General features: G+C 41.3%; 45 protein-coding genes and 1 pseudogene (1 of these 46 running past the window's edge). 9 read left to right on the forward strand and 37 right to left on the reverse strand.

What is annotated here, in order from left to right; all coding sequences use genetic code 11:
- Positions 1–61: 61 nt before the first annotated feature.
- The 6 genes from folK to HT725_RS03995 form a co-directional block, all read right to left on the reverse strand.
- A complete protein-coding gene (gene folK / locus HT725_RS03970) occupies positions 62–874 on the reverse strand; it encodes a 2-amino-4-hydroxy-6-hydroxymethyldihydropteridine diphosphokinase (RefSeq protein ID WP_173253115.1) in 813 nt (270 codons plus the stop codon).
- 123 nt (positions 875–997) lie between these two features.
- On the reverse strand, positions 998–1,552 hold the full coding sequence (gene folE / locus HT725_RS03975) for a GTP cyclohydrolase I FolE (RefSeq protein ID WP_061827444.1): 555 nt from the start codon (positions 1,550–1,552) through the stop codon (positions 998–1,000).
- Positions 1,533–2,855 carry a folylpolyglutamate synthase/dihydrofolate synthase family protein gene (locus HT725_RS03980; protein ID WP_173218034.1) on the reverse strand — a complete coding sequence of 441 codons (1,323 nt, stop codon included), beginning with the start codon at positions 2,853–2,855 and terminating at the stop codon, positions 1,533–1,535. Before HT725_RS03980 ends, folE begins: the two co-directional genes overlap by 20 nt.
- A 1-nt stretch (position 2,856) precedes the next feature.
- A complete protein-coding gene (gene folP / locus HT725_RS03985; protein ID WP_173253116.1) occupies positions 2,857–3,834 on the reverse strand; it encodes a dihydropteroate synthase in 978 nt (325 codons plus the stop codon).
- A 161-nt stretch (positions 3,835–3,995) separates the two neighbouring features.
- Positions 3,996–4,703: a type II CAAX endopeptidase family protein gene (locus HT725_RS03990; protein WP_173253117.1), complete on the reverse strand. Its 708-nt coding sequence runs from the start codon at positions 4,701–4,703 to the stop codon at positions 3,996–3,998.
- Between the two features lie 104 nt (positions 4,704–4,807).
- Positions 4,808–6,226 carry an NCS2 family permease gene (locus HT725_RS03995; protein WP_173253118.1) on the reverse strand — a complete coding sequence of 473 codons (1,419 nt, stop codon included), beginning with the start codon at positions 6,224–6,226 and terminating at the stop codon, positions 4,808–4,810.
- A 189-nt stretch (positions 6,227–6,415) separates the two neighbouring features.
- Here HT725_RS03995 and HT725_RS04000 point away from each other — a divergent pair, with 189 nt between their 5' ends.
- The 5 genes from HT725_RS04000 (at position 6,416) to HT725_RS04020 (ending at position 11,462) form a co-directional block, all read left to right on the forward strand.
- Positions 6,416–7,228, forward strand: coding sequence for a Cof-type HAD-IIB family hydrolase (locus HT725_RS04000; RefSeq protein ID WP_173253119.1), 813 nt, complete (start codon positions 6,416–6,418; stop codon positions 7,226–7,228).
- 224 nt (positions 7,229–7,452) lie between these two features.
- Positions 7,453–8,472 carry an alcohol dehydrogenase AdhP gene (gene adhP, locus HT725_RS04005; RefSeq protein ID WP_173253120.1) on the forward strand — a complete coding sequence of 340 codons (1,020 nt, stop codon included), beginning with the start codon at positions 7,453–7,455 and terminating at the stop codon, positions 8,470–8,472.
- A gap of 234 nt (positions 8,473–8,706) precedes the next feature.
- Entirely contained in the window at positions 8,707–9,696 is a 990-nt protein-coding gene (locus HT725_RS04010; RefSeq protein ID WP_166736650.1) for a PTS sugar transporter subunit IIB, read from the forward strand.
- A 27-nt stretch (positions 9,697–9,723) separates the two neighbouring features.
- Positions 9,724–10,527 carry a PTS mannose/fructose/sorbose transporter subunit IIC gene (locus HT725_RS04015; protein WP_050222833.1) on the forward strand — a complete coding sequence of 268 codons (804 nt, stop codon included), beginning with the start codon at positions 9,724–9,726 and terminating at the stop codon, positions 10,525–10,527.
- A gap of 23 nt (positions 10,528–10,550) precedes the next feature.
- A complete protein-coding gene (locus HT725_RS04020) occupies positions 10,551–11,462 on the forward strand; it encodes a PTS system mannose/fructose/sorbose family transporter subunit IID (RefSeq protein ID WP_050222832.1) in 912 nt (303 codons plus the stop codon).
- A 136-nt stretch (positions 11,463–11,598) separates the two neighbouring features.
- Here the strand turns inward: HT725_RS04020 and pepC are convergent, their stop codons facing one another.
- The 11 genes from pepC to rpsL form a co-directional block, all read right to left on the reverse strand.
- Positions 11,599–12,933, reverse strand: coding sequence for an aminopeptidase C (gene pepC / locus HT725_RS04025; protein ID WP_166736649.1), 1,335 nt, complete (start codon positions 12,931–12,933; stop codon positions 11,599–11,601).
- 216 nt (positions 12,934–13,149) lie between these two features.
- Positions 13,150–13,872 (reverse strand): pseudouridine synthase, encoded by a 723-nt coding sequence (locus HT725_RS04030; protein ID WP_173253121.1) that lies wholly within the window; start codon positions 13,870–13,872, stop codon positions 13,150–13,152.
- Between the two features lie 213 nt (positions 13,873–14,085).
- Positions 14,086–14,316, reverse strand: a complete 231-nt coding sequence (locus tag HT725_RS04035) for a GlsB/YeaQ/YmgE family stress response membrane protein (protein ID WP_173218048.1) — start codon at positions 14,314–14,316, stop codon at positions 14,086–14,088.
- Between the two features lie 9 nt (positions 14,317–14,325).
- Positions 14,326–15,567: an aminopeptidase gene (locus HT725_RS04040; protein ID WP_173253122.1), complete on the reverse strand. Its 1,242-nt coding sequence runs from the start codon at positions 15,565–15,567 to the stop codon at positions 14,326–14,328.
- 21 nt (positions 15,568–15,588) lie between these two features.
- Complete coding sequence (locus tag HT725_RS04045) at positions 15,589–15,741, reverse strand: hypothetical protein (RefSeq protein WP_000776626.1); 153 nt, start codon at positions 15,739–15,741, stop codon at positions 15,589–15,591.
- A gap of 20 nt (positions 15,742–15,761) precedes the next feature.
- Entirely contained in the window at positions 15,762–16,040 is a 279-nt protein-coding gene (locus tag HT725_RS04050; RefSeq protein WP_042900272.1) for a type II toxin-antitoxin system YafQ family toxin, read from the reverse strand.
- On the reverse strand, positions 16,033–16,296 hold the full coding sequence (locus HT725_RS04055; protein WP_049551202.1) for a type II toxin-antitoxin system RelB/DinJ family antitoxin: 264 nt from the start codon (positions 16,294–16,296) through the stop codon (positions 16,033–16,035). The genes HT725_RS04050 and HT725_RS04055 overlap by 8 nt, the downstream gene beginning before the upstream one ends.
- 102 nt (positions 16,297–16,398) lie before the next feature.
- Positions 16,399–20,790, reverse strand: coding sequence for a PolC-type DNA polymerase III (locus tag HT725_RS04060; protein WP_173253123.1), 4,392 nt, complete (start codon positions 20,788–20,790; stop codon positions 16,399–16,401).
- Positions 20,791–20,893: 103 nt separating this feature from the next.
- A complete protein-coding gene (gene fusA / locus HT725_RS04065) occupies positions 20,894–22,975 on the reverse strand; it encodes an elongation factor G (protein WP_000090345.1) in 2,082 nt (693 codons plus the stop codon).
- 278 nt (positions 22,976–23,253) lie between these two features.
- Positions 23,254–23,724, reverse strand: a complete 471-nt coding sequence (gene rpsG / locus HT725_RS04070; RefSeq protein ID WP_000087873.1) for a 30S ribosomal protein S7 — start codon at positions 23,722–23,724, stop codon at positions 23,254–23,256.
- 19 nt (positions 23,725–23,743) lie between these two features.
- Complete coding sequence (gene rpsL / locus HT725_RS04075; protein WP_001142332.1) at positions 23,744–24,157, reverse strand: 30S ribosomal protein S12; 414 nt, start codon at positions 24,155–24,157, stop codon at positions 23,744–23,746.
- A gap of 274 nt (positions 24,158–24,431) precedes the next feature.
- Between rpsL and HT725_RS04080 the strand changes: the two are divergent.
- Positions 24,432–24,592, forward strand: a pseudogene (locus HT725_RS04080) (helix-turn-helix domain-containing protein); the annotation flags it as partial.
- 257 nt (positions 24,593–24,849) lie between these two features.
- Here HT725_RS04080 and HT725_RS04085 read toward each other — a convergent pair.
- Complete coding sequence (locus tag HT725_RS04085) at positions 24,850–26,847, reverse strand: thiol-activated cytolysin family protein (protein ID WP_173253124.1); 1,998 nt, start codon at positions 26,845–26,847, stop codon at positions 24,850–24,852.
- Positions 26,848–27,403: 556 nt separating this feature from the next.
- Here HT725_RS04085 and HT725_RS04090 point away from each other — a divergent pair.
- On the forward strand, positions 27,404–31,516 hold the full coding sequence (locus tag HT725_RS04090) for a pullulanase (RefSeq protein WP_240147147.1): 4,113 nt from the start codon (positions 27,404–27,406) through the stop codon (positions 31,514–31,516).
- Between the two features lie 236 nt (positions 31,517–31,752).
- On the opposite strand, the gene HT725_RS04095 is transcribed toward HT725_RS04090, so the two are convergent.
- Positions 31,753–33,279: an IS1182 family transposase gene (locus HT725_RS04095; RefSeq protein WP_173219324.1), complete on the reverse strand. Its 1,527-nt coding sequence runs from the start codon at positions 33,277–33,279 to the stop codon at positions 31,753–31,755.
- Between HT725_RS04095 and HT725_RS10210 the strand changes: the two genes are divergently transcribed.
- Positions 33,240–33,461, forward strand: a complete 222-nt coding sequence (locus tag HT725_RS10210; RefSeq protein ID WP_345789463.1) for a hypothetical protein — start codon at positions 33,240–33,242, stop codon at positions 33,459–33,461. The two genes, HT725_RS04095 and HT725_RS10210, sit on opposite strands and share 40 nt — an antisense overlap.
- Here HT725_RS10210 and HT725_RS04100 read toward each other — a convergent pair.
- The 9 genes from HT725_RS04100 to ruvB all read right to left on the reverse strand — a co-directional run bounded on the left by HT725_RS04100 (position 33,458) and on the right by ruvB (position 44,824).
- A complete protein-coding gene (locus tag HT725_RS04100) occupies positions 33,458–34,507 on the reverse strand; it encodes an LLM class flavin-dependent oxidoreductase (RefSeq protein ID WP_173219327.1) in 1,050 nt (349 codons plus the stop codon). The genes HT725_RS10210 and HT725_RS04100 overlap by 4 nt on opposite strands.
- Before the next feature lie 270 nt (positions 34,508–34,777).
- Positions 34,778–36,586, reverse strand: a complete 1,809-nt coding sequence (glmS, locus tag HT725_RS04105) for a glutamine--fructose-6-phosphate transaminase (isomerizing) (RefSeq protein ID WP_173253125.1) — start codon at positions 36,584–36,586, stop codon at positions 34,778–34,780.
- A 190-nt stretch (positions 36,587–36,776) separates the two neighbouring features.
- Positions 36,777–38,156, reverse strand: a complete 1,380-nt coding sequence (gene bglA / locus HT725_RS04110) for a 6-phospho-beta-glucosidase (RefSeq protein WP_173253126.1) — start codon at positions 38,154–38,156, stop codon at positions 36,777–36,779.
- 98 nt (positions 38,157–38,254) lie between these two features.
- Positions 38,255–40,108, reverse strand: coding sequence for a proline--tRNA ligase (locus HT725_RS04115; protein WP_050207589.1), 1,854 nt, complete (start codon positions 40,106–40,108; stop codon positions 38,255–38,257).
- A 12-nt stretch (positions 40,109–40,120) separates the two neighbouring features.
- Positions 40,121–41,380 carry an RIP metalloprotease RseP gene (gene rseP / locus HT725_RS04120; RefSeq protein ID WP_173253127.1) on the reverse strand — a complete coding sequence of 420 codons (1,260 nt, stop codon included), beginning with the start codon at positions 41,378–41,380 and terminating at the stop codon, positions 40,121–40,123.
- A 21-nt stretch (positions 41,381–41,401) separates the two neighbouring features.
- Positions 41,402–42,205 carry a phosphatidate cytidylyltransferase gene (locus HT725_RS04125; protein WP_173253128.1) on the reverse strand — a complete coding sequence of 268 codons (804 nt, stop codon included), beginning with the start codon at positions 42,203–42,205 and terminating at the stop codon, positions 41,402–41,404.
- A gap of 8 nt (positions 42,206–42,213) precedes the next feature.
- Complete coding sequence (locus HT725_RS04130; RefSeq protein WP_000466722.1) at positions 42,214–42,972, reverse strand: isoprenyl transferase; 759 nt, start codon at positions 42,970–42,972, stop codon at positions 42,214–42,216.
- A 300-nt stretch (positions 42,973–43,272) separates the two neighbouring features.
- A complete protein-coding gene (locus HT725_RS04135) occupies positions 43,273–43,845 on the reverse strand; it encodes a nucleotidyltransferase family protein (protein WP_173253129.1) in 573 nt (190 codons plus the stop codon).
- Positions 43,826–44,824: a Holliday junction branch migration DNA helicase RuvB gene (gene ruvB / locus HT725_RS04140; RefSeq protein ID WP_080982914.1), complete on the reverse strand. Its 999-nt coding sequence runs from the start codon at positions 44,822–44,824 to the stop codon at positions 43,826–43,828. The genes HT725_RS04135 and ruvB overlap by 20 nt, the downstream gene beginning before the upstream one ends.
- A gap of 132 nt (positions 44,825–44,956) precedes the next feature.
- On the opposite strand from ruvB, the gene HT725_RS04145 reads away from it, so the two are divergent.
- A complete protein-coding gene (locus HT725_RS04145; RefSeq protein WP_000970294.1) occupies positions 44,957–45,049 on the forward strand; it encodes a type I toxin-antitoxin system Fst family toxin in 93 nt (30 codons plus the stop codon).
- An 848-nt stretch (positions 45,050–45,897) separates the two neighbouring features.
- On the opposite strand, the gene HT725_RS04150 is transcribed toward HT725_RS04145, so the two are convergent.
- The 9 genes from HT725_RS04150 to HT725_RS04190 all read right to left on the reverse strand — a co-directional run.
- The gene (locus HT725_RS04150) at positions 45,898–46,314 is read right to left on the reverse strand and encodes a GNAT family N-acetyltransferase (protein ID WP_173219318.1); all 417 of its coding nucleotides are present in this window, start codon (positions 46,312–46,314) and stop codon (positions 45,898–45,900) included.
- An 11-nt stretch (positions 46,315–46,325) separates the two neighbouring features.
- Positions 46,326–47,021 (reverse strand): GNAT family protein, encoded by a 696-nt coding sequence (locus HT725_RS04155; protein ID WP_173219315.1) that lies wholly within the window; start codon positions 47,019–47,021, stop codon positions 46,326–46,328.
- Positions 47,022–47,313: 292 nt separating this feature from the next.
- Entirely contained in the window at positions 47,314–48,546 is a 1,233-nt protein-coding gene (locus HT725_RS04160; RefSeq protein WP_173253130.1) for an acyl-CoA thioesterase/BAAT N-terminal domain-containing protein, read from the reverse strand.
- 56 nt (positions 48,547–48,602) lie between these two features.
- Positions 48,603–49,058 carry a MarR family transcriptional regulator gene (locus tag HT725_RS04165; RefSeq protein WP_173253131.1) on the reverse strand — a complete coding sequence of 152 codons (456 nt, stop codon included), beginning with the start codon at positions 49,056–49,058 and terminating at the stop codon, positions 48,603–48,605.
- Between the two features lie 92 nt (positions 49,059–49,150).
- Positions 49,151–51,652 (reverse strand): leucine--tRNA ligase, encoded by a 2,502-nt coding sequence (gene leuS, locus HT725_RS04170; protein ID WP_173253132.1) that lies wholly within the window; start codon positions 51,650–51,652, stop codon positions 49,151–49,153.
- A 350-nt stretch (positions 51,653–52,002) separates the two neighbouring features.
- Positions 52,003–53,091 (reverse strand): glycerol dehydrogenase, encoded by a 1,089-nt coding sequence (locus HT725_RS04175; RefSeq protein WP_173253133.1) that lies wholly within the window; start codon positions 53,089–53,091, stop codon positions 52,003–52,005.
- Positions 53,092–53,108: 17 nt separating this feature from the next.
- Complete coding sequence (locus HT725_RS04180; RefSeq protein WP_173253134.1) at positions 53,109–53,777, reverse strand: fructose-6-phosphate aldolase; 669 nt, start codon at positions 53,775–53,777, stop codon at positions 53,109–53,111.
- A gap of 18 nt (positions 53,778–53,795) precedes the next feature.
- A complete protein-coding gene (locus HT725_RS04185; protein WP_173253135.1) occupies positions 53,796–56,234 on the reverse strand; it encodes a glycyl radical protein in 2,439 nt (812 codons plus the stop codon).
- Positions 56,235–56,384: 150 nt separating this feature from the next.
- Positions 56,385–57,671, reverse strand: the 3' portion of a protein-coding gene (locus tag HT725_RS04190) for a PTS sugar transporter subunit IIC (RefSeq protein ID WP_173253136.1). 12 nt of this gene lie beyond the right edge of the window; 1,287 of the gene's 1,299 nt are visible here — the last part of the coding sequence; its start codon lies off the right edge, out of view; it ends in the stop codon at positions 56,385–56,387.

Here is a 57,671-nt window from a genome sequence, read left to right on the forward strand (position 1 = left end):
TTTTCGAAGAGTATAAAAACTCTAGCCTTCAGTTGCAAACGACTGAAAACTAGAGTTTTTTCTATTTTTTCAAAGCATTATACAAGTTACGGATCGGTTGCTTTAATGTCGGATGGATAAAATGAGGCGCAATTTCCTGTAAGGACTCAAGGACAAAAAGGCGTTCCGCTATGTAAGGATGAGGCAGGATGAGGTCGTCTGTATAAATGACCTGGTCCTCCACAAAGAGCAAGTCCAAATCAATCAAACGAGGTCCCCAATGCACTTCTCTCACCCGTCCCATCTCTGCTTCAATGGTTAACAAGGTTTCTAATAGCACTGGGGCAGGCAACCATGTTTCTACTTCAACCACTTGATTAGCAAAGCTATCTTGCTCCACACCACCCCAAGGCTCCGTCGTCAAGACACTGGACTCTTTGAGAATATGGATACCTCGATTTCGCATTTTCTCAATGGCTTGTCTCAAGTTTGCTTGTTTATCTCCCATATTGCTTCCTAGGGCGATAAAGGATCGTTGCTTGCGGCGATGAATGGCTACCGAGCAAGTATCTAGTGGCAAATGCACTGGCGCCCAAGGTTTTTTCAGTTCCAGCTTCATTTCTTGGACAAGAGGATAGGCCTCAAAAGTACGTTCCACCAGTTTATAAGCTACCGTTTCAATCAAATCCTCAGTTGTTTCCTGAAACCAAGTCGTCCACTGCTGACACAGTTCTCCATAATGGACAGAAGCCGTTAAATCCAAGTCTGTCGCCGCCTTGGTCATATCATAGGATAGGATGGCTGAAACGACAAACTTCTGCCCCAATTCCTTCTCACTAGGAAAAAGACCATGATAGGCAAAAATTTCCAAATCCTTAATCTGCAGTTGATCCATAATGATTCCTTTCTAGAAAAATCCGCCCAAAGCGGATTCTTTTTATACTCAATGAAAATCAAAGTGCAAACTAGGAAGCTAGCCGNNAAGCTGACGTGGTTTGAATTTGATTTTCGAAGAGTATTATAGTCCCATTAAACGATAAGCCTGATCTCGGAGGTCCTTATCTGTTTCAAATAGACCACGAGCTACTGTCGTCAAGGTGGCAGTGCCCGGTTTTCTGACACCACGCATGCTCATACACATATGTTCCGCCTCAATGACAACAAAGGCTCCTTTAGCGCCTAGATACTCCATCAAGGCATCAGCCACTTCGATATTCAACCGTTCTTGAATTTGTGGCTTTTTAGAATAAACTTCAACCGTACGAGCTAGCTTAGACAAACCTGCCACACGGCCATCTGGAATATAGGCAATATGCGCTCTACCATAAAATGGCAAGAAGTGGTGTTCACACATGGTATGGAAAAAAATATCCTTTTCTACCACCATATTATCGTCAATAATCTCAAAGGATTTTGACAAATGTTCCTCCGCTGTTTGACCAAGACCTGAAAAAATCTCTTGGTACATACGGGCTACACGAGCAGGTGTTTCCTGCAAGCCCTCGCGATTAACGTCCTCTCCGACAGCCTCGATAATCATTTTTACAGCTGCTTCAATCTTTTGTGTATCCATTCTCATTCTTCCTCTCCATCAGATAGGCTCTCACTTGGCTCAAGAAATACAAGGAACCCGTGACAATCCTAACTGTTTGTTTCTCTTCTTTTTTATCTGTCAATTTCTGCTCTAGAAAATCCTGCCAACCTTGGTAGTTGAGATTCCTAGACTTAGCTGCCTCTTCCAACACGCTTTCATCAGTCGCCCGACTATCTTCAAAATGTGTCAGAGTAAGCTCGGTATCTGGCATTGTCCCCAGCAAGTCCAACATATCCTCCAAGGCCTTGGTTTTGATACAAGTAAAGAGGATTTCCTTATGATAATCCGCAAAGCGTTCTTGCAAGGTTGCCAATAAGGCCTTGATAGCATGGGGATTGTGGGCCCCATCCAAAATCATCAGGGGGTCTCTCGACACAACTTCCAAACGCCCTGGCCAACTTGCTTCTTCCAAGGCTTGACCAAGTAGGTCATTGCTTGCTAGCTCTCGACCATCTTCTAAACAAAAAGTATCAAGTAAAGCTATGGCCATCCCAGCATTCTCTATCTGGTGCAAGCCAAGCAGGCTAGTCTGGAAGCGACCTTGTCTGACAGCACTTGTATAGTCAAAGACTTCCCCTGTCACCACACTTTCTTGATGGCTGACCTGATAATCTGTCCCGTAGGCAAATCTCAGTGCATCTTTCCCTTCCGCAATGCAGTCAATCATAGCCAAAGCTTCTGGAGCAATACGCCCTGTTACCAAGGGAATCCCTTGTTTGATAATACCTGCTTTCTGCTCTGCTATGGCATCCAAGGTGTCACCAAGTAGGGCCACATGATCCAGTCCAATAGTGGTGATGCCTGTCAAAATGGGCTGGCAGACATTGGTACTATCTAAAAGTCCACCCATGCCGACTTCCATGATAGCCACGTCTACTTGCTCCGAGGCAAAGTAATCATAGGCTATAGCTGTGATAATCTCAAACTCGGTTGTCCCCTGCAAATTGGCGGCCGTTTCTCCCTCCAGCAAAGACTGATAGTCTGCCATGAGGGCTTCTAGCCTCGCTTCTGGGATAGATTCTCCATTGATGCTAATCTGGTCTGTGTAATGAATGAGATAGGGCGAGCTGAACACCCCAACTCTCAGCCCCATCTTTTCTAGCATATTTTTCAAAAAAGCAATGGTCGAACCCTTGCCATTGGTCCCTCCGATATGGATAACCTTGAGTTTGAGATGGGGATTGCCACGCAAAGCTAACAGTTCCACCATTCGTTCCAAGCCAAAATGCGGTTGATCCGTCCGATAGTGGGCAATCCACTGATTGTTTTCAATTTCTTTCATCTTATTTATATTGTTTTAAATCTAAATTTTCCGCTTCATCAGCCAGACGAATGGCGGAGGCAATTTCAACTGCCATCCTGTGACTAGCTACATCATGCACGCGCACCACTTCCACACCCTGTCTTGCAGCGATACTAGTTACATGAGCCGAAGCCGTATCTCGATTGCGGAAACCAAGCTCTGTCTCAGGATTGACTTCAAAACCATTTTCTTCTAGGATATTGATGACAAATCGCTTGCGCGACACTCCAAGAAAGATTGGATAGCCCTTCTGATGTAGTTTATCCAAGTCCCGTAAAAGAAGCAGATTTTCTTTCTTGGTCAGACCAAAGCCAATTCCTGGATCCAACAGGATATTTTCTGGTACAATACCAGCTTCGTCCGCTCTCGCTAATGCTCGTTCAAAGAAAGCCTCCATCAAGTCTTCGATTGGCAATTTTTCGAAATCAGCTAACTCTTCCTCTGTAAAAGCTTGATTAAATCCAAAATGAGGGAATATGAGCGAGCTAGGATGCTGAGGTCGAGCCATAACTGGATTAAACATGATGACTACTTTCGCTCCAGCCTTAGCTACCACATGGGCCATTTTTTCATCACCCATAAGACCAGTGATATCATTGACTAGATTGGCACCAGCAGCCAAAGCAGCCTCTGCCACCTGACTCTTCCAAGTATCAATAGAAATGAGGACATCACTTTCCTTGCGAATCGCTTTAATCACTGGAACAACACGCTGGATTTCCTCTTCTATCTCAACAACATAGCTACTTCCCGGCCGAGTCGATTCTCCGCCGATATCTAGCATACTAGCCCCTTCGGCTATCAATTTACGAGCCTGCTGGAGCGCTTGCTCAAGAGCAAAAAATTGACCACCGTCCGAAAAAGAGTCTGGGGTTACATTGATAATTCCGCAAATAGCTGTCTTTGCATGATTGGCTTTACTTGACATATCGGTCACTCCCTCAAGGCTTTTCACCATATTATTTCTCTATTTTACCATAAAAAGAAAAAGATGGACACGATTGCATTCATCTTTTTCCCAGTAGAAACAAGTAAGCAATTGTCAATAATCTTATACTCTTCGAAAATCTCTTCAAACCACGTCAACGTCGCCTTGCCGTNNTTGATTTTCATTGAGTATTAAATAGAAATCCCTAATGTCCGACTCATGATCACCACAAGAGCCAACAAACAGAAAAAAACTCCATTAACAATCATGTGAAGTAAGATAGACATTTCCAAACGTTGGGTTTTATAAACTGTCCAAGTTAGCACAGTTGACATTCCTCCATAGATAAGAAGAGAAGGTAGATTTGTCGGTAAATGAAGCAAGGCAAAGATAATAGCACCGACTATATAACCCACATTTTCTTTACCACGAAAGAGTTTTTTAGGAATCACTCCTCGACATAAAATCTCCTCACAAATAGGAGCTATTAGAACCAGTAAGAAAAAACTGGAAATTAAGGAACTATTCTGGACCAAATCATTAATATTTGATTGATTGCTGGTTGTTGTTTCATTCATCAAACGCAGTAAGACCACACCAAGAATATTAAAGGCAAAAATCACTAGATAGCTTAAGGCCAATCTAGCCAAATCCTTAGCCTTGAAAAACGATAAACCAAAACTAGCCAACTGTGTTTTCCTAGCACCTATTATAAATACAGTTAAAACCACAAGAGATAAGACCCCTACTAATAGCCCAGTTTGAAGCAGTGGAAATTTTCTGCTAGTTAGAAAAGTTGCTAGGGCTAAAGGAAACTGAGAAAACAAAAGCCCTACTAGAAAGATTATTAACCACTTCCCCCTGTTTAATACTTCATCCCAAATATTCTTTTTTATCATCAATTATACTCCTACCATTCAATCAAAATCACCTACCTAGTTTGAAGCAATTTTCAAGTAACTATAATATAAAAAGGGGAGAACCCCTTTTTATATTATAGCATTTATAGTGCCATGCTGATGTAGTTCAGGATAAATAAGGCATCCAAAATCCAAATCATGACATGAACATCTTTAGCTTGACCTTTGACAAGCTTAGTCAAAGTGTAAGTCAAGAAACCAACTGCAATCCCTTGAGTGATAGAGTAGCTGAATCCCATAAAGATAGATGTGAAGAAGGCAGGAACCGCTTCAGACATATCGTCCCAATGGATATTTTTCAAGCTAGCCAACATCATAATCCCAACGATAATCAAGATTGGAGCTGTAGCGGCTGTTGGTACGATCGCTAGAAGTGGGCTAAAGAAGCTTGAAATCGCAAAACAGATAGCTACAACCAAGGCTGTCAAACCAGTACGTCCACCTGCACCGATACCAGCAGCAGACTCAACATAAGTCGTTACGTTTGAAGTACCTGCAATGGCACCGACTGTCGTTCCAATCAAATCAGAGTAAAGAGCCTTGTCCAACTTGGCTGATTGGTGATTTTCACCATTTGTCGCTACAATACCAACTTTTTCACCTGTACCGATCAAAGTACCAATTGTGTCAAAAATATCTGTCAATGAGAAGGCAAGAATGGCCATCAGAGTTTCAGGCAAGCGAGCTGTATCTGAAACCAAAGCTCCCAAACCTTCTGAACCGAGAGCTGCACCAAAGACTGTCTTCAAATCTTCAAAGGCTGCACCAACATGGTTATTAGCAAAATCGATGCTTGACAAATCTACCAAACCAACTGCAATAGCAAGAACAGTTGTTGTCAAGATAGAGAGGATAATTCCCCCTTTAATCCCTTTGATGACAAAGAAGATAGTAATGGCAAGTCCTGCAAGAGCCACCAAAACAGCTGGATTATTAAAGCTGACCAATCCTGGAACTGCTGAAGAGTTTGCTGCAATCGTTGCTTGAGCCTTGTCAGCCCCTTCTCCTATAACAGTATAGTTTCCTGGATCAATCGTGAATTTCAAAAGTCCAGCATTCTTAATCCCTACATAGGCAAGGAAGACACCGATACCAGCTGAAATAGCTGAGCGAAGAGCATTGGGAATTGATTCAATGATCATTTTACGAACATTTGTCAAGGTAATAATCAATGAAATAATCCCACAGATGAAGACCATAGCTAGGGCTTCTTGCCAAGAATAACCAAGTCCAAATACAACTGTAAAGGTAAAGAAGGCATTGAGTCCCATACCTGGCGCTTGAGCGTATGGCAAGTTAGCATAAAAAGCCATCATCAAGGTACCCGCTACTGCACCAATAATCGTTGCTAGGAAAACACCCTGAGCAGGCATTCCTGTTTGCGAAAGAATTTGTGGGTTTACAAAGAGAATATAGCTCATTGCAAAGAAAGTCGTTAAACCAGCGAGAACCTCTGTACGAACGTCTGTACCGTTCTCTTTTAGTTTAAATAATTTGTCCATTATCAATCTCCTTTTAATTTTTACGAACAATAATAGAATTATATCATTTATCATTCACTTTTTCAATATCTTTGTTTGATTTATTTAAGAATTTGATGAAATTTCTTTTTTGGTTTCGAATCTGCTTTTCTGCCTGCTTTTTGTTATAATAGTAGACATCTTATCTGAAAAGACACTAGAAAGGTCCCTATGACGAAAAAAATTATTGCAGTTGACCTGGATGGAACCCTGCTCAACTCAGACAGTCAAATTTCTGACTTTACCAAAGAAACAATTAAAAAAGTTGCTGAAAAAGGCCATCAGATTATTATTACGACGGGTCGCCCTTACCGCATGTCAAAAGATTTTTACCATGAACTAGGCTTAAACACTCCTATGATTAATTTCAACGGCTCCCTTACTCATTTACCAGACCAAGTTTGGGATTTTGAAAAGTGTTTAACTGTAGACAAAAAATATCTGCTAGACATGGTTCGACGTTCAGAGGACATTCAAGCCGATTTTATCGCTGGAGAATACCGTAAAAAATTCTACATTACAAATCCTAATGAAGAAATTGCCAATCCCAAACTATTTGGTGTAGAAGCTTTCCAGCCTGAAGATCAATTCCAGCCTGAATTAGTGACCAAGAACCCTAACTGTATTCTCTTGCAGACCAGAGCCCATGACAAATATGCCTTGGCAAAAGAAATGAACGCCTTCTACCAGCATCAACTGTCTATCAATACTTGGGGAGGTCCGCTCAATATCCTTGAATGTACCCCAAAAGGTGTCAACAAGGCCTTTGCCTTGGACTACTTGCTCAAGGTAATGAATCGTGACAAAAAAGATTTGATTGCCTTTGGAGATGAACACAATGATACCGAAATGCTCGCTTTTGCTGGGAAGGGCTATGCCATGAAAAATGCCAATCCAGAGCTACTCCCCTATGCCGATGAGCAAATTTCCTTGACAAATGACCAAGACGGGGTTGCCAAAACCCTACAAGATTTATTATTATAGCCCATTCTGACCAGCTTGCAAGCTGGTCTTTGTGCTCTTTTCACAGTCTCATCAACCAGTTAATCGATTGTTCTATTTTTTGCCTCCAAAACCTTGGAAAAGGCTTTCTTTTGTGATATACTTCACATATAAATACAAGAGAGCTCGTCACACTCGACTCTGTTGACACAAAATCAATCCAGTCCCGTTGTCCCTGTTCTCGGTCAATATAAAGGAGGATAGCTATGAAAGCTATTGTTGTAAATCCAGAAAGCACTGGTGTTGCTGTTGAAGAAAAAGTGCTCCGTCCACTTGAAACTGGGGAAGCACTTGTAGAAATTGAATACTGTGGCGTTTGCCACACCGACCTCCACGTTGCCCATGGTGACTTCGGTCAGGTACCAGGACGTGTCCTAGGTCACGAAGGTGTTGGTATCGTTAAAGAAATTGCCCCAGATGTGAAAAGCCTTAAAGTCGGTGACCGCGTCAGCGTTGCTTGGTTCTTTGAAGGATGTGGCACTTGCGAATACTGTACAACTGGCCGTGAAACTCTTTGCCGTACAGTAAAAAATGCTGGCTACTCAGTAGATGGTGGTATGGCTGAACAATGTATCGTAACTGCTGACTATGCTGTCAAAGTTCCTGACGGACTTGATCCAGCTCAAGCCTCTTCTATCACATGTGCTGGCGTAACAACCTATAAAGCGATTAAAGAAGCAAAAGTTGAACCAGGTCAATGGGTAGTTCTTTACGGTGCTGGTGGACTTGGTAACCTCGCTGTTCAATACGCTAAAAAAGTATTCAATGCTCATGTTATCGCAGTTGATATCAACAATGACAAACTTGCCCTTGCAAAAGAAGTAGGTGCTGACATTGTGATTAACGGCCTCGAAGTTGATGATGTACCAGGACTCATCAAGGAAAAAACTGATGGAGGAGCTCATTCAGCTGTCGTAACTGCTGTATCTAAAGTTGCCTTCAACCAGGCTGTTGACTCCGTTCGTGCTGGTGGTCGCGTCGTCGCTGTTGGTCTTCCTTCTGAAATGATGGAACTTAGCATCGTGAAAACAGTTTTAGATGGAATCCAAGTCATCGGTTCTCTTGTAGGAACTCGTAAAGACTTGGAAGAAGCCTTCCAATTCGGTGCAGAAGGTCTGGTAGTCCCAGTTGTTCAAAAACGTCCAGTAGAAGATGCTGTTGCCATTTTCGACGAAATGGAAAAAGGTCAAATCCAAGGACGTATGGTACTCGACTTCACCCACTAATTTCATAGAAACCTATTTTAAAAGTTGGAATGCTCTTCCAACTTTTTTATATTAAATTTTTAAATATGGATTCAAAAAAACTTCTCTAAAACTCAATATATCAACATTTTCAGATGTAATCTTTTTAATTATTTTATGATAAATAGTTGATTTTTAGATGAAAACGGTTTATACTTAAAAAGTCTTAAAGTTTTCTTAAACGAAAACTAAAACAAAAAAGGAGGAATGACAATAATGAGTATCGGAATCATTATTGCGAGCCACGGCGAGTTTGCTGCGGGTATTCATCAGTCAGGATCTATGATCTTTGGTGAACAAGAAAAGGTTCAAGTTGTAACCTTTATGCCAAATGAAGGTCCTGATGATCTATACGCTAAGTTTAATAACGCTGTTGCTGCATTTGACGCAGAAGATGAGGTTCTAGTTTTGGCTGACCTTTGGAGTGGATCTCCATTTAACCAAGCTAGCCGCGTGATGGGAGAAAATCCTGAGCGTAAGTTTGCCATCATCACAGGACTGAACTTACCGATGTTAATTCAAGCCTACACAGAGCGCCTCATGGACGCTGCTGCAGGTGTAGAAAAAGTCGCTGCGAATATTATCAAAGAAGCCAAAGATGGCATCAAAGCTCTTCCAGAAGAGCTAAACCCAGTTGAAGAAGTTGCAAGCGCTGCAGCTGCTCCAGTTGCCCAAGCTGCTATTCCAGAAGGAACTGTCATCGGAGACGGTAAACTCAAAATCAACCTTGCCCGTCTTGACACACGTCTACTTCACGGTCAGGTTGCAACTGCTTGGACTCCAGATTCAAAAGCAGACCGTATCATCGTTGCTTCAGATAACGTAGCTAAAGACGAATTACGTAAAGAATTGATTAAACAGGCAGCTCCAGGTAATGTCAAGGCTAACGTGGTTCCAATTCAAAAACTGATTGAGGTTTCAAAAGACCCACGTTTTGGAGAAACACATGCCCTTATCTTGTTTGAAACACCTCAAGATGCCCTTCGTGCCATCGAAGGCGGCGTGCCAATCAAAACTCTTAATGTTGGATCAATGGCTCACTCAACAGGTAAAACATTGGTCAATACTGTTTTGTCGATGGACAAAGAAGACGTTGCTACATTTGAAAAAATGCGTGACCTCGGTGTTGAATTTGACGTACGTAAAGTACCAAATGATTCTAAAAAAGATTTGTTTGACTTGATTAACAAAGCCAATGTCAAATAAGCCATTATTTATGAAAGGATTTTAAACATGTCTATTATTTCTATGGTTTTAGTAGTCGTTGTAGCCTTCCTTGCAGGTCTTGAAGGTGTCCTCGACCAATTCCAATTTCACCAACCACTTGTAGCCTGTACCCTTATTGGGCTTGTAACAGGTCACTTGGAAGCAGGGATTATCCTCGGTGGATCGCTTCAAATGATTGCCCTTGGTTGGTCAAATATCGGTGCTGCTATCGCTCCTGATGCTGCACTTGCTTCTGTCGCTGCTGCCATTATCATGGTTCTTGGTGGTGACTTTACTAAGACAGGTATCGGTGTTGCCCAAGCGGTTGCTATCCCTCTTGCCGTTGCTGGTCTATTCTTAACTATGATTGTTCGTACAATCTCAGTTGGTTTGGTTCATACTGCAGATGCTGCCGCTAAAAAAGGTGACTTCGGCGCTGTGGAGCGTGCGCATTTTATTGCGCTACTTTTCCAAGGACTTCGTATTGCGCTTCCTGCAGCTCTTCTCCTTATGGTACCAACTGAAACTGTACAAAGTATCCTTAGTGCTATGCCAGACTGGCTCAAAGATGGTATGGCTATCGGTGGTGGTATGGTCGTTGCCGTTGGTTACGCCATGGTTATCAACATGATGGCAACTCGTGAAGTATGGCCATTCTTCGCTCTTGGTTTCGTTCTTGCTGCCGTATCAGACATTACTCTAATCGGATTCGGTGCTATCGGTGTTGCTATCGCGCTTATCTACCTTCACCTTTCTAAAACTGGTGGAAATGGTGGTGGTGGTGCCGCAACTTCTAACGACCCAATCGGCGATATCCTCGAAGACTACTAAGATAAGAAAGGACTGAAAACATCATGACTGAAAAACTTCAATTAACTAAATCAGATCGTAAAAAAGTTTGGTGGCGTTCAACCTTCTTACAAGGGTCTTGGAACTTTGAACGGATGCAAAACTTGGGCTGGGCTTATACACTCATTCCAGCTATCAAAAAACTCTATACTAAAAAAGAAGATCAAATCGCTGCTCTTGAGCGTCACCTTGAGTTCTTCAACACTCATCCATACGTAGCTGCTCCAATCATGGGGGTTACTCTTGCGCTTGAAGAAGAACGTGCTAACGGTGTGGAAATCGATGACGCTGCTATCCAAGGGGTTAAAATCGGTATGATGGGACCTCTTGCTGGTATCGGTGACCCAGTATTCTGGTTTACAGTACGCCCAATCCTTGGATCTCTCGGTGCTTCACTTGCCCTTACTGGCAATATCTTGGGTCCACTCCTCTTCTTTGTTGCATGGAACTTGATTCGTATGTCATTCTTGTGGTATGTTCAAGAGGTTGGATACAAGGCTGGATCAGAAATCACTAAAGATATGTCTGGCGGTATCCTTCAAGACATCACTAAAGGAGCTTCTATCCTTGGGATGTTCATTCTTGCTGTCCTTGTTCAACGCTGGGTAAATATTAAATTTGCTTTCGATGTTTCTAAAGTTCAACTAGATGAAAAGGCTTATATCCATTGGGATAAATTGCCAGAAGGATCTAAAGGTATCCAAGAAGCATTCGCACAAGTAGGACAAGGATTGTCTCAAACACCGGAAAAAGTTACTACTTTCCAACAAAACTTGGATATGTTGATTCCTGGATTATCAGGACTACTCCTTACTTTACTTTGCATGTACTTGCTTAAGAAAAAAGTATCTCCAATCACTATTATCCTTGCACTCTTCGCAGTGGGTATTGTGGCACATGTTCTTCACATCATGTAATCAAGCAACTTAAAAGGAACCAGGTTCTAAAATCTGATTCCTTTTTTCTATGCTTTTATACTCAATGAAAATCAAAGAGCAAACTAGGAAGCGAGCCGCAGGCTGTACTTGAGTANNATTTGATTTTCGAAGAGTATTATTCTGCCAAGGCTCCCATTGGATCCCAAGGTGCGAGTACAATTGGTTCTGCTTCATAGGCTGCTTGTTCTTCTGCTGTCAGCAATTCCTTACGGACAACGATTTGGTAAGTGTATTCGTCCATCCAAGCGTCTGAGGCAACAAAGTAACCATCTGTACCTACCTTATCTCCCCAAGAGTTTTCAACCTTCCACTTGGTTGACTTACCATTTTCATCCAAGTCAACACCTGTCAAGACCATAGCGTGGGTCATTAAGCTTTCGCTGTAGTCCAAACGTCCAGCCTTATCTTGAGTAAGTTTAATGTCCATGCTTGATTCAAAGTCATAAACATCTGTCGCAAGGATTCCAGCTTTGCGGTTGCTGAGCTGGCCGACATCAGAGCCAAACCAAACAGTCTCACCTGCTTGCATTTGGGCAATCGCCAATTCTTTCAAGCGCTCCATCGGCACGTTGATGTAACGAACCGCACGGCTACCAACCACATTCCCCAACATCTCAACTGTGTAAGATTGACCGTAAGGCTTGTCAGCAGTTGGAGCATTGATAACAGAAACGTAGTCTTCTAGCGGAAGATTGACATATTTCTTGTAAAATTCTTGTGGAGTAATGCTCTTTTCGCTTTGGTAGTTATTATCCTTATCACGATAAGCAAAGTCAAATTTACGTGGCGGAAGACCCAATGACATAGCAAGGAAATTAAAGATTTCTTGCAAGAGGTCTTCTTTCTTAGCTTGAACAGTCGCTTGATCTGCACCAGAAACAAGCAAATCACGCAAGATTTGAGCATCTTGACGAAGCAATTTATTAAGGATAGCATTTAGCTCACGACTGCTACTAGATGAAACAGACTCAGGATAAACTGACTTAGGCACTACACCATATTTCTCAAAGAGGGAAACGACCATATCCCATTGACCACCATCTTGTTGAGGTGTTTGAAGTAGGAATTTAACCTTACGGCTCGTCAAGTCTTGGTCTGCAGTCGCAATCACTTGCTCCAAAAACCAGTTGGATTTCTCATACTTGTCCCAGAAGAATGTATGAGCCTGTGACAACTCAAAATTTTCCAATTTATATTGTGAAATGAGTTTGTGGCGGAAGGTATTAAGAGCTGCAAACATCCAGCAACGACCAGACGCTTTCTGGTTAGTTACCTTGTCCTTAGTCAAATCCAATGAGAAAACAGGTGTGTTATCTACATGGCTTTGGCGACGTTCCAGAGCTGCAAAAATTCCGTTGTGGCTAGCAGCATTTTCAATCGCTTGGTATTTTACATTTGCTTCATAATTGGCAAATAGTTTATCAGTAAATGATTTTTGAATCGCGTTCATAGATTCCTCCTTTTATTCTACAGTCTATTATAACTCTTTTCACAAAGGAAGCAACTAAAAAACATAAAAGGCAAGGACATTGTCCCTCACCTTTTTCAAATTTATACTCTTCGAAAATCTCTTCAAACCACGTCAACGTCGCCTTGCCGTACTCAAGTACAGCCTGCGGCTAGTTTCCTAGTTTGCTCTTTGATTTTCATTGAGTATTAAACTAAATTAAATAATATTAGCACGGAGAATTTCTAATTCTTCCTTGGTCAAGCGACGCCATTCCCCTCGTTCTAGGTTCTCATCCAAGACTAGCGTTCCCATAGTCAAACGTTGCAAGTCCACTACTTCCTTACCACAGTAAGCCACCATACGTTTGACCTGGTGGAACTTCCCTTCTGCAATAGTCACACGGATTTGGCTCTGATTCTTTTCTGCATCTGTGGAAAGAATCTCCAGTCCAGCGGGCTGACAGGTAAAGTCTTTGAGCGGAATACCCTCAGCAAATATCTCCACATCTTCTTGGGTCATAATTCCCTTGACCTGAGCCAGATAGGTCTTATCCACATGACGCTTAGGTGAAAGAAGAGCATGGGCCAGCTTGCCGTCATTGGTCAAGAGCAAAAGACCATGCGTGTCAATATCCAAGCGTCCTACTGGGAAAACTTCCTTGCTCCGAGCCAAGTCATCCAACAAGTCCAGAACGGTTCTGTGCTTGGGATCCTCAGTCGCTGAAATAACTCCTTGGGGTTTGTTCATCATGTAGTAGACAAACTCTTCATACTCCAGCACTTGCCCATCAAAGCGAATCTCATCTCTTTCTTCATCAATCTGCAATTTAGCTGATTTTTCTTTTTTACCATTTACCGTCACACGCCCGGACTTGAGCAAGTTTTTGACCTCAGTCCGACTTCCCACAGCGCAGGCAACTAAAAATTTATCCAATCTCATAGAACTATTATATCATATCAAAAGGAGACTGGTACAATGACCAACCTCCTTTTCGTTTCATACTCTTCAAAAATCTCTTCAAACCGCGTCAAGGTCGCCTTGCCGTATATATGTTACTGACTTCGTCAGTTTCATCTACAGCCTCAAAACAGTGTTTTGAGCTGACTTCGTCAGTTTCATCNNTGATTTTCATTGAGTATCAGATTTAAGAAATTAACTTCCTCGTCTCCAGAAAATAGCTAAAACAATCATAGCTCCTAAAATCGCTGGGATAATGGCTGTTCCTGATATAATTGGTCCCCAAGTCCCAAAAAGCAAATGCCCTATAAAGGCACCAATCCAGCCTAGAAACATTTTTCCAAAACATCCCATTCGCTCTCCACGATTAGTCAGAGTACCTGCTAAAAATCCCACTAGGAGACCAACGAACATACTTCCTAACATATTATCTCCTTAATTTGCCCAATCTCCGTTACGGAAGAGTGGTACACTTGTCCCATCCTCACGGATACCATCTATATCCATTTGACTAGAACCAATCATAAAGTCTACGTGAACATCTGAACGGTTAAGCCCCGCAGCTTCAAGCTCTTCTTCGCTCATCTCCGCTCCACCAGCTACGCTAGTCGCATATGCTGCACCAATAGCCAAGTGGTTTGAAGCATTCTCATCGAAAAGGGTGTTAAAGAAGGTAATACCTGACTGAGAAATTGGGCTTGGATCTGGTACCAAGGCACATTCACCCAAGGCACGCGCACCCGCATTTTCAAAGACAAGGTCTTTCATGACTTGATCGCCTTTTTCTGCAGTGATATCCACAATTTGTCCATCCTTGAAGGTTACTTTAATGCCTTCGATGATATTTCCATTATAGCTAAGCGGTTTTGTAGAAGTGACATAACCATCTGCGCGATGAAAATCAGGTGCTGTGAAGACTTCTTCAGTTGGCATATTTGGCAAGAAGCCTTCGCCCTGGGCATTGATAGCACCAGCTGATTCCCAAACGTGGTTCTTTGGCAAACCAAGGGTCAAATCTGTCCCTGGCGCTGTGTAGTGAAGGGCTGAAAATTGCTCCTTATTAAGCATATCGGCCTTGCTCTTGAGGATAGCTGCATGTTCCTCCCAAGCCTTAACAGGATCTGCTTCGTAGACACGGCAAGTTTTGAAGATTTGGTCCCAAAGGAGATCGACTGCTTCTTCATCGCTCGCAGCATTTGGAAAGACTTTCTTAGCCCACTCAAGTCCAGCAGCGGCTGCTACAGTCCAACTAACCTTGTTGGATTGCGTTGCGATGCGCATTGGCTTCATAGCGAGTCCCATAGCTTTAGCAGAAGCTGAAAGCTTGTCAGCGTCCACACCGTTCAAAGCACCTGGGTCAGAAGAACGAACTCCGAGACGGCTAGCCTTGTTCTCCAAGAGATAGTTCATCTCGGCAATCTTGTATTCTGGTACATTGTCCAGACTCTCCATCGGTGCGTGGAGGAATTTCTCACGGTTAATGACATCATCTGTCCACTGAACGATGACCTCATGCGCACCCAAGGCATAAGCTTCTTTGACGATTAAGTGAGCCAACTCACGTTGCTCCACATCGATAGAGAGAGCCAAAGTATGACCAGGTTGCACGTTAATTCCGTTCGCAACCAACAATTTCGCATATTTTTCTAGATTTTCTTTAAAATTTGGTAAAACCATGTAATTTTCTCTTTTCTATTTTTATTTTTCTTTCAAAGCAGAGAATAATCCTGCTAAAGCAATAGCACCTGACAAGAGTGCTGTTGATAGAAGAATTGTCTGATCAGCAAGTTCCAATTGATACTCAAACACCTTCTCAGCCGGCTTATCTTCCGCAAAAATTCTTAGTTTCATGAGAACCCCCTTAAAATTTATTAAAACAAATCACTATGACTTCCTGTCCTAAGCAAATTTAAAATCAATTCTTCCTTGTCTACTTTATAAACCAAAAGCCAATCTGGCTGGATATGGCATTCACGAACTCCTTGAAAATGCTTGGATGCCGTCAATTGATGATCACGATATCTAGCAGGAAGTTCTTTTTCTTGAACAAGAAAATTTAAAACTTCTTCTAATAATTCTGCCTTCAAACCACGCTTCATAGCCAACTTAAAATCTTTTTTAAACTGTTTATGATAACGAATCTTAAGCACGCAAATCCTCCATCAAGTCAGAAACTGATTCAAAAGACTGGCTCATATTACGATTTTGGTCTAAATCCGTTAACACTTGGAGCAACTTCCGATTTTCGTCTAGTCTAACATCAAAAGGTAATCCCTGATATTGAATAGCCTGACGAAGGAAAATATTAATAGCTGTTGTCATATCCATTCCCAGATTACTAAACACCTGTTGGGCCTGCTCCTTGACCTCACTATCCAAACGGATACTCATGCTCGTCTTTGACATACTCTCACCCTCTTTCTATAGACTATTTTAACAAAAAAGAAGGCTAATGTAAATCTATTAGATATACGTTAGCCTCTTTGAATAGATGATTAAACAATTTTTTTAAAACAACTCATCAAACAAACTGAGCTGGTTATCCTCTGGCATATTGCCCAGAATCCCCATTTCATCCATCTTTTCAACCAAGGTTGATGAGAGCCCACCACGCTTGCGCAATTCTGTTTTAGAGAGGAATTCTCCCTCTTCACGCGCTCGCACCAACTGCTTGGCAACGTTCTCTCCCAGACCATCCATTGCTACAAATGGCGGAATGAGGGTATCCCCATCGATAAGGAACTCTGTCGCCTGACTACGGTAGAGATCGAGTTTTCCAAACTTGAAACCACGCTCCCACATCTCATTGACAATCTCAAGAGTTGTATAAAGATCAATTTCCACATTAGAGGCTTCATTGTTCTTCCGTTTTTCAGAGATTTCTTCCATTCTGCGCTTGATAGCATCCAAGCCCGCCCCCATGGTCTTAATATCAAAAGCCTTGGCACGAATGGAGAAGTAAGCACAGTAATAATAAATGGGATGGTGAACCTTGAAGTAAGCTACACGCAAGGCCATCATAACGTAGGCTGCCGCATGGGCTTTAGGGAACATGTACTTAATTTTCCCACAGGACTCGATATACCACTCTGGCACCTTATTAGCCTTCATGGCTTCGATGTAGCCATTTCGCTCCTCTTCGGAAATCTTGAGCCACAAGCCCTTACGTACCCGTTCCATAATGGTAAAGGCCATCTTAGGTTCTAGACCAGCATGCATGAGGTAAACCATGATATCGTCCCGACAACCGATAACAGTCGATAGGTCTGCTATTCCTTGCTTAATCAGATCTTGAGCATTGCCCAGCCAAACGTCGGTACCGTGGGACAACCCTGACAACTGAAGCAATTCTGCAAAAGTTGTCGGATGGGTCTCGTCTACCATTCCACGTACAAAGTTGGTCCCAAACTCTGGAATCCCCAGCATACCCGTCGGTGTTCCGATTTGCTCAGGAGTCACCCCTAGCACATCAGTCCCTGAAAAGAGGGCCATCACACCTTCATCATCCATAGGAATTTCATTAGGATCAATCCCTGACAAATCCTGGAGTTTTCGAATCATGGTCGGATCATCATGTCCCAGTACATCGAGTTTGAGGACGTTCTCGTCTATATCATGGAAGTTAAAGTGAGTGGTCTGCCATTCAGCCGTCACGTCATCCGCTGGATACTGAACAGGCGTGAAATCATAGACATCCATGTAGTTCGGAATAACAACGATTCCCCCCGGGTGTTGGCCTGTCGTCCGCTTGACACCAGCTGCACCTTGAGCGAGGCGTTCTACCTCTGCATCACGATAAAACTTGCCATAATCTCGCTCGTAACCCTTGACAAATCCATAGGCAGTCTTGGCAGCTACCGTACCAACCGTTCCTGCACGGAAGGCATATTCCTCACCAAAGATATCACGCACATCCAAGTGAGCACTAGGCTGATCTTCTCCCGAGAAGTTCAAGTCAATATCGGGCACCTTGTCTCCATCAAAACCAAGGAAGGTCTCGAAAGGAATATCCTGTCCGTTTTTGCTGAGTTTATGACCACAGTTTGGACAGTCCTTATTGGGCATATCAAAACCTGAACCATAAGAACCATCTGTGATAAACTCACTGTACTGACACTGACCACAGACATAGTGAGGAGAGAGAGGATTGACTTCGGTAATCCCAATCATGGTCGCAACGAAACTAGATCCGACAGATCCACGAGAACCAACCAAGTAACCCCGTTCATTGGAACGTTGCACCAGCATCTGCGATGCCAGATAAATCACAGCAAATCCATTCCCCAGAATGGAAGTCAGTTCTTTTTCAATCCGCAAATCGACAATATCTGGCAGTGGATTTCCATAAATCTCAAAAGCTTTCTTATAGGTCAACTCAGCGATTGTTTCTTCAGCCTTCTCGATGAAAGGCGTGTACAAGTCCCCCTTAACAACCTCAACGGGTTCAAAGATTTCTGCCAAGGCATTGGTGTTTTCAATAACCAGTTTACGAGCTAGTTCTTCTCCCAAAAAGGCAAATTCATCTAACATTTCATTGGTCGTTCTAAAATGAACCTTGGGAAGAGGTGCTGGTTGAGCATGTTCACCATGACCGATAGTTCGGTTAATCATCGCCCCCTGTCCCAAACTACGGACGATAATTTCACGGTAAATTTCTTCTTCTGGTTCGATATAGTGGACATTTCCCGTAGCCAAAACGGGCTTGCCAAGACGGTCGCCGACCTCTATCAAACTCTTGATAATGGTCTGGAGTTCTTCCATATCCTTGACCTGCTCCTTAGCAATCAAGGGAGCATAGATAGCTGGTGGCATGACCTCGATAAAGTCATAATACTTGGCCACCTCAACCGCCGCATCCACACCTTGGGAAACGACTGCATCAAAAACTTCACCTTCAGAGCAAGCTGAACCTAAAATCAAACCTTCCCGATGGGCATCTAAAACCGTTCTCGGAATCCGTGGCACCCCTTCAAAGTACTTAGTATTGGACAAAGAAACCAGTTTAAAGATATTTTTTAAACCTACCTGATTCTTGACATAAATGGTCGCATGCTTAATCCGAGCTTTTTTATAAGAATCTGGACTAATCAAATCAATGTTAAGTCTAGCTAAATCGGTCACACCATGTTTTTCTGCTACCTCTTTGATAAAGATGAAAAGCAGGCGACCTGTAGCTTCCGCATCGTAGTTGGCCATGTGGTGATGTTCTAAGGCCACACCAAAACGCTTGGTCAAAGGCCCCAAACCATGACGTTTATACTCAGGATAGAGATTTCTAGCAAACTCAAGTGTATCAATAACTGGCTGACTAATCTTTGGCAGACCATGACGCTCATAGTTGGCATTCATAAATCCAACGTCAAAGGTCGCATTGTGGGCAACTAAGACCGTATCTTTGCAGAATTCTTGGAATTCTTGCAAAACTTGTTCCAGTGGTTTGGCATTTTTGACATGGTCATCTGTAATTCCAGTCAACTCAGTAGTAAAAGCTGACAAGGGATGCCCAGGATTGATAAATTCATCAAATTCGGCAATAACATTCCCCTTGTACATCTTAGAGGCCGCAACCTGAATCAAATCATTATAGATAGCTGAAAGCCCCGTCGTTTCCACGTCAAAGACCACGTAGGTTGCTTCCGACAAGTCCATCTCCACTTCGTTATAGACGATAGGGACACGGTCCTCCACGATATTGGCTTCCATTCCATAGATTAGCTGGATTCCCGCTTTCTTAGCCGCCTTATAGCCGTGTGGGAAGGATTGAACATTCCCGTGGTCCGTGATAGCAATCGCCTTGTGTCCCCACTTAGCAGCTGTCGCAACGATTTCTTCAACCTCTGGTAGAGCATCCATGGTCGACATATTAGTATGAGCATGAAACTCAACCCGCCGTTCTCCTTCTGGCATCAAATCCTTCCGCTCATAGTGAACAACTTCCTGCACATCCTGCACATTCATAGTCAAATCGCGTGTGAAGTTATTCATCTCCACATTCCCACGCACTCGGAGCCAAGAATTTTTCTTAATTAGGTCAAACTTCTGGGCCTCTTCCTCGTTCTTAACCCACTTTTGCATCGAAAAACTGGAAGTATAGTCGGTCATTTTAAAGTTGATCAAAACGCGCCCTGTTCTGGTCACTTTTTGCTCCACATCAAAAACAACCCCTTCAAAGACCAGACGATTTTCCTCCGTCGTCACTTCGATCATAGGAGTAATCTCTGCCTTATCCAGCTTCGGTTTAGCTGCAGCTTTTTTAGCTTGAAAATCAAAGGATGGTTTGTCTTCTGCTGGAGGTGGTGCCATCTGTTCCAGTTGTTCCATAGCACGGAGCGCTTCCTCATTGGCAGCTTGAACAATCTGCTTATTTTCAGCATGAAAGGCCTCTTCCTGCTCTTGGGTCAGGACATCATTCTTCTCGACTTGACAATTAAAAGTTGGAAAACCAAACTTTTCAAGTTGTTTCGCTAAATTAGGAAGATGATTTTTCTTAAAGTGTTCCTTATCAATCGCCTCAGAGCCTTCAATAAAGAGTTGATTGCCCTCCGCACGAACTTGCAAATTTTGATAAAGGGACTTAAAACCTTGACTAGCACATGGCCCGTCAGAAAAAGCCTCTCTATAATAGGCCTGCAAGAGTTGGTTTGAAAAATCTTGAGACAGAGTCTTGATTTCAAAAACAGCTTTATTGCCTGTCTTAGAAAATTCCTCACTCAAACCTTTCTTTAATTCTAAAAAGATTTCAATCGGTAAAATATTAGAAAATACGAAATGAAACTCCCATACCTTACTAATTTTATGAACCACAACTCGCTCAATATCAGCCTGTGATAAAACAGGAGCCTGTCTCATTTCAGCAGGCATCCCCAATTGATTCATCAAAATTTCAAAACTATTTGACATTCATTTTCCTCACATTATTCTTCTACTATTTTACCATATTTAGAGGTATTTTCTAAAGACAAAAGGAAGCCACTAAGTGACTTCCTTCTAGAGTGAGGACAGATTAGTCTTCACCTTTGTTTTTCTTAATAATTTCTTCTTGTACTGACTTAGGTACATCTTCGTAGTGGTCAAATACCATCATGAATGTACCACGTCCTTGAGATGCAGAACGAAGAACTGTTGCGTAACCGAACATTTCAGCAAGTGGAACGTAAGCACGAACGATTTGGCTGTTACCATGTGCTTCCATACCATCTACACGTCCACGACGAGCAGTTACGTGACCCATAACATCACCGAGGTTTTCTTCTGGAACAGTGATTGTTACAAGCATCATTGGTTCAAGGATAGCTGGTTGTGCTGATTTAGCAGCTTCTTTAAGGGCAAGTGAAGCTGCGATCTTGAAGGCAGTTTCAGATGAGTCGACATCGTGGTATGAACCATCGTAAAGCTTAGCTTTAACGTCAACCATTGGGTAACCTGCAAGAACACCGTTAGCCATAGATTCTACCAAACCTTTTTCAACCGCTGGGATAAATTCACGAGGAACCACACCACCGACGATTGCGTTTTCGAATTCGAATCCTTTACCTTCTTCGTTTGGAGTAAATTCAATCCATACATCACCGAATTGACCTTTACCACCAGACTGACGTTTGAAGAATCCACGTGCTTGAGTAGAAGCGCGGAATGTTTCACGGTAAGATACTTGAGGAGCACCTACGTTCGCTTCAACTTTGAACTCACGACGCATACGGTCAACAAGGACGTCAAGGTGAAGCTCACCCATACCTGAGATAACTGTTTCTCCAGTTTCAACGTTTGTTTCAACGCGGAATGTTGGATCTTCTTCAGCCAATTTTTGAAGGGCAATACCCATCTTGTCTTGGTCAGCTTTAGATTTTGGCTCAACCATCAATTGGATAACTGGTTCTGGAACGTTGATTGACTCAAGGATGATTTTAGCTTTTTCATCTGTCAATGAGTCACCAGTTGTAGTATCTTTCAAACCAACGGCAGCAGCGATATCACCTGAGTAAACAGTGTCAATTTCTTGACGGCTGTTAGCGTGCATTTGAAGGATACGTCCGATACGTTCACGTTTACCTTTAGAAGTGTTCAATACGTATGAACCTGATTGAAGAACACCTGAGTAAACACGGAAGAATGTCAAACGACCTACGAATGGGTCAGTCATGATCTTGAAGGCAAGAGCTGCAAATGGCTCTTCATCAGATGCTGGACGAGTTTCTTCAGCATCTGTATCTGGGTTAATACCTTTGATAGCTGGGATGTCAAGTGGGCTTGGAAGGTAGTCAATAACCGCATCAAGCATCAATTGAACACCTTTATTCTTGAAGGCAGAACCACACAATACTGGGAAGAATTCAACGTTGATAGTCGCTTTACGGATACCAGCTTTCAATTCTTCGTTAGTGATTTCTTCACCTTCGAGGTATTTCATCATCAATTCTTCGTCAGTTTCAGCAACTGCTTCGATCAATTTTTCACGGTATTCTTGTGCTTGGTCAAGGTATTCAGCTGGAATATCTTCTTCAAGGATATCTGTACCAAGGTCGTTCGTATAGATTTCAGCTTTCATCTTGATCAAGTCGATGATACCACGGAAGTCATCTTCAGAACCGATTGGCAATTGGATTGGGTGTGCATTTGCTTGAAGACGATCGTGAAGTGTGCTTACAGAGTAAAGGAAGTCAGCACCGATTTTGTCCATTTTGTTGGCAAATACGATACGTGGAACTCCATACTCAGTTGCTTGACGCCAAACTGTTTCAGTTTGAGGCTCAACACCTGATTGTGAGTCAAGAACTGTAACCGCACCGTCCAATACACGAAGAGAACGTTGTACTTCGATAGTGAAGTCCACGTGTCCTGGTGTGTCGATGATGTTTACGCGGTGGTTGTTCCATTGAGCTGTTGTCGCAGCAGATGTGATAGTGATACCACGCTCTTGCTCTTGCTCCATCCAGTCCATTTGTGACGCACCTTCGTGAGTTTCACCGATTTTGTGGATTTTACCAGTGTAGTAAAGGATACGCTCAGTTGTAGTTGTTTTACCAGCATCGACGTGAGCCATGATACCGATATTACGAGTTTTTTCAAGTGAAAATTCGCGTGCCATGAGGTTTGTTTCTCCTATTTATTTTTGATTTCTATTCTATTATAACACGATTTTAATAAAAACGGATAGGCAGGACCTACCCGTTCTCAATGTTTTCATGCTATTGTTGGTTTCAACTTACGAGATGGTAAGTTGAGTTATAGCTAATACTAATCGATTTAGCTAATTTGAACCCAGGCTAAAAGCTTGGAAAATAGATAAGCTCTCCTAGAATCTTCGATTCTTCGTCAAGCTTCCTAATTTTCAGTCGCTTTTTTAACGCCCTTAGTATCTTAATCTTACCAACGGAAGTGTGCGAATGCACGGTTAGCTTCAGCCATACGGTGAGTGTCTTCACGTTTCTTAACAGCTGCACCAGTGTTGTTAGCAGCATCCAAGATTTCTTTTGCAAGACGGTCTTGCATTGTGTGTTCACCACGAAGACGAGCGATTGTTACCAACCAACGAAGTCCAAGTGTTGTACGACGTTCTGGACGAACTTCAACTGGGACTTGGTAGTTAGAACCACCAACACGACGTGCACGTACTTCAAGTACAGGCATGATGTTTTCCATAGCTGTTTCAAATACTTCAAGTGCATCGTTACCAGTAGCTTCTTTGATTTGCTCAAAGGCACCGTAAACGATTGAAGCAGCTGTACCACGTTTACCGTCAAGCATAACGCGGTTGATAAGACGAGTAACTAGTTGTGAATTGTAAAGCGGATCTGGCAATACGTCACGTTTTGGAGCTCTATTTTTACGACTCATTTCTCTTTATCCCCTTTCCTTATGCTTTTGGACGTTTAGTACCGTATTTAGAACGGCCTTGTTTACGATCGTTAACACCTGCAGTATCAAGTGCACCACGGACGATATGGTAACGTACCCCTGGAAGGTCTTTTACACGTCCACCACGAAGAAGCACCACGCTGTGCTCTTGCAAGTTGTGTCCGATACCTGGGATGTAGGCAGTAACTTCGATAAGGTTGCTCAAACGTACACGAGCGAATTTACGAAGGGCTGAGTTAGGTTTTTTAGGTGTCATTGTTCCAACACGAGTTGCAACACCACGTTTTTGTGGTGAAGAAACGTTTGTTTGAACTTTTTTATGACTGTTATAACCAACGTTCAAAGCTGGTGATTTAGATTTTTCTACTTTTGATTTACGCGGTTTGCGAACCAATTGGTTAATTGTAGGCATCTACATTCTCCTGTGTTTTTTTATTTTTGGTGATGATACACTTGGTGACAGCTATCATCTGTGTGTACTTTTGCAACATTTGTCAGCACGTCCCTGTACACTCTTGAGAGACCAAAAGTAAAAAGTACCGTCTATTATTGTAACAAAATTTTCCACTAGTTGTCAAGATATTTTTCTTTTTTATTGTTAATTTTAGCTCTGGGTAACTTCTCAACGTAACTTCCACTTGCCTGACCGAAGTGGAAATTAGTCTAAAACGGATTTTTATGGTGGAATTAAGTATGAGACTTTCCGTTCCATCGTTGAGAATATGGGAAAAGGCCCGTCAACGATTTCAAAGGAAATTAAGCACAATCGCATCATGCATCCAACATCCGTCAAATCTGATTGCACGGATTGCACACTTCTCAAAAAGCTCCTTATGTCTGTAACAACGCGTTTTTCTCATACTAAAGGCTAGGTTGTGGAAAACTGGAAGTTAGTTTTATATTGAATTGAAATAAGACATGAACAAATCTATTGAGAAAGTCAACTTAATTTCTAGAAATGTTTTAATAGCAACAACGTACTATTCTAGTTTCAATCTGCTATAGAAGTTACCCTTTTCATTCTCTCAAAAGTCAATCATAAAAGAGGAGAAATCGAAGTTCCTCCTCTTCACTATTTACTATCGAATCAAGTAAATCAAATCGTTACTCATTCACAATTTTTTCATCAACTTTAGGGTTTAGAGTTGTTCCCCAATGTGTAATTGTACGCTGTTGTACTAGTGGTAAGTCTGTGCGGTTGTAAACTGTACGCCATGGTTCCCATACAAGACCCGTCTTTTCTTGAACCTTGATGCGAAGATTACGGACATTTCCTTTAAATTGAATCTCTGTTTGGAAGCCTGAAGTTCTGTTTTTTCCGTTATCTTCCCATTGACGTGAACGGATTTCTGGATTTCCTTGTTCATCATATGTAATTTCATCCCAATAGATGTAGTAACGCGCAACATAAGCACCCTTATGATGAAGTTTCAAGAAGCCATTTTTGTAAGAAGTAACCTTCGTTTCGATATAGTCTGTACTATTTTGTAAAGTTGCTTGGGCATTATCTTTTAGGAAGGCAGTCTTATATGAGATTGGCACAGCTGGACTTTGAGCGCTAAAGTTAGCTCCTTCTCTGATGAGTTCCTTCAAGTTTTCGACTGTTCCTGTGACAACTTTGGCGGCACCGCTAGCATTACCTCCTACAATTACCGCTGTTACAGAAGTATTCTTCAATAGACGGCTCCATTCAGAATTTGGAGCAATTGTTGCGCCTTTGATAACCGCATTGATAGCTGCTTTTAATTCAGTAGACTTACTTGTTGACTCAAACTTAACATAGATTTGACGTCCGTAAGAAACGTTTGATACATATACAGGTGGAGTTTGTGAATCAACGCCTCTTTGTTTTAAATCTTCAGGTGTCACACTCTTGTCAAATACAGCTGCTGGATTGGTCGGTGCATCAAATGTCGCTGTATAGTAGATTTGTTTAAAGTTTACAACTTCAATTTGCTTTTCACCCTTTTGCACAGCCTCAAAGTCGATCTTGAGCGGTGCGCCTGCTTTTTCAAAGTCTGCACCAAATTTTGCTTTCAATTGGTTCATGCTATAGGCTGTAGTTGATTCATACTGAACACGGGCAGGAACGGAATGGCTAGATGAGTAATTCTTTGTCCATCTTTCAACCAAGGTATTCATCGCAGACTGCATACCACTAGTTGTAGGATCTGCTTCAATTCGGCTGTCAGACTGAATCATACCAGGTAAATCGACGCTGACTGTCCCCTTTGCACGGGCAAGACTAATCAATTCTGGCTGATTTTCTAGCAGATTTTGGTTTGCCTTATACAAGCCACCTAGGAAGACATTTTGATTTCCATTGATGGAAACATCTGCTGTGCCTGTAGAGAGGGTTTTCTTGATTTTTTCTACAACGACAAACTCTCCATTTTGTTCCTTAGCACTTGTGTTGTAGCGATTTTCTAAGGTTTCTCCCTTGCGAGTTAAAATATCCAAAGGATTATAAGCTAAACCAAAAAGGTAGTCTTTCAATGCTGATGTTTGATCTACTACTGGTGCAGTTCTATCCTGTCCAACTTGAGTTGTTGCTGAACGGAATACTTCCACTTCTGCCAAGCTCAATGGGGTATTTTTAGTTTTCAACTCCACTTTTACATAACGAGCGCCTTTGGCTGTGAAGAAAACTTCAAGTTCTGCCTTCCCATTCAAACTATCAAAGTGTTGACGAGCAACTTCTTGTTTTGCTTCATTTAACAAAACAACATCAAAATTAGAAAGACGATTAGCTACATTCCCATCTCCACGATTGTAAAGTTTAACTTTTCCAACATTCTCTGTTTTTCCAAGATCGACTTGCCACCAAGCATTGTCTTCAAAGTTTGTATGCGTTACAGAATGGTGCCCATAGTCACTATCAACATTACCATCCACTGCTCGTGTAGCAGCTCCTCCATAAGCAGTAGAGCTTTGACTAGCTTGTTTTCCACGAGCGATGTTTTCTGTCTCAACCGGACGATTCCCTTGCTCTGTAGCCAAAGCTACTCCCTGAGCGTTCAATAAAAAGGCCGCAACAACAGCACTACACACACCGAGTCCACACTTTTTGACAAAGCGATGCAAACGTTTTTCTTGATTCATTCCTTATTCCTCCGTTTTTAAATGAATACGTTTTCCTATTTGTCTATAGTCTATCAAATTTCAAGCAAAAGTCAAGCACAAACCAGCAAAAAAGTCAAGAAAATAAGAAGAAAACGTTTGCTGAATTTTTCTGATATTTTCTTTAGATTTCCAGTAAATACTATAGTTTGGAAACTAGATAAAACTTGAGAAGCGCTAGCTTTTTCTCTTCCTATTTATAGTTTCGCTAGATGAACTTTTTAAAGAAATATTAGAAATCAATTTCTGAATAAAAATAGCTGAAAACACATCATCTTCCTAATAATACGTCTTGTCTTATGTGACATTTTTATACTGTCAACGTCGCCTTGCCGTACTCAAGTACAGCCTGCGGCTAGTTTCCTAGTTTGCTCTTTGATTTTCATTGAGTATTATTTCCATTATTTATACTGATATATAAAATAGTACGGAAAACTTCTCAAAAGTAAGAATTTCTTTGACAAATCAAAGAAAACGCTTGCATCTTGTTTTACTACATGCTATACTGATATAGAAATTTATTGATTGGAGAATCATTATGAGAAAAACACCAGCTCAAACTGAGAAAAAAATGGTCTACAGCATCCGTTCCCTCAAAAATGGAACTGGTTCTGTCCTTATTGGAGCAAGCCTTGTCCTACTTGCTATGGCTACGCCAACTATCTCAGCCAACGAAAGTACAACAGCTAGTACAGAAGCACCGAACACTATTGTTCAACCAACTACTGATACAGTAGATAACTCCGGTAAGAAGAAAAGTGACATCTCTTTACCTGAAAATGCGAACGCTTCCCTAGAGAAAAAAGAAGAAAAACCTGTAACAGAGCCAACTACTCCTGTTGCAAGCCCAGCCGATTCAGCACCGCAAACCGGACAAGATCGTTCAAGTGAGCCAACTACTTCTACCAGTCCAGTAGCAACTGAAACTAAGGCAGAAGAGCCAATCGAAGACAACTACTTCCGTATCCATGTCAAAAAACTTCCTGAAGAAAACAAGGATGCTCAAGGACTTTGGACTTGGGATGATGTTGAAAAGCCTTCTGAAAACTGGCCTAACGGAGCCTTGTCCTTTAAGGATGCCAAGAAAGATGACTACGGCTACTATCTAGATGTCAAATTAAAGGGAGAACAAGCCAAGAAAATTAGCTTCCTCATCAACAATACAGCTGGAAAAAATCTAACCGGCGATAAATCTGTAGAAAAACTAGTTCCAAAAATGAACGAGGCTTGGTTGGACCAAGATTATAAGGTTTTCTCTTACGAACCACAACCTGCAGGAACTGTTCGCGTCAACTACTACCGCACGGATGGCAACTATGACAAGAAATCTCTCTGGTACTGGGGAGATGTGAAAAATCCAAGTAGCGCTCAATGGCCTGACGGAACAGACTTTACGGCTACAGGCAAATATGGTCGCTATATCGACATCCCTCTTAAGGATGCCGCCAAAGAATTCGGCTTTTTATTACTAGATGAGAGCAAACAAGGAGACGACGTGAAAATCCGTAAAGAAGATTATAAGTTCACAGATTTGAAAAATCATAGCCAAATTTTCCTAAAAGACGATGATGAATCGATTTACACAAATCCATACTATGTTCATGATATCCGTATGACAGGTGCCCAACACGTAGGAACGTCTAGCATTGAAAGTAGTTTTTCAACACTTGTTGGTGCTAAAAAAGAGGATATCCTCAAACACTCCAACATCACTAATCACCTAGGAAACAAAGTAACTATCACCGATGTTGCAATCGATGAAGCTGGTAAGAAAGTGACCTACAGCGGAGATTTCTCTGACACAAAACATCCCTATACTGTTAGCTACAATTCCGACCACTTCACTACCAAAACAAGCTGGCGTCTTAAAGATGAGACTTACAGCTATGATGGCAAACTTGGAGCTGACTTAAAAGAAGAAGGAAAACAAGTTGATTTGACCCTTTGGTCACCAAGTGCTGATAAGGTTTCTGTTGTTGTCTACGACAAGAATGACCCTGAAAAAGTAGTTGGAACTGTCGCTCTTGAAAAAGGGGAAAGAGGAACTTGGAAACAAACTCTAGATAGCACAAACAAATTAGGCATCAAAGATTTCACTGGATACTATTATCAATACCAAATCGAGCGTCAAGGGAAAACTGTTCTTGCACTCGATCCTTACGCTAAATCTCTCGCTGCTTGGAACAGCGATCTTGCAAAAACAGACGATGCCCATAAAGTGGCTAAAGCTGCCTTTGTAGATCCAGCCAAACTAGGACCGCAAGACTTAACTTATGGTAAGATTCACAACTTCAAGACTCGTGAAGATGCCGTTATCTACGAAGCTCATGTGCGTGACTTCACTTCAGATCCTGCCATTGCAAAAGACTTGACCAAACCATTTGGTACCTTTGAAGCCTTTATTGAAAAACTAGACTACCTCAAAGACTTGGGTGTGACCCACATCCAGCTCCTTCCAGTCTTGTCTTACTACTTTGTCAATGAATTAAAAAATCATGAACGCTTGTCTGACTATGCTTCAAGCAACAGCAACTACAACTGGGGATATGATCCTCAAAACTACTTCTCCTTGACTGGTATGTATTCAAGCGATCCTAAAAATCCAGAAAAACGAATCGCAGAGTTTAAAAACCTCATCAATGAGATCCACAAACGTGGCATGGGAGCTATCCTGGACGTAGTTTACAACCATACAGCCAAAGTCGATATCTTTGAAGATTTAGAGCCAAACTACTACCACTTTATGGATGCTGATGGGATACCTCGCACTAGCTTTGGTGGTGGACGTTTAGGGACAACCCACCATATGACCAAACGCCTACTAGTTGATTCTATCAAATATCTAGTTGATACCTACAAAGTGGATGGCTTCCGCTTCGATATGATGGGAGACCATGACGCCGCTTCTATCGAAGAAGCTTACAAGGCTGCACGCGCCCTCAATCCAAACCTCATCATGCTGGGTGAAGGTTGGAGAACCTATGCTGGTGATGAAAATATGCCTACTAAAGCTGCTGACCAAGATTGGATGAAACATACCGATACTGTCGCTGTCTTTTCAGATGACATCCGTAACAACCTCAAATCTGGTTATCCAAACGAAGGTCAACCTGCCTTTATCACAGGTGGCAAGCGTGATGTCAACACTGTCTTCAAAAATCTCATTGCTCAACCAACCAACTTTGAAGCAGACAGTCCTGGAGATGTCATCCAATACATCGCAGCCCATGATAACTTGACCCTCTTTGACATCATTGCCCAGTCTATCAAAAAAGACCCAAGCAAGGCTGAGAACTATGCTGAAATCCACCGTCGTTTGCGACTTGGAAACCTCATGGTCTTGACAGCTCAAGGAACTCCGTTTATCCACTCTGGTCAGGAATACGGGCGTACCAAACAATTCCGTGACCCGGCCTACAAGACTCCAGTAGCAGAGGATAAACAACCAAACAAATCTCACTTGTTGCGTGATAAGGATGGCAATCCATTTGACTATCCTTACTTCATCCATGACTCTTACGATTCGAGTGATGCTATTAACAAGTTTGACTGGACTAAGGCTACAGATGGAAAAGCATATCCTGAAAATGTCAAGAGCCGTGACTATATGAAAGGTTTGATTGCCCTTCGTCAATCTACAGATGCCTTCCGACTTAAAAGTCTCCAAGATATCAAAGACCGTGTCCACCTCATCACTGTCCCAGGTCAAAATGGTGTAGAAAAAGAGGATGTAGTAATTGGCTACCAAATTACTGCTCCAAACGGTGATATCTACGCAGTCTTTGTCAATGCGGATGAAAAAGCCCGCGAATTTAATTTGGGAACTGCCTTTGCCCACCTCAGAAATGCTGAAGTTTTGGCAGATGAAAACCAAGCAGGGCCAGTCGGAATTGCCAACCCTCAAGGACTTGAATGGACTGAAAAAGGCTTGAAATTAAATGCCCTTACAGCTACTGTTCTTCGAGTCTCTCAAAATGGAACTAACCATGAGTCAACTGCAGAAGAGAAACCAGACTCAAGCCCTTCCAAGCCTGAACATCAAAATGAAGCTTCTCACCCTGCACATCAAGATCCAGCTCCACAAACTAAACCTGATTCTACTAAACCATCTGCAACAGTAGCTGATGCAGAAAATAAACCTAGCCAAGCTACAACTGGTTCACAAGCTGAGAAGCCACATAAGGACAGTAATACTCAATCACTTCCAGCTACTTCTACACAAGCTATTGTAACTTCCTACACCCCAGCTTATACAAATAAGAAATCGGAAACTCCAAATCAGACAACTAAAGCTAGTTGGAAACAAGAAAATGGCATCTGGTATTTCCATAAAGCAGACGGTTCTCTAGCTACTGGTTGGGTGAAAGATGGAGATACTTGGTATTATCTAAAAGATGATGGCTCTATGGTAACTGGTTGGGTAAAAGATGGCAATGTTTGGTACTTCCTAAATAGTAACGGCTCTATGTCAACCGGTTGGGTTAAGGATGGAGATACTTGGTACTATCTTGAGCCATCAGGAGCTATGAAAGAAAATCAATGGTTTGAAGTTTCTGGCAAATGGTACTATGTTGATTCATCAGGTAAACTTGCAGTTAATACAAGAGTTGAAGGCTATTTGGTCAATGAAAACGGTGAATGGGTTAGCTAAAACTGCTACTGTATAACCTTTGCATAGCTAGATATAGCCAATCCAAATACAGGAAGCTCAACGATCACAAACTCCTGTTTGCAGGAATTAGTCTCCTTGCGCTCCTAGATCTCAGGTTCTTGCTAAAAAACAAAAAAGAGAACTAAACTAGCCCTCCTATAGAACAATGAGCCTGAGACAAAATAGTTCTCGACCACAAAAAAGCTAGAGATTTTCAATTGTGGAACTCTAGCTTTTTAATTTTGAGTCGTTCTCTTATTGTATTTTAAGAGGTTATTAGCCATAAGTACCAATCCCATGTCAATTCTCACTTGACGCTTGCCCCTCAGATTAGATCTCTTGTAACCCAAACAAGCCTTTATCTGCCCAAAGACAGGTTCCACATCAATCTTACGTTGAGCGAAAATCTGTCTACCTTCAGGAGATAAAAGCGCCTGACATTCTTTAGCTTTCAAGTTTTGATAGCGTTCGTTCATATACAGTCCCTTTCGAGGGGCTGATTTAGGTTCATCAGCATAGTAAACCTTGATTTCCTGTTGAAAGTCCGTCTGTGTTTTCTGATGTTTGATATGGTGAAAACGATAGCACCAGCCATCAGGATGTGTGTAGCTATCCTCCTTGTCATTATAGTGCCAATTCGATAAGTTTTTAGCTGACTGTTTATACCTTCTCTTTTGTTCCTTATCAAACACGGCATATTTAATCAGATGGTTTACCTGCTTTTCATCTAAACGAAGGAGGTTCTCTTCACTTCCATATCCAGCATCTGCGACAACTGTCTTCAAGTCATGCGGATAGGTTTCAAGGAAGGGGAGAAGAGTCTTGGTATCTGTCGGATTTGAAAAGACATCATAGTGAAGAACAAATTGGTTTTCAGTAGCGATTTGAAGATTATAAGCAGCCTTGAGTTGGCCATTTTTCATATGGTCTTCTTTCATTCTCATAAAAGTGGCATCTGGATCGGTTTTGGAAAAACTGTTACGCCCTTCAAATGTCTCCTGATAGTTCTCATATTTTTCAGCACGTACTGAAAAATCCTCCTTGACTTTACGCAAGACTTTCTTGAGTTTACGACGCTGGGTTTTACGTTCATCCTTTCCTTTAACGGGTGTCTCCTCAATGTCCTGGTTCAGTTTTTCCAATTCTTCTTCAAGAACTTGAGCGAATGCAAGCAACTGCTCTGAAGAAATTGGTTCTTCTTCATCCAGCTTAATAGCCTGATGGATAAGGGGTGTGATTTCTTCTTGAAAATAGATCTGTATCTGTTCTTGAAGTTTGGCGGAGAATTTCTCTGTCGCTTTCTTCCACACAAAACTATACTTGTTGGCATTAGCTTCAATCTTAGTCCCGTCAATAAACAGACAATCTAAAGTCACTAATTCTTCCATTTTTAAACGAAGATTGAGGTCGATGAAAAGATTACGAATGAGTTCTTCCATCCCTTCAGCGACTCGAAAACGATTGATGGTGCGGTAGCTGACAACTAACTGTCCTGTTAGGTACTGCATAGCCAGATTCTCAACCATCATTTTTTCAATTTTTCGTCCAGAGAAAATCCCTTGTGAATAGGCAAATAGAAGAGCAGATACAAGCATTTTAGGGTGATAAGACGGGCGACCAAAGGCATGATAGAAGGCGTGGAAATGACAATCCTCCAAGGTATTTACCTCTTTTTCAATAGTAAAGACGAGATGGTCTTGTGGCAAGAAAGAACTGATTTCTAGTGGTAAAGTTGTTTGATTTGTGTTATAGTGAATATGCATGGGATAGCCTTTCTAAATGGTTTATTAAGCAATTCTATTTTACCAAGACTATCGCAACCATGCAAAAAAGCAACGGCAAATCCGTTGCTTTTTTTGGGGACATAAGAGACTATTGTCCCAGACTCATTGATTTTTGTACAATATTTGTTGTCCTAATAAACTTGATTAGGATTTTTTATTAAGCCTCTTTCATGGCAAAATAAGCCCGTACTTTTGGAGCCACTTGCGTGCCGAAGAGTTCAATAGCTCTCAGAACCTGATCATGTGGCATGGAACCAAGCGGTAGATGGAGCATGAAGCGGTCCAAACCTAGATCTTCAATCATGCGAATCAATTTTTCTGCCACCTGATCTGGATTTCCCACAAACATGGCGCCATTTGGTCCAACTTGCTCTAAATATTGTTCATAACGCAATTCCTGCCAGTGCGGGCGATCTTTGGAAATAGCATCCACTACTTGCTTGGTCGGATGGAAATAATCTTTCACAGCCTGCTCGCCATCTTCAGCAATCCACCCCCAAGAATGAGCCCCAACCTTTAACTCATTACTGGTATGACCCGCTTCGCTACCAATCTCACGATAAGCCTGAATCAACTTTTTAAAATAACGCGGATTCCCACCAATAATGGCATAGACAATCGGTAGACCTGCCTGAGCAATCTTCACTGTTGATTCGACATGGCCACCTGTCGCTATCCACAAGGGTAATTTGTCCTGAACTGGACGAGGATAAACTTCCTTGCCAGAGATTGTTTGGGTCAATCGCCCTTGCCAGTCTATCCTGGTCTTCTCATTGACTAACTGGATCAAGTCTAATTTCTCATCAAAAAGGGCTTCGTAGTCTTTCAAATCATATCCAAACAAGGGAAAAGATTCCGTGAAAGACCCCCTTCCAGCCATAATCTCCGCACGTCCATTTGACAAAGCATCGATAGTGGCATACTGTTGGAACAAACGAATAGGGTCCATGCTCGAGAGAATGCTGACTGCACTGGTCAAACGGATTTTCTTGGTATTAACTGCCCCAGCGGCCAGAACAATCTCTGGGGCTGATACCGCAAAGTCTTCCCGATGATGCTCACCAATCCCATACACGTCCAAACCAACTTTGTCAGCCAATTCAATCTCTGCCACCAACTGACGAATGCGTTCAGCATGACTGTAAGTCTGTCCAGTCCCTTCAAGCTCCGTTGTTTCCCCAAATGTTGAAATTCCCAATTCTACCATATCCATTATCCTTGTCTATTTCTGTCCTTCAATTTGAAAAATTATTCTAATACTCAATGAAAATCAAAGAGCAAACTAGGAAGCTAGCCGCAGGCTGCTCAAAACAGTGTTTTGAGGTTGTGGATAGAACTGACGAAGTCAGTAACCATACCTACGGCAAGGTGAAGCTGACGTGATTTGAAGAGACTTTCGAAGAGTATAACACGAATCATGAGTACAAGCAACCCATTTGCTCACAAGAAAAAGCCTAGATAACTAGACTTTTTTAGCTTATTCTACCGTTACTGATTTAGCAAGGTTACGTGGTTTGTCCACATCAAGACCACGGTGGAGTGTTGCAAAGTAAGCGACTAATTGCGTTGGCACAACCATTGAAATTGGTGAGAGGTAAGGGTGTACAGTCGTAAGCACGATGTCGTCTGTATCCTTGGCAACATTTTCTTCTGCAATAGTGAGAACCTTGGCACCACGGGCTGCGACCTCTTGGATATTTCCACGAGTATGGTTGGCAAGGACTGGATCTGACAAGAGTGCCAAGACAGGTGTTCCTTCTTCAATCAAGGCAATGGTTCCGTGCTTGAGTTCTCCTGCCGCAAAGCCTTCACACTGGATGTAAGAAATCTCTTTGAGTTTAAGGCTTGCTTCCATAGCTACGTAGTAATCTTGACCACGCCCAATATAAAAGGCATTGCGAGTTGTTCCAAGAAGCTCACGAACCTTGGCTTCGATGGTTTCTTTCTCTGAAAGAGTTGATTCGATAGACTGAGCTACGATTGACAACTCATGAACCAGGTCAAAGGCTTGCGCTTTAGCATTGCCATTTGCTTCTCCGACTGCTTTTGCCAGGAAGGCAAGGGCTGCGATTTGTGCTGTATAGGCTTTAGTTGATGCCACAGCAATTTCAGGACCTGCGTGAAGAAGCATGGTATGGTTGGCTTCACGTGAAAGAGTTGAGCCTGGTACATTTGTCACTGTCAAGCTTGGGATTCCCATTTCATTAGCCTTGACCAAAACCTGACGGCTGTCCGCTGTTTCACCAGACTGGCTGATAAAGATGAAAAGTGGTTTCTTGCTGAGAAGTGGCATGCCGTAGCCCCACTCAGATGAGATTCCAAGTTCAACTGGCGTATCTGTCAATTCTTCCAACATTTTCTTAGAAGCAAATCCTGCGTGGTAAGATGTCCCAGCTGCAAGGATGTAGATACGGTCTGCGTCTTGAACAGCCTTGATGATAGCTGGGTCTACGACAACTTGACCAGCCTCATCTGTGTAGGCTTGGATCAACTTACGCATCACTGTTGGTTGCTCATCGATTTCCTTGAGCATGTAGTAAGGATAAGTTCCCTTACCGATATCTGACAAGTCTAGCTCAGCAGTGTAACTAGCACGCTCACGACTGTTGCCATCATAGTCTTGAACTTCCACACTATCAGCCTTGACGATTACTAACTCTTGGTCATGAATTTCCATATATTGGTTGGTCTCACGAATCATAGCCATAGCATCTGAGCAGACCATGTTATAACCTTCACCAAGACCAATCAAAAGTGGTGATTTATTTTTAGCTACGTAGATGACTTCAGGATTTTGTGAGTCAACCAAGGCAAAGGCATAAGAACCACGGATGATGTGAAGAGCTTTTTTGAAGGCTTCAAGAACTGACAAGCCATCTTCTTCCGCAAATTTTCCAATCAAGTGAACGGCGATTTCCGTATCTGTTTGCCCCTTGAAGTGGTGTCCTGCAAGGTATTCCTCCTTGATTTCAAGATAGTTCTCAATGACCCCATTGTGAACCAAGACAAAACGTTCTGTCTCAGAGCGGTGTGGGTGAGCATTGTCTTCCGTTGGTTTCCCGTGAGTCGCCCAACGAGTATGTCCGATACCAGTTGTACCCTCAACACCAGCTGTCTTAGCAGATAATTCTGCGATACGACCGACAGCCTTGACTAGGTGATTTTCAGCACCACCTAGGACAAAAATTCCCGCAGAATCATAGCCACGGTATTCGAGCTTTTCAAGCCCTTGAATCAAAATATCAGTTGCATTTGTGTTTCCAACAACACCAACAATTCCACACATAGTATATACGACACAGGCAAGCTGTGCTTTCTCCTTAAATTGGTATAGTCTAATTCCTCTTTTATAGAATCAGCAAAAACAGTATATACTTGTTTCTTTCACTTGTCAAGAGTTAAAATTGGTATAGTTAAAATTCATCTCCTGTAAGCAAAAAACTCTGACCAATTAGGATAATCAGTCAGAGTCCTTTTTAAAATCCATTATTATCGCTTAATTCCTTGAACCAGTGCCCTGATTTCTTCAGACGACGTTCTTGCGTTTCCAAGTCTAATTCGACCAAACCATAGCGATTTTTATAGCTGTTAAGCCATGACCAACAATCGATAAAGGTCCAAATTAAGTAGCCCTTACAATTGGCTCCATCTTCAATGGCACGGTGCAGTTCACGAAGATGACCTTTTACAAAGTCAATACGGTAATCATCTTGAATCATTCCATTCTCACGGAATTTTTCTTCCCCTTCAACACCCATACCATTCTCTGTCAACATCCACTCAATATTGCCATAATTTTCCTTGATATTTTGGGCAATGTCATAAATCCCTTGCTCATAAATCTCCCAGCCACGATGAGGATTGATTTTACGTCCAGGCATCACATAAGGCTCGTAAAAATGTTCGGGTAAGAGTGGACTCTCTGGATGCTTAGCAAATCGAGGAGCCATAACACGCAAAGGCTGATAGTAGTTGACACCAAGGAAATCCACTGTATTGTCACGAATGACTTCCAACTCCTCCTCCGTAGCATCAGGCAAGAGACCGTATTCATGTAAGATTTCTACCAACTCCTGTGGATAAGTCCCCAAAACAGACGGATCTAAGAAAGATTGGGCCTGAAAGAGGTCCGCAATACGAGCTGCCTTGACATCAGCAGGATGCTGGCTACGTGGATAAGCCGGTGTCAAGTTGAGGACAATCCCAATCTTAGCATCAGGCAAGAGTTCATGACAGGCCTTGACCGCCCGACTGCTGGCCAATTGTGTATGATAAGCTACTTTAACGGCTGCCTCTGCATCCACCTTATGTGGATAATGGGCATCGTAAAAATAGCCAAACTCTACAGGAACGATGGGCTCGTTAAAGGTAATCCATTGATCCACTAAATCTCCATAAGTCTCAAAACAAAAACGAGCATAGTCTTCATAAGCTGAGACAGTCGCCTTATTTTCCCAACCATCACCATCCTCTTGAAGGGCAAAAGGCAGATCAAAATGATAGAGATTGACTAAAAGACGAATCCCTTTAGCCTTAATAGCCTCAAAAACCTTACGATAAAAATCCACACCTTGAGGGTTGACTTTTCCACGCCCTTGTGGAAAAACCCGTGACCACTGAATAGAAGTCCGAAAGGCCGTGTGACCAGTCTCTAACAAAAGCTCAATATCCTGCTCCCAGTTTTCATAAAAGGTTGATGTTCTATCTGGACCAATCCCATTATAGTAACGATTTGGCTCCACTTGGAACCAGTAATCCCAAAGATTATCTCCCTTACCGTCACCAACTACACGTCCTTCTGTTTGTGGTCCAGAAGTAGAGGAGCCCCAGACAAAATCCTTTGGAAATCTTAGCATACATTTACCTCTTTATCTACTCATTTTTCCCATTATACAGAAAAAACAAGGTAAAAACTAGTTACATTTTTTCCTTGTTTTTCTTCTGATTATAGTTTTTATTTCTTGCTGAGGATTTCAAGCGTTTCAAGCACGTTATCTGCATGAACTTCGATGGTGTCACCAGTCGCTTTAATTTTCACTTCTACGATGCCATCGGCTGCTTTCTTCCCAACAGTAATACGGATTGGCAATCCAATCAAGTCACTATCGCTGAATTTGACTCCGACACGTTCGTTACGGTCATCCGTCAAGACTTCGTAACCAGCTCCCATCAAGCTTGCTTCAAGCTTTTCTGTCAAGGCTTGCGCTTCATCATCCTTGACATTGACAGTGATCAAGTGCACATCAAATGGTGCCAATTCTTTAGGGAAATTGATTCCCCAAGCGTAACGGTATTCACCTTTTGGTGTTTTGTTAACAAAGAGGCGAGCGTGTTGCTCCATAACTGCTGAAAGGAGACGGCTGACACCGATACCGTAACATCCCATGATAATTGGCACAGCACGGCCGTTTTCATCCAAAACATCTGCTCCCATGCTTGCTGAATAGCGAGTGCCGAGTTTGAAGATGTGACCAATTTCGATACCACGCGCAAAGTTAAGGACACCTTGTCCGTCTGGAGAAATTTCACCCTCACGGACTTCACGGATATCCACATATTCTGCAGTAAAATCACGACCTGGGTTCACACCAGTCAAGTGGTAGCCATCTTCGTTAGCACCCACAACTGCATTATGTACATCTTGCACCTTACGGTCTGCAATGATTTTAACATTCTCTGGCAAACCAACTGGGCCAAGCGAACCAAATCCTGCTTGAACAAGATTTGCCACTTCTTCTTCGCTAGCAACGTCAAAGAAATCTGCTCCCAAGTGGTTTTTCAATTTAACTTCGTTGAGTTGGTCATTTCCAACTAGAAGGGCTGCAACAAGCTCGCCATCTGCCATGTAGAAGAGGGTTTTAATCGTTTGTTCTTCTGGAACATTGAGGAAGGCTGCAACTTCATCAATTGATTTAACATCTGGAGTTGCAACACGAGTCACTTCTTCTTCAGCGACAACACGGTTGCTTGGTTTGTACTCGTTTGTTGCCATTTCTAAGTTAGCCGCATAGCTAGATTCACTTGAGTAAGCAATGGTATCTTCACCAGAAACCATCCATTTGAGCAATTCTGCCTTGATTTCTTCTTGCACTTGATCAGGAATTTCATCAAATGAGGCAACGGACTTGTCCAAGACAACCCAGCGGTCAAGGTCTGTACGAGCAGGTGTAATGGCCATAAATTCTTGGCTATCCTTACCACCCATGGCTCCACCGTCACCAATGATAGCCTTGAAGTCTAAGCCACTACGAGTGAAAATACGCTCATAAGCAGCCTTGTACTCATCGTAAACACTATCCAAACTATCATAGTTAGCGTGGAAGCTATAAGCATCTTTCATGATAAACTCACGTGTACGAAGAAGTCCATTACGTGGGCGTTTTTCATCACGATACTTAGGTTGGATTTGATAAAGGTTGAGTGGCAATTGCTTGTAAGACTTAACAGAATCACGGACAATAGCTGTAAAGGTTTCTTCGTGAGTTGGACCTAGGATAAAGTCTGATTTTTCACGGTTTTTTAGTTTGTAAAGGTCCTCACCATAAGTTTCGTAACGACCTGATTCGCGCCACAATTCTGCACTAAGAAGGGCAGGAGCCAACATCTCAACGGCACCAATCTTGTCGAATTCTTGGCGCATGATATTTTTAGCTTTTTCAATCACACGATTAGCAAGTGGTAGGTAAGAATAAACACCTGCTGAGACTTGACGAACATAACCAGCTCGCAACATAAGAGCATGGCTGATAACTTGAGCATCGCTTGGCATTTCGCGAAGCGTTGGGATAGGCATTTTACTTTGTTTCATAATATTCCTCGATTATCTAAAAAAGAGTCGCATAATGTCATTCCAGGTCACAGCAATCATCAAGACAACCATGATGACTACTCCGGCTAAGGTAACATAGGTTTCAATTTCTTGTTTCAATGGTTTGCGGCGGATAGCTTCTAGGATATTGAGCACAATCTTACCACCATCCAATGCTGGAATCGGAATAAGATTAAAAATCCCAATATTGATGGAAATCATTGCCAAGAAGTACAAGACATTCTCAATTCCATTTTTAGCGGCATCACTACTTGCCTTAAAGATGGCAACAGGTCCACCTAGCTTGTTCAAATCCGGTTGGAAAATCAGATTTTTCAGAGCTGATAAAATTCTAAGCGCCGAGTCAGCAGCGGTTGTAAAACCACCTACAAACATGGATAGAAAATCTGACTTAACCCCCGGTTGAACACCTAGAAGATATCGACCTTGACTTTCTTCTGGGGTAACTATTACTTGTTTGTCACTACCCTTTTCAGAAATAGTCACATCCAAGGTTGGGGCCGTCTTATCTTTGGTTTCTGATTCCACAGCCTGAATCAAACTTTCCCAGTTGCTAATCTCATGTGAGCCAATCTTGGTAATTTGCGCCGTTTCTGGTACTCCCACCTTAGCCAAGGCCCCTTGAGGCATGACATGGAACTGATTGGTATCAACATCTCTGACACCACCCTGCATGAAGATTAAAATCCAAAAAACAACGACACCTAAGATAAAGTTGTTCATAGGACCTGCAAAGTTGGTAATCAGTTTCCCCCAGATAGTCGCATTTTGATATTGCACATCTAAAGGTGCAATCCGAACCTCAGTACCATCTGCTTCCACAACCGTTGCATCGTGATCCACTGCAAATGTTTTTTCTTCTTCCAGAACCAAGCCCTTGATGAAAAGCTTGTCTTCAAAATCAAACTGGGTCACCTGCATAGGGAGGGCTGTTTGATCCAATTTTTTACCTGAGAGATTGATGCGTTTAACCTTACCATCATCAGCAAGTGTCAAACTGACAGGAGTTCCTGTCTTGATTTCAGTTGTATCATCACCCCAACCGGCCATGCGAACATAGCCACCTAGAGGCAAGATTCGAATGGTATAGGCCGTCCCATCCTTGCCAATGTGAGCAAAGATTTTGGGTCCCATACCAATGGCAAATTCACGCACTAGAATCCCTGATTTCTTGGCAAAGTAGAAGTGTCCGAACTCGTGCACCACTACAATAATCCCGAAAACCAGAATAAAGGTTAAAATTCCAAGCATAGTATTTCCTCCGTCTTTTGATTAAAAGAGTCCAAACAAGTGCATGATTGGAAATACAAGCAACATACTATCGAAACGATCCAAAACACCACCATGTCCAGGGATAAATTTCCCAGAATCCTTGACACCAAAGTGACGCTTGATCGAACTTTCTAGTAAATCACCAAATTGTCCAGCCACACTAAAGAAAATAGCAAAGACGGACATCTTGTAAATTCCATACGGAAGAGCAACTGTACTGTCAACTATCATAAAGATGATGGTTACTAAAATTGCTCCTAAAATACCACCCAAGGCACCTTCAAGGGTTTTATTAGGCGATACCCTTGGTGCTAACTTTCGTTTACCATAGTTCATCCCAACAAGATAGGCACCACTGTCTGTCGCCCAGACGATACACAAGGCTAATAGTGCCTTATCTAAACCTGCAACGCGAGCATCTAGTAAAGCATTAAATCCAAAGCCTACATAGAAACTCATAGCAAGAGGGAAAACAGCGTCCTCAATCGTATAAGACTTGCTAAAAACAGTCGTTCCTAACATGATTGAAATCAAAACACTATAGGCAACAACATTCCCATCAACTGGTAAAAAAGTCAGATAATTCTCCAAGGGAATGGTCAAGGCAAAGGTGGCAAAGAGGGTCAAGAGGCCCTCCATAGTCATGGTCTCTAGACCTCTCATCTTCAAAAGTTCATGCATGGCTAGCATAGCTATGATTCCGATTGCTATCTGAAGCAAGAGTCCCCCAATCATTAGAATCGGTAGGAAAATAGCCAGTGCAATCCCTGCAAACAAGGTTCTTTTCTGTAAATCCTGTGTCATATTTCCTCCTAAACTCCTCCAAATCGGCGATGACGACGATTGTAGGCAAGAATGGCTTCCTGCAAGGCCGCCTCGTCAAAATCAGGCCACAAGGTATCCGTAAAATAGAGCTCACTATAGGCTCCCTGCCATGGAAGGAAATTGCTCAAACGCAATTCTCCACTAGTACGGATAATCAAGTCTGGGTCTCGTAACTCCTTAGGCAAATGCTGGGTGAAGAGATAGTTGCCAATCAATTCCTCTGTGATGTCACCTGGGTTGATTTTGGCATCTAACACATCCTGAGAAATCAACTTAAGAGCCTGTGTAATCTCAGCACGTCCACCATAGTTGAGGGCAAAATTAAGAATCAAACCTGTGTTGTTCTTAGTCAATTCCTCAGCTTTAGTCAGAGCTTCAAAGGTTTGCTTAGGCAGGCGGTCTGTCTCCCCAATCATTTGAATCTTAACATTATTCGCATGCAATTCCGGGACATAATTATCATAAAACTCTACTGGCAAGTTCATGATAAACTTGACTTCCTGATCTGGGCGGGTCCAGTTTTCTGTAGAAAAAGCATAGACCGTAATCACCTTGACGCCTAGTTTGTTGGCTGCCTTGGTCACAGTTTGCAACGCTTCCATGCCTGCCTTGTGTCCAAAAACTCGCGGTTGCATACGTTTTTTAGCCCAGCGGCCATTGCCATCCATGATGATGCCGATATGAGCAGGAACCTGTGTCGGAACCTCTACTTCCACAGCCTTATCTTTCTTAAAAAATCCAAACATGATCTTATTCCTATTCAAAAATCTATCGTTTCATTATACCATATTTCCCTATTTTCTTCTATCACTAAGCTATTTATACTCTTCAAAAATCTCTTCAAACCACGTCAGCTCTATCTGCAACCTCAAANNGATTTTCATTGAGTATTATTCTCAGGCACAAAGCCCATTTTTCAAAAAAATAAGTCGCCTGATTGGGCGACTCTATTTTATAGGGAGATTATTATGAAAAAGTTTTAGGAGTTTAAGTTAAGGTCTTCTTAACTTATGGACTTAGTATACACTCCCTAGCTTAAAGTTTCCTTAAGTATTTTTAAAAATCAAATTTTTCCATTTCTCCTGCCAATTTTTCTTGGATAATCGTGTTTGATAGAGCTTCATTCGGTCTTCATTCTCTAAAAAATGAGAAGTTGGACGAACTTGAAAATTCAAAATATCATCCAGACCGTATGGAGTAAAGAGTTCCAAAGCGGATTCTTCATTCAAGCGCAGTCCAACTGCCGTACACCGTTCTGGATACTTACTCATAGCATCACGGGAACTGCTATAGGGAGCAGTATGAGGGCTGTGCTGGTGCATATAGACCTGATTTTTCAACTCCCACTGGTACTGAGGAAAGTCCTCTCTCAGCTTTTTCTCCAGTAATAAGGTTTCCTCATAAGAAATATCCGGATCAAAGAAAATCACATCTACATCTGTTTCAAGATCAAATGCTGGTCTGTCTGACAAGAGATTCCAGATGAAATTTCTGACAGAACCTGCCGCCAACCAGGAATCTGTCAACTCCAAGTTTCGGATGATCGTCAGAATAGCCATCATATCTGGATTTTTTCTAAAAGCCTCTAGAATTTCTTGCTCATTTTTCACTATATTCATAACCTAAGTGCTCATATGCCTTAGCAGTCGCCACCCGTCCAGACCGCGTCCGCATGATAAAGCCTTTTTGAATCAAGTAGGGCTCATACATGTCTTCAACTGTCTCACGCTCTTCTGCTATGTTAACAGAAAGAGTTCCTAATCCGACAGGGCCACCACCGTACATCTCAATCATGGTACGAAGGATTTTCTGGTCCACATAGTCCAGACCTTCATGGTCAACATCTAGCATGGTCAAAGCCTTATCGGTAATAAGATCATCGATAGTCCCATTCCCCATAATCTGGGCAAAATCGCGCACGCGCTTAAGGAGACGATTGGCAATACGAGGGGTCCCACGGCTACGTAGGGCCAACTCAGACGCTGCCTCATGAGTGATTTCCATCTCAAAAATATCTGCCGTCCGCTCAACAATCTCTGTCAAGTCAGCATGGGCATAATACTCCATATGACCAGTAATCCCAAAACGTGCCCGTAGAGGATTGGAAAGCATACCAGCTCGTGTCGTCGCACCAATCAAGGTAAAAGGCGGCAATTCCAAATGAACACTGCGACTACCTTCACCAGCCCCAATCATGATATCAATGTAGAAGTCCTCCATGGCACTATAAAGAACCTCTTCCACTGACATAGGCAAACGATGAATCTCGTCAATAAAAAGGACATCCCCAGGCTCTAAGTCATTCAAAATCGCTACCAAGTCACCAGCTTTTTCAATGACTGGGCCAGAAGTCTGCTTGAGATTGACTCCCAGTTCATTGGCAATGACAAAAGCCATGGTTGTTTTCCCAAGTCCTGGAGGGCCAAATAAGAGAACATGATCCAAAGCTTCATCCCGCATTTTGGCAGCCTCGATAAAGATTTGGAGCTGGTCCTTGACCTTATCCTGCCCAATATATTCACGTAAGTACTGAGGACGGAGCGTGCGTTCTACTAACTCCTCATCCCCCATTATCTCATTATCTAAAATTCTACTCATGGCTCTATTATATCAAAAAACCAACCCACAAACAAAAAAGCCACTGGATTGGTGACTCCCGAGTTTAACACTTATGTGGTGTAATATTCTACGGCACTACTACACCGCCTGCGAAAGGAGGTGAGATAGCCCATGATGGAACTAATCCTTAAAACTATCATCGGACCGATTGTGGTCGGTGTCATCCTTCGCTTAGTCGATAAATGGCTAAACAAAGATAGATAGTGTCAAAAAAGACCCCAAGCTTATTTGGTCGTGAGCTTGGGGTCTTTTCTAGTCCATGATATAGAACTAATCCTTAATTCTTCTCCATTATCCCACAGTTCACAAAATTTGTCAAAACTTTACATCCTCAGCTTCTCAAGCTTTAACCACTTTACAACAAGACTTTCAAGTTTAAAAGAAAATTAGGGATTCTATCAATTTCATAGAAATTTTGATTTAGTAAACGAAGAGACAATCTTATATGTCACTCCTCATTTAATACGCCACTACTAGACAAGCAAAATCATTATTACAGCAGTTCCAGTCCTTCAATTAACAGTCCTTTACAATCAAATTGAGTTTGAAGTAGCTGAAGTAATAACAAACCTATTTCTTAGTCATATTCGCTAAAAAATCCCCGACAAAATCTCAAAAAGTCCCCGCCAATTCCCCGACAAAAATCCGAAAAATACCGAAAAATATCGAAAAATGATTTTTAGAATAGTCCCCAAAAGCCTGAAATAGAGCCAAAAAACTCCACCTGATTGGGTGGAGTTAAGGGAGATTATTATGAAAAAGAAAAGTTTAGGATTTTATTAAATAAAGTTAGGAGGTCTTTATTTAATAACTATATGATACAAGACAAAGCTTAAAACTAGCTTAACTTTTCTCAAATTTTACTATTTTGCAAAAAATTTCTATCACCATCACCTCACCACGAAAAAAAGTCACCTGATTGGGTGACTTCATTAGGAGATTATGATGAAAAAAAGTTTTAGGATTTCATTAAATAAAGTTAGGAGGTCTTTATTTAATGACTATATGATACTAGACCAGCCTTAAACTTTGCTTAAGAAAAACAAGTTTTGTTATTTTTCTCTGTTTACCCAAATCATTCCTGTACAATCATAGGTGGATAAAGTTTCAAACCCCATAGAACGATAAAATCCCACGTTTTTTTCTGTCTGTTCTGTCACCAGCTGGACTTGATAGGCATCTTTGTAATCCTCTAAAGCCTCTTTCATCAAAGCGCTACCAATCCCTTGACGCTGATAGATTGGTAAAACAATTAAATCCTGAACCAATACTGATGAGAATCCATCTCCAACCAAACGAATCAAGCCCACCACAGCATCGCCATCAAGTGCCACATAAATCGCTAATGAATGAGATAAGGCCTGCTCCAGCATCTCTGGTTGATGGGTATAATTTGTCCAACCGACAGCCTGATAGAGATGCAAAACATCCTCTAGCTTGACAATTTCTTGCTTTCTAATGGTTATCATGTCAACACCTCTTAAAGCTCTCTCAAGCTCTTGTACTGCTGTCCATTTTTATCAAAATTTTCAGGACGTAACCATGTTTCTAAACGAGCTTTGACTTGAGGCCAGTCCTTATCAATCATAGACAACCAATCCGTATCCCTCGTCCGTCCCTTATAAACCACTGCCTGACGGAAGGTTCCTTCATAAATAAAGCCCAAACGTTCCGCTGCTCGTCTGGATGGCAGATTTAAGGCATCGCATTTCCACTCATAGCGACGATAGTTAAGCTCCTCAAAGACATAGCAAGCCAAGAGATACTGGGCTTCTGTTCCTATCCGTGTCCCCCTGAGTTTTGGAGAAAAAGTGACAGCTCCCACTTCTATTACTCGGTTATTCTGGTCAATACGCATGAGAGAAAAAGTTCCCAAAGCCTTACCAGTTGCCTTGTCTATGATTGCATAGTAAAAACGGTCCTTACGAGCCAACATCTGATTTAAAAGAGTAACCAGTTCCTCTCTGTCTGCCACCGGTTCCTGAAAGAGGTAGGTCCACATCTCCCGAGGCGTATCAGAGCCATAAACAGCTAGCAAATCCTCCGCATGCTTTTCCACTGAAAGAGCTTCTATTCGAGCATAACGCCCTTCTAAGAAATCAATAGCAGGTAATTTACCAGACGTGTGACCGACTAAAGACTCGCCAATTATCTGACCATATTCATTTACTGGCATAGCATTCTCCTTATTCACTTATTGAATATAGTATAACATATCTCAATGAAAATTTTAGGAAACACTTGGTTTTCTATTCAATAATGCAAACTCCTCTTATAAAAATCATCCATCCACTTTATGGAGGAATAATCAAATATGGGAACGAGTGAGGTAATGCCCCTTATGCTTCTCTCTATTTTTTACTGTTTGTATTCAAATTTCTCTTGTTTTAGTGTTTGCTTTTGTAGACTGGACTACCAACCAGAACTGTGTTTTTATCTTAGTTAGGACTATTACGGTTCAGCACTATCTACAAATTTTTCAGATGTGTATCAAAAAAATTTATCGTAGCAAACCAAGAGTCTACACTTTCTTTCATTAATAAGCGCCAATCTTTTCGATAACGATGATTCGGTTGATAAGCAACCGTCAACATATGCCCTGTTTCATGGTATTTTTTAAACAAAATGGATTCCCCTTTATAATGTGAAATGATATCATCTATCGCGGATGATGCATTCCATATTTCATCAACATCGCTTCCTAGTAATAATAAAGGAGAGGAAATTTTACTCACATCAATCTGAGCCCTACTATCTTCAGGAATATGTTTTCCAAAAAACTTGTTTAACAAATAATCTCCTAACTGAAATTTTTGATACGGAAGTTCTTTTTGCAAATATGTCCAAGAAGATGAATGAGAGTTGAATTTTCCCTTTATTCCCTCAAATATTACATTTGAGGGGGAATTGAGTACCAAACATTGCACATCTTCCAAAATACTTTGTCCAGCCAGAACAAGCTCTGCTCCTTTAGAGCGACCATATATTCCTATTTTTGTATTATCAACTTGAGGATGATGATATAGAAAATCTTTCGCCTCCTCCAGACATTCTATTGGAATTCGTTCTAAATCTTGGGGTAATCCCTCTAAACCAAAATAAGCTATCGCAAGACAAATATAGCCTCTTGAAGATAAAAGTTGGGCAATATTCTGAGCTTTTTCAATTCTTCCCTCACTACCGCTAACAATAATCACGGCTGGCGCCCTTCTTAACTTTTCATCATAAAATAATCGACCTTGAAAATGCTTATCATAGATATCTTGATATCTTACTCCCAGATTCATATAACGCCTTACGAAACTTTGCTCCGCGATCACATCTTTCCCCATCTTGATTTTAATTTCAACACCAAAACAATCTCGCAATGGAATTCTATCAAGAGAACTAGGTAATCTCCTTTTCCTATTCTTCAACGGTTTCGCATTAAAGAATAAGCCCATTTCTGAAACGCCTTTATAAGATCCTGAAATAGATGCTGTCTGAGAGGTATCAATCATACCGTCCTGATCAGATAAAAAAATGGCAGTTGATTTCCACATAACATCATGATCTAAAAGTAAGGGAGCATTTATACAGTAATAATCAGACAGGTGCATTTCTACACAATACCTTGTCCTTGGTTCTAAACCATTGATAGTAATATAAAAAGATTCATCTGCTAAGTCAGTTTGTGAAATCAGTTCAATGTTTACAGTCATACCTTCTCCTTTTTGTTAATACACTTAACAACTAAATTTAAAATTTACCGCGACTTTTACCACGGTAATTCTCCCCACACCTTTTCAATATCATCCATCAATTTCACAACTGTTTGAAGTTCCATCTCGCTATAGTTGTTTAAAACTGAAAAGACCGATTTTTCAATATGTGCTTGTTGCTCCTTATGGATTTTTAAAATTTCGATGCCTTTTTCAGATAATCTCAAATATTTATTTTTCCCATTATTCGGATCAAAATCAAAAACAACTAAATTTTTTTGAATCAATCTTCTAACATTTTGAGTTATTGCACTTCTCGAAACTTCTAATAATTCAGATAATTTTACTAGATTTAAGGGCTGATTTTCCCCAATCACAACAATCAAATGTACCTCATTCAAAGTAATGGATTTGTCAACACCACTTTTATGTTGATTTTTTTTTAACTGGTCAAACGCTAAAATAAATCTATTGAAACGATTATTAAATGCAATAAATTCTTTTTTATCCATAATCTCTCTTTCCTTTGTTAATTATATTAACAAAACAGAAACTTCCTGTCAAATAAAAAATCCCCCAGATTCTACTCTGAAGGATTCCTATATTATTTCACAACAATATTAACCAATTTATTCGGTACACTAATCACTTTCACGATTTCCTTACCGTCAATTTCTGCTTTGACTTTTTCATCAGCGAGAGCAATTTCTTGCAATTCTTCGCGTGATAGATCTTTAGCAACCATGAGTTTAGCACGGACTTTTCCTTTGATTTGGACGACGATTTCGATTTCGTCTTCAACCAATTTACTTTCGTCCCATGTTGGCCAAACCACGTAAGAGATTGACTCACCTGTTGCCACAACTGTTTGCCAGAGTTCTTCTGCCAAGTGAGGTGCAAATGGAGCAATCAATTGGATAAATCCTTTGGCGTAGTCCACATAGAGCTTGTCTTCCTTGTTAGCAGCGTTGACAAAGACCATAAGTTGGGCAATGGCTGTGTTGAATTTGAGGGACTCAATTTGTTCTGTGACAGCTTTGACCGTTTCATTGTAAACCTTGTCAAGAGCGCCATTGTTTTCCGCAGCAATTTCCTTACTTGTAATCAAGCGGTAAACACGGTCAAGGAACTTACGGCTTCCTTCCAGACCTTCTTCTGACCAAGCAATCGAAGCATCAAGTGGCCCCATGAACATTTCATAGACACGAAGGGTATCGGCACCGTATTGTTCCACCACATCATCTGGGTTAACAACGTTTTTGAGAGATTTTGACATCTTGGCTGGTGCTTGCTCCAACTCTTCCCCTGTTTCCACATGGAAGAAAGAACCGTCACGTTTTTCAACCTTGTCAGTTGCCACAAGAGCCCCACGGTGGTCACGGTAGCTGGTTCCCAAAATCATTCCTTGGTTAAAGAGTTTTTGGAATGGTTCCTTAGTTGGAACAACACCGAGGTCATAGAGGAATTTGTGCCAGAAACGAGCGTAAAGCAAGTGAAGAACAGCATGCTCTGCACCACCCACGTAGATATCTACTGGCAACCATTGTTTGAGGAGGTCCTCGTCAGCCAATTTCTCAGTATTGTGTGGGTCAATGTAGCGGAGGTAGTACCAGCTTGAACCTGCCCATTGTGGCATAGTATTGGTTTCGCGACGACCCTTGACACCATCTTCACGAGTCACTTCAAGCCAATCTGTCAAGTTAGCCAATGGACTTTCCCCTGTACCTGAAGGGCGGATGTCCTTGGTTACAGGCAAGACAAGTGGCAATTCATTTTCAGGAATAGCTGTTGAAGTTCCATCTTCCCAATGAATGATAGGAATCGGCTCACCCCAGTAACGTTGACGGCTAAAGAGCCAGTCGCGGAGACGGTAAGTAACCTTCTCTTGTCCACAGCCTTTTTCTTCCAACCAAGCCACAATCTTGGCAATAGCGTCTTCTTTGTTGAGACCATCTAGGAAGTCTGAATTGACATGAAGGCCATCTTCTGTGTAGGCAGCTTCTGCTACATTTCCACCTTCAAGGACTTCGACGATTGGAAGATCAAATTGTTTGGCAAATTCCCAGTCACGTTGGTCGTGGGCTGGCACAGCCATTACCGCACCTGTACCATAGCTAGCAAGGACGTAGTCGGCAATCCAGATTGGAATTTCCTTACCATTGACAGGGTTGATGGCATAAGCACCAGTCCAAACTCCTGTTTTTTCCTTAGCAAGGTCTGTACGAGCCAAGTCAGACTTGAGGCTGGCTTGGTGTTTGTATTCTGCTACTGCATCTGCTTGCTCTGAACTTGTGATAGCATCAACCAAGTCATGCTCAGGAGCCAAAACAGTGAAAGTAGCACCGAAAAGGGTATCAGGACGAGTGGTAAAGACAGTGAATTCCTTGTCTGTTCCCTTAACTTTAAAAGTTACATTGGCACCAGTTGATTTACCAATCCAGTTGCGTTGCATGTCCTTGATAGACTCTGGCCAATCAAGTTCATCTAAGTCATTAAGCAAACGCTCCGCATAGGCCGTGATTTTGAGCATCCATTGGCGCATTGGTTTGCGGACAACTGGATAGCCTCCACGCTCAGAAGTTCCATCAGGAAGCACTTCTTCATTGGCAATGGCTGTTCCCAATTCCTCAACCCAGTTTACTGGTACTTCCGCTTCATAGGCCAAGCCTTTTTCATAAAGCTTGGTGAAAATCCACTGAGTCCATTTGTAGTAGTTTGGATCTGTTGTATTGACTTCACGATCCCAGTCGTAAGAAAATCCAAGCGCATTGATTTGGCGTTTGAAGTTAGCAATGTTTTCCGCTGTAAATTCTGCTGGGTCATTACCCGTATCCATAGCGTATTGCTCTGCAGGCAAACCAAAAGCATCCCAACCCATTGGGTGAAGGACATTGTAGCCTTGCGCACGTTTGTAACGGCTGAGGATATCCGTTGCGGTATAACCTTCTGGATGTCCTACGTGCAGACCCGCTCCAGACGGATAAGGAAACATATCAAGAGCATAAAACTTAGGTTTTGATGCATCTGTTCCTGTCTTAAATGTATGATGTTCTGCCCAGTAGCCCTGCCACTTAGGCTCAATTTCTTTATGATTGTAAAAACTCATGGTCTCTCTCCAATTTTGTGATGTTACTATTATACCATTTTTGAGGGAATTTGAAATGTGTTAAAAGAAAAAACTGTATACTGTATTTCATTAATTTTGATGGCTCTGAATTGCTCTATCACCCACTCTTTTATCTTATTGTTATGCGGGAAATCAAAGAGCAAAACAAGAAGCTTATCTCTTATAACACAAAATACTAATTTTAGACCGAAGATACGACTGGAATGCTCATTAATGTATTTATAATAAATAGCCGACAACCTATGTCGCTTTTTGATTTATGAAGAGCGTCGGATTCAATACGAGGATCAATAAAAGACTACCATTTTAAAAACAGTAGTCCTTATTGTTTATTTTGAATTTACATAGGCGTCTACAGCGATGATAGCTTGAGCAACATCTGAAGGCGAAATCTTAAACGGCATCTGATGGATTGTCTCACCCTCCATAGTTGCTTGTTTACCAACTTTTATTAAATCATCATATCCAACTTGATCCAAATGCATTTCTTTTAGAGTTGTTGGCATACCAATTTTTTTGTAAAACTCAATATACTTATCAAGTTCTTCTTTAGGTCTATTTTCCAATAAAAGTTGTACCAAAGTTCCATAAGCTACTTTTTCACCATGTGTTAAATGATGAATGTCACCCGTCAATGCAGTAAAACCATTATGAATTGCATGCGCCGCAGCCAATCCTCCACTTTCAAAACCTAGGCCACTTAATAGAGTATTAGCTTCAACAATATTTTCTAATGCTGGTGTCACCACTTTAGCTTCACAAGCTGCCATAGCCTGTAAACCATCTGCAAACAGCGTTTCTTCACATTTCTTCGCAATTGCAACTCCAGCCAACGTTTGTTCTTGTCCCAACATAGTTTTTCCATTTGCCTGCATAACTGCACGCGCCTCAACCCAAGTTGCTAAACCATCTGCAATACCAGACGCTAATAAACGCTTAGGAGCTTGTGAAATAACTTTTGTATCAACCAAAACTAAATCTGGATTTTTAGAATAGAATAGATAATGGTCAAATGCACCTTCATCTGTATAAATAACAGATAAAGCAGATACAGGTGCGTCGGTCGATGCAATTGTTGGAGCAATAATAACAGGCTTTTCAATCAAATCTGCAATAGCTTTTGCGCTATCAATCGTCTTTCCCCCACCAAGACCGATAATACTATCACAATTTTCTTTCTCAGCCAAGGCAACAACTCGATTGATTTCATTGTCAGAAGCTTCACCATTAAATAGGGCCAGAACAATATGGAAACCATACCTATGCAAGTAATCTTCAAATCGTTTTCCAACAATATCATAAACCAACTGATCGCATAATAGAATAGGACGATTTCCCAAATCCAATATTGATTTGGCATTTTCAAATAAGGCATTTTCCCCTTGAATATATCTCGAAGGGCTAGCAAAAATTCTCATATGTATTTCCTCTCTATCTAAATGGAACGACCATTTTGAATAACAAACCAATCGTCAGAAAAATCATCAACCGCCTTTTGGATAGATGGCATGGCGAAAGCTGATTCAAAAACATCTGCTCCTGCTGTAACAGCATGCGCACCTGCAGCTAAAGCATTATTTACTTGTGCTACATTTTTAAAGGATGCAGCTAAAATCTTACTAGGAGAGTTCTGTCTATCAATAGCAAGAGCTAATTGACGAATGACAGAATTTGAATCAATGTTCAGATTTTCCATTCTATTATAATATGGAGCTAGGTAATCCGCTCCTGCTTCGATAGCTAATAATCCCTGAATAACTGTATAAATAGCTGTTGCAGTGATATGGTAGCCCTCTTTTTTTAGCACCTTTATTGCACGTAATCCAGCAGGAGTAACAGGGACTTTGATAAATATATCATCTCCTGCTTGTCTACGAATTTCATGAGCATCCTTTAAGATGCCTTCAAAATCTTGAGAAATCACCTGAACATGAATAGAGGGTGTAGAGCCAATCAATTCTCTTACATCTTTGATTCGTTCAAAAAAATTAATAGAACCCTCTCTTTTTGCAATAGTAGGATTTGAAGTTACCCCAGCTAGTGGTAAAATTTCAGACCACTTTTTAATCTCATCTAAATTTAATGTGTCAAGCATAAATTCCATAAAAAGAACCTCTTTATTTTACAAAGTATGCTCAGTACGTCCTATAATATCATCTTGGGTTGCCTTAGAAAGAACATTGAAGAATGCAGAGTATCCTGCAACACGAACAATTAAATCTCTGTGTTTTTCAGGATGTTTCTGAGCGTCAATCAACGTCTCTCTGGAAACAACATTGTATTGAATATGGTACCCATGTAAACGATTAAAGAATGTTCGTAACAAAGCAATTAGTTTTAATTTATCTTCTTCTTTGGCTAACGTTTGAGGATTTACTTTCTGATTTAAGAGAACCCCACCTACGATTTCATCTGTTGGTAATTTTGAAACAGATTTTAAAACAGATGTAGGGCCGTGTTGATCCATATTATGTGATGGTGAACAACCCTCTGCTAACGGTGTACCCGCGTTGCGTCCATCTGGAGTTGCTAATGTTCCACGTCCCTGCCCTACGTTGGCTGAGATAGAAGATGTTCCTGAATAACGAATTCCTCCAATAGGACCTCTTCCATAACGTGTATTAGGATATTTAGCAATTTCATCAACATAAATGTCATAAGCAGCAGTAACCAATTTGTCAGCATAATCATCATCATTACCGTACTTAGGTGCATCATGAATCAACATTTCTTGAATGACCTTACCTTCTTCTCCGGCATAATCTGTTTCCAGTGCATGCCAAAGCTGACTTGGGCTTATACGTTCTTCCTCAAATACCAATTTTTTAATTGCAGCTAATGAATCCGACAAATTTGCAATTCCAACTTGCAAACCTGATATATAATCATATACTGCTCCACCTTCTTTAAGGTGTTTTCCACGACCAATACAATCATCAGTCAATGCTGAACATAGAATATCAGGAACTTCTCGTTCCAATGATAAATCAATAGAATTTTCAACAATAACACTCATTCGTGTCAAATATCTTAGTGTTTTATCCCAAGCATTTTCTAATTCAGAAAAGTTCTTCATATCCTTAAAATGACCAAAGCTTGGTGCAAACCGTTTCCCCGAAGCTGGATCAATTCCATCATTCATCGTGATAAGTAGAACTTTAGGGAAGTTCATGTAACTCATACCTGTGCAACGATATCCCCATTTCCCTGGAACTGCCGTTTCAACACATCCAATGGCACTGTAATCATAAGCATCATCTTCCAATACTCCTTTTGCAATAAAAGAAGGAATAATAATCTCATCATTATTAAATGCAGGCATACCAAAACCAAGTTTCATCACTTCAATACACTCATTCATGAAACGAGCATCTAAACCTGCATGGTAACGTACAGTTAGATTAGGTTGCGGTAGATGGGTTTGTGCAACTGATTTTAATACCAAATAAGATAATGGGTTAACAGCATCCTTCTTATCTCGAGTCTGTCCACCAACTGTAACATTTTGATATAAAGGACTTCCTGCTGAAGAAAATGTATGTGCTTGACTGCGAACCTTATTAATTGTAATTGTCTTAATCCAAAGATTTGTTAGACGTTCAACAATGCTATCTTCTGTTTCTTTACCACTTTCTAAATCAGCCTTCATATATGGATACATATATTGATCAAAACGGCCATATGAAAGAGAGTGGCCATTAGATTCAATTTGTAAAATACATTGAATAAACCAAACTGATTGAATAGCTTCTGCAAAAGTAGTTGCTGGTTCATATGGGACTCGAGAGCAAATATCTGCAATCTCAAGTAATTCTTTCTTACGTTTAGGATTTGCATTTTCGGCTAAACTTTTAGCAAGTTCAACAAAGCGATTTGCATATACTTTAATAGCATCTATTACGATAAATATAGAGTCGTAAAAATGATATTTATCAATACTTGCTGGATCTGTTAAATCTAGCGCTGCTTTCGCTTTACGAGCCCGCTCTTCAAAACCTCTTAAACCAAATTGCAACAGTTTCTGATAGTTAACTGCTAAATGAGCATCTCCAGAATTCATCTTACCTTCCATACCGAAGAATCCTGTTTCCATATAAACAGACACTTCTTCAGGTAACAAGGCACCAGCTCTAGCACGTAAATTATTATTTTCCCAAAACGGAGCAATACTTCTAAGTTGTTCTTTTGTTTCTTCTGTAATATAGAAAACATCTCCATCACGCTTTTCAAAAAGATCCAACTCATTGAGAACAAATTCTAGCGTATATTCTGGAAAAATAGGAGCATCTTTATTGGAAGAAGCTTGATTTCCCGCAATCATAGATTCTTCTTCGATATAGATCGTCATATTTTCCAAAATTTCTTTCAGCATATAGGCGCGTTTTAGGACATTAGGTTGTTCCTTATATCGATCATAAGCGCGTGTTGCTAAAACTGCTCTTTCAGCATCAATATAAGGTTTTTTATTTAAAACATCTTCTCGATATTTGTTCATTCTTTCAGTAAGGCTACCAAAATATTCTGTCTTGATTGTCGTTCTTGCTACTTCTGTATTTACCATCGTAAACACCTTTCTTTCGAAAATATTTTTGTTTCTTTCGAAAATATAATACCTGGTTTTTTAGAAAATTTCAAGCTTTTAACTAGAAAAATTTTAACTCTCTAATTTTTAGCACAAATGTGTGAGTTTAACAGTAACACACAAATACCTCTAAGATTGTTTGATTTCATTTTGGTAAGCTAAACGATCCTGTACTTTAAAGAATGGAAAATAAACCAATGTAGACATCGCTAATATCACCAGCTGAGTAATAACTCCTTGCCATCCACCCACCAAAAATCCTGATAAAATAGCTGGTGTACTCCAAGGCAATGTTACCCCTGAGAATGGCTGCATGAAACCTGTTGCAATAGCTCCATATACTATCACAGCTGCAAGTACAGGAACAAGAATGAAAGGTACAAACATAACTGGATTCATGACAATCGGAAATCCAAATACAACTGGCTCATTTACGTTAAATATTGCTGGAAAAGCGGCAACTTTTCCTAAGGCTTGGTATTGTTTTGATTTTGCTGCAAAAAGCATGGCAACTACAAGACCAAACGTAATCCCTGAACCTGATAGAATTAAAAATGAATCTAAAAATTGTTGAGTAACAATATGTGCACCATTTTCTAATGATAGATTACCAGAGGCTAACATAGCTTTATTAGCATCAAGATTAGATAAAAGCAGAGCTGTCACTACTCCATTTACTACCGATTGTCCATGAACACCAAACCACCACAAAAATGATATAAAGAATGCAATTCCAATAGCACCATACAACGATCCAGTTAAACCTTGCAACGGAACCTGAATAACAGAATAAATCATTTCAATAAATGTTCCGCCATTAGTCAATGACTTCGCTAAAATATATACAATCATAGAAGATAAGAAAATTACAAATGCTGGAATCATTGCTTCAAACTGTTTCGCAATAGCTTGTGGAACTTGTTCTGGCATCTTAATAACAATTTTTCTCTTTATAAGGAAGGTATAAATACTTCCTACTACCAAACCTATAATGATAGCACCGATAATTCCTTGACCTCCAAACCAAACTTTACTAATAGCATCCCCAATTGCCTCACCTTGTTTAGGGATATAAGATGATCTTAGCAAAATAAAGAATGCAGATACAGATAGAACCCCAGCTGGCAAAGCCTCTACTCCGCTATTCTTAGCATAAGAATAGGCAATTGAAAAACAAGAAATTAGACCCATAATCGCAAAAGTTCCTGAATATACTTGCATAAACGGCTCTGTCCAATTTGCTCCAAATACACTAGCAATGCTCTTGTTTAATCCTTCAAATGGCAATTGTCCCATAATCAAGAATAAACTACCAACTACTGTCAATGGCAAAATTGCTAACATACCATCTTTTAGAGCTATAATACCACGCATATTCACAAACTTCATCATAGGTGCAATGATTTTTTGAACATC

It is taken from the genome of Streptococcus sp. 2579 (assembly GCF_013277195.1).
Classification (GTDB): domain Bacteria; phylum Bacillota; class Bacilli; order Lactobacillales; family Streptococcaceae; genus Streptococcus.

Bases quoted from the DNA above. Each gene is read 5' to 3' on its own strand.
- folK (WP_173253115.1), bottom strand. From the start codon at position 874: ATGGATCAACTGCAGATTAAGGATTTGGAAATTTTTGCCTATCATGGT.
- folE (WP_061827444.1), bottom strand. From the start codon at position 1,552: ATGGATACACAAAAGATTGAAGCAGCTGTAAAAATGATTATCGAGGCT.
- HT725_RS03980 (WP_173218034.1), bottom strand. From the start codon at position 2,855: ATGAAAGAAATTGAAAACAATCAGTGGATTGCCCACTATCGGACGGAT.
- folP (WP_173253116.1), bottom strand. From the start codon at position 3,834: ATGGTGAAAAGCCTTGAGGGAGTGACCGATATGTCAAGTAAAGCCAAT.
- HT725_RS03990 (WP_173253117.1), bottom strand. From the start codon at position 4,703: ATGATAAAAAAGAATATTTGGGATGAAGTATTAAACAGGGGGAAGTGG.
- HT725_RS03995 (WP_173253118.1), bottom strand. From the start codon at position 6,226: ATGGACAAATTATTTAAACTAAAAGAGAACGGTACAGACGTTCGTACA.
- HT725_RS04000 (WP_173253119.1), top strand. From the start codon at position 6,416: ATGACGAAAAAAATTATTGCAGTTGACCTGGATGGAACCCTGCTCAAC.
- adhP (WP_173253120.1), top strand. From the start codon at position 7,453: ATGAAAGCTATTGTTGTAAATCCAGAAAGCACTGGTGTTGCTGTTGAA.
- HT725_RS04010 (WP_166736650.1), top strand. From the start codon at position 8,707: ATGAGTATCGGAATCATTATTGCGAGCCACGGCGAGTTTGCTGCGGGT.
- HT725_RS04015 (WP_050222833.1), top strand. From the start codon at position 9,724: ATGTCTATTATTTCTATGGTTTTAGTAGTCGTTGTAGCCTTCCTTGCA.
- HT725_RS04020 (WP_050222832.1), top strand. From the start codon at position 10,551: ATGACTGAAAAACTTCAATTAACTAAATCAGATCGTAAAAAAGTTTGG.
- pepC (WP_166736649.1), bottom strand. From the start codon at position 12,933: ATGAACGCGATTCAAAAATCATTTACTGATAAACTATTTGCCAATTAT.
- HT725_RS04030 (WP_173253121.1), bottom strand. From the start codon at position 13,872: ATGAGATTGGATAAATTTTTAGTTGCCTGCGCTGTGGGAAGTCGGACT.
- HT725_RS04035 (WP_173218048.1), bottom strand. From the start codon at position 14,316: ATGTTAGGAAGTATGTTCGTTGGTCTCCTAGTGGGATTTTTAGCAGGT.
- HT725_RS04040 (WP_173253122.1), bottom strand. From the start codon at position 15,567: ATGGTTTTACCAAATTTTAAAGAAAATCTAGAAAAATATGCGAAATTG.
- HT725_RS04045 (WP_000776626.1), bottom strand. From the start codon at position 15,741: ATGAAACTAAGAATTTTTGCGGAAGATAAGCCGGCTGAGAAGGTGTTT.
- HT725_RS04055 (WP_049551202.1), bottom strand. From the start codon at position 16,296: ATGTCAAAGACGAGCATGAGTATCCGTTTGGATAGTGAGGTCAAGGAG.
- HT725_RS04060 (WP_173253123.1), bottom strand. From the start codon at position 20,790: ATGTCAAATAGTTTTGAAATTTTGATGAATCAATTGGGGATGCCTGCT.
- fusA (WP_000090345.1), bottom strand. From the start codon at position 22,975: ATGGCACGCGAATTTTCACTTGAAAAAACTCGTAATATCGGTATCATG.
- rpsG (WP_000087873.1), bottom strand. From the start codon at position 23,724: ATGAGTCGTAAAAATAGAGCTCCAAAACGTGACGTATTGCCAGATCCG.
- rpsL (WP_001142332.1), bottom strand. From the start codon at position 24,157: ATGCCTACAATTAACCAATTGGTTCGCAAACCGCGTAAATCAAAAGTA.
- HT725_RS04085 (WP_173253124.1), bottom strand. From the start codon at position 26,847: ATGAATCAAGAAAAACGTTTGCATCGCTTTGTCAAAAAGTGTGGACTC.
- HT725_RS04090 (WP_240147147.1), top strand. From the start codon at position 27,404: ATGAGAAAAACACCAGCTCAAACTGAGAAAAAAATGGTCTACAGCATC.
- HT725_RS04095 (WP_173219324.1), bottom strand. From the start codon at position 33,279: ATGCATATTCACTATAACACAAATCAAACAACTTTACCACTAGAAATC.
- HT725_RS04100 (WP_173219327.1), bottom strand. From the start codon at position 34,507: ATGGTAGAATTGGGAATTTCAACATTTGGGGAAACAACGGAGCTTGAA.
- glmS (WP_173253125.1), bottom strand. From the start codon at position 36,586: ATGTGTGGAATTGTTGGTGTTGTTGGAAACACAAATGCAACTGATATT.
- bglA (WP_173253126.1), bottom strand. From the start codon at position 38,156: ATGCTAAGATTTCCAAAGGATTTTGTCTGGGGCTCCTCTACTTCTGGA.
- HT725_RS04115 (WP_050207589.1), bottom strand. From the start codon at position 40,108: ATGAAACAAAGTAAAATGCCTATCCCAACGCTTCGCGAAATGCCAAGC.
- rseP (WP_173253127.1), bottom strand. From the start codon at position 41,380: ATGCTTGGAATTTTAACCTTTATTCTGGTTTTCGGGATTATTGTAGTG.
- HT725_RS04125 (WP_173253128.1), bottom strand. From the start codon at position 42,205: ATGACACAGGATTTACAGAAAAGAACCTTGTTTGCAGGGATTGCACTG.
- HT725_RS04130 (WP_000466722.1), bottom strand. From the start codon at position 42,972: ATGTTTGGATTTTTTAAGAAAGATAAGGCTGTGGAAGTAGAGGTTCCG.
- HT725_RS04135 (WP_173253129.1), bottom strand. From the start codon at position 43,845: ATGAATATAGTGAAAAATGAGCAAGAAATTCTAGAGGCTTTTAGAAAA.
- ruvB (WP_080982914.1), bottom strand. From the start codon at position 44,824: ATGAGTAGAATTTTAGATAATGAGATAATGGGGGATGAGGAGTTAGTA.
- HT725_RS04145 (WP_000970294.1), top strand. From the start codon at position 44,957: ATGATGGAACTAATCCTTAAAACTATCATCGGACCGATTGTGGTCGGT.
- HT725_RS04150 (WP_173219318.1), bottom strand. From the start codon at position 46,314: ATGATAACCATTAGAAAGCAAGAAATTGTCAAGCTAGAGGATGTTTTG.
- HT725_RS04155 (WP_173219315.1), bottom strand. From the start codon at position 47,021: ATGCCAGTAAATGAATATGGTCAGATAATTGGCGAGTCTTTAGTCGGT.
- HT725_RS04160 (WP_173253130.1), bottom strand. From the start codon at position 48,546: ATGACTGTAAACATTGAACTGATTTCACAAACTGACTTAGCAGATGAA.
- HT725_RS04165 (WP_173253131.1), bottom strand. From the start codon at position 49,058: ATGGATAAAAAAGAATTTATTGCATTTAATAATCGTTTCAATAGATTT.
- leuS (WP_173253132.1), bottom strand. From the start codon at position 51,652: ATGAGTTTTTACAATCATAAAGAAATTGAGCCTAAGTGGCAGGGCTAC.
- HT725_RS04175 (WP_173253133.1), bottom strand. From the start codon at position 53,091: ATGAGAATTTTTGCTAGCCCTTCGAGATATATTCAAGGGGAAAATGCC.
- HT725_RS04180 (WP_173253134.1), bottom strand. From the start codon at position 53,777: ATGGAATTTATGCTTGACACATTAAATTTAGATGAGATTAAAAAGTGG.
- HT725_RS04185 (WP_173253135.1), bottom strand. From the start codon at position 56,234: ATGGTAAATACAGAAGTAGCAAGAACGACAATCAAGACAGAATATTTT.